This is a genomic window from Streptomyces sp. NPDC031670 (genome assembly GCF_055580545.1).
Map to the genome: position 1 here is coordinate 339757 of NZ_JBVILC010000003.1, position 55271 is coordinate 395027.

At 71.2% G+C, this 55271-nt stretch carries 60 protein-coding genes (2 of these 60 only partly in view); 44 read left to right on the top strand and 16 right to left on the bottom strand.

The genetic code is table 11. The features are described from left to right. Nucleotides 1-166, top strand: the 3' portion of a protein-coding gene (locus tag ACZ5ID_RS08600) for a pyridoxal phosphate-dependent aminotransferase (RefSeq protein ID WP_468894744.1). It extends 1049 nt beyond the left edge of the window; 166 of the gene's 1215 nt are visible here — the last part of the coding sequence; its start codon lies beyond the left edge, outside the window; it ends in the stop codon at nt 164-166. 7 nt (nt 167-173) lie between these two features. On the opposite strand, the gene ACZ5ID_RS08605 is transcribed toward ACZ5ID_RS08600, so the two are convergent. Both ACZ5ID_RS08605 and ACZ5ID_RS08610 read right to left on the bottom strand, forming a co-directional pair. Beyond that, entirely contained in the window at nt 174-830 is a 657-nt protein-coding gene (locus ACZ5ID_RS08605) for a DedA family protein (protein ID WP_468895085.1), read from the bottom strand. Further along, the gene (locus ACZ5ID_RS08610; RefSeq protein ID WP_468894746.1) at nt 830-1600 is read right to left on the bottom strand and encodes an MBL fold metallo-hydrolase; all 771 of its coding nucleotides are present in this window, start codon (nt 1598-1600) and stop codon (nt 830-832) included. Before ACZ5ID_RS08610 ends, ACZ5ID_RS08605 begins: the two co-directional genes overlap by 1 nt. A 268-nt stretch (nt 1601-1868) precedes the next feature. On the opposite strand from ACZ5ID_RS08610, the gene ACZ5ID_RS08615 reads away from it, so the two are divergent. The 6 genes from ACZ5ID_RS08615 to ACZ5ID_RS08640 all read left to right on the top strand — a co-directional run bounded on the left by ACZ5ID_RS08615 (nt 1869) and on the right by ACZ5ID_RS08640 (nt 8373). Continuing rightward, on the top strand, nt 1869-2273 hold the full coding sequence (locus tag ACZ5ID_RS08615; protein WP_468894748.1) for a recombinase family protein: 405 nt from the start codon (nt 1869-1871) through the stop codon (nt 2271-2273). 114 nt (nt 2274-2387) lie between these two features. Then, nucleotides 2388-4514: a phage holin family protein gene (locus ACZ5ID_RS08620; RefSeq protein ID WP_468895087.1), complete on the top strand. Its 2127-nt coding sequence runs from the start codon at nt 2388-2390 to the stop codon at nt 4512-4514. A 66-nt stretch (nt 4515-4580) separates the two neighbouring features. Next, nucleotides 4581-5963, top strand: coding sequence for an amino acid permease (locus ACZ5ID_RS08625; protein ID WP_468894750.1), 1383 nt, complete (start codon nt 4581-4583; stop codon nt 5961-5963). 126 nt (nt 5964-6089) lie between these two features. Beyond that, a complete protein-coding gene (locus tag ACZ5ID_RS08630; protein ID WP_468894752.1) occupies nt 6090-6428 on the top strand; it encodes a hypothetical protein in 339 nt (112 codons plus the stop codon). Nucleotides 6429-6490: 62 nt separating this feature from the next. Beyond that, nucleotides 6491-6637 (top strand): hypothetical protein, encoded by a 147-nt coding sequence (locus tag ACZ5ID_RS08635; RefSeq protein WP_468894754.1) that lies wholly within the window; start codon nt 6491-6493, stop codon nt 6635-6637. Between the two features lie 155 nt (nt 6638-6792). Then, complete coding sequence (locus tag ACZ5ID_RS08640) at nt 6793-8373, top strand: alpha/beta hydrolase (RefSeq protein ID WP_468894756.1); 1581 nt, start codon at nt 6793-6795, stop codon at nt 8371-8373. A gap of 13 nt (nt 8374-8386) precedes the next feature. On the opposite strand, the gene ACZ5ID_RS08645 is transcribed toward ACZ5ID_RS08640, so the two are convergent. Then, on the bottom strand, nt 8387-9475 hold the full coding sequence (locus ACZ5ID_RS08645) for a type III polyketide synthase (RefSeq protein ID WP_468894758.1): 1089 nt from the start codon (nt 9473-9475) through the stop codon (nt 8387-8389). 533 nt (nt 9476-10008) lie between these two features. Between ACZ5ID_RS08645 and ACZ5ID_RS08650 the strand changes: the two genes are divergently transcribed. After that, nucleotides 10009-11112: an SRA domain-containing endonuclease gene (locus ACZ5ID_RS08650; protein WP_468894760.1), complete on the top strand. Its 1104-nt coding sequence runs from the start codon at nt 10009-10011 to the stop codon at nt 11110-11112. Between the two features lie 76 nt (nt 11113-11188). Here ACZ5ID_RS08650 and ACZ5ID_RS08655 read toward each other — a convergent pair whose 3' ends face one another. Then, nucleotides 11189-11995, bottom strand: coding sequence for a DUF6602 domain-containing protein (locus tag ACZ5ID_RS08655; protein WP_468894762.1), 807 nt, complete (start codon nt 11993-11995; stop codon nt 11189-11191). 1061 nt (nt 11996-13056) lie between these two features. Between ACZ5ID_RS08655 and ACZ5ID_RS08660 the strand changes: the two genes are divergently transcribed. Both ACZ5ID_RS08660 and ACZ5ID_RS08665 read left to right on the top strand, forming a co-directional pair. Continuing rightward, entirely contained in the window at nt 13057-13503 is a 447-nt protein-coding gene (locus ACZ5ID_RS08660; protein ID WP_468894764.1) for a GntR family transcriptional regulator, read from the top strand. A gap of 11 nt (nt 13504-13514) precedes the next feature. Then, nucleotides 13515-14084, top strand: a complete 570-nt coding sequence (locus ACZ5ID_RS08665) for an HD domain-containing protein (protein ID WP_468894766.1) — start codon at nt 13515-13517, stop codon at nt 14082-14084. On the opposite strand, the gene ACZ5ID_RS08670 is transcribed toward ACZ5ID_RS08665, so the two are convergent. Together ACZ5ID_RS08670 and ACZ5ID_RS08675 are read right to left on the bottom strand one after the other, a co-directional pair. Next, the gene (locus ACZ5ID_RS08670) at nt 14072-14545 is read right to left on the bottom strand and encodes an NUDIX hydrolase (RefSeq protein ID WP_468894768.1); all 474 of its coding nucleotides are present in this window, start codon (nt 14543-14545) and stop codon (nt 14072-14074) included. The genes ACZ5ID_RS08665 and ACZ5ID_RS08670 overlap by 13 nt on opposite strands. After that, nucleotides 14542-15312, bottom strand: coding sequence for an XRE family transcriptional regulator (locus ACZ5ID_RS08675; protein WP_468894770.1), 771 nt, complete (start codon nt 15310-15312; stop codon nt 14542-14544). Before ACZ5ID_RS08675 ends, ACZ5ID_RS08670 begins: the two co-directional genes overlap by 4 nt. A 546-nt stretch (nt 15313-15858) precedes the next feature. Here ACZ5ID_RS08675 and ACZ5ID_RS08680 point away from each other — a divergent pair. The 16 genes from ACZ5ID_RS08680 (at nt 15859) to ACZ5ID_RS08755 (ending at nt 28274) form a co-directional block, all read left to right on the top strand. Then, entirely contained in the window at nt 15859-16632 is a 774-nt protein-coding gene (locus ACZ5ID_RS08680; protein ID WP_468894772.1) for a DUF4097 family beta strand repeat-containing protein, read from the top strand. Between the two features lie 89 nt (nt 16633-16721). Further along, entirely contained in the window at nt 16722-17042 is a 321-nt protein-coding gene (locus tag ACZ5ID_RS08685) for a hypothetical protein (RefSeq protein ID WP_468894774.1), read from the top strand. Next, a complete protein-coding gene (locus ACZ5ID_RS08690) occupies nt 17039-17692 on the top strand; it encodes a GGDEF domain-containing protein (protein ID WP_468894776.1) in 654 nt (217 codons plus the stop codon). Before ACZ5ID_RS08685 ends, ACZ5ID_RS08690 begins: the two co-directional genes overlap by 4 nt. Further along, nucleotides 17689-18753, top strand: coding sequence for a DUF2637 domain-containing protein (locus ACZ5ID_RS08695; protein ID WP_468894778.1), 1065 nt, complete (start codon nt 17689-17691; stop codon nt 18751-18753). The genes ACZ5ID_RS08690 and ACZ5ID_RS08695 overlap by 4 nt, the downstream gene beginning before the upstream one ends. Beyond that, the gene (locus ACZ5ID_RS08700) at nt 18753-19139 is read left to right on the top strand and encodes an RRQRL motif-containing zinc-binding protein (RefSeq protein ID WP_468894780.1); all 387 of its coding nucleotides are present in this window, start codon (nt 18753-18755) and stop codon (nt 19137-19139) included. Before ACZ5ID_RS08695 ends, ACZ5ID_RS08700 begins: the two co-directional genes overlap by 1 nt. A gap of 97 nt (nt 19140-19236) precedes the next feature. Further along, nucleotides 19237-21447, top strand: a complete 2211-nt coding sequence (locus tag ACZ5ID_RS08705) for a cell division protein FtsK (protein ID WP_468894782.1) — start codon at nt 19237-19239, stop codon at nt 21445-21447. Nucleotides 21448-21587: 140 nt separating this feature from the next. Continuing rightward, the gene (locus ACZ5ID_RS08710) at nt 21588-21839 is read left to right on the top strand and encodes a hypothetical protein (RefSeq protein WP_468894784.1); all 252 of its coding nucleotides are present in this window, start codon (nt 21588-21590) and stop codon (nt 21837-21839) included. A gap of 23 nt (nt 21840-21862) precedes the next feature. Continuing rightward, the gene (locus ACZ5ID_RS08715) at nt 21863-22051 is read left to right on the top strand and encodes a hypothetical protein (protein WP_468894786.1); all 189 of its coding nucleotides are present in this window, start codon (nt 21863-21865) and stop codon (nt 22049-22051) included. A gap of 9 nt (nt 22052-22060) precedes the next feature. Next, nucleotides 22061-22669, top strand: a complete 609-nt coding sequence (locus ACZ5ID_RS08720; RefSeq protein WP_468894788.1) for a hypothetical protein — start codon at nt 22061-22063, stop codon at nt 22667-22669. Beyond that, a complete protein-coding gene (locus ACZ5ID_RS08725) occupies nt 22666-23004 on the top strand; it encodes a hypothetical protein (protein ID WP_468894790.1) in 339 nt (112 codons plus the stop codon). Before ACZ5ID_RS08720 ends, ACZ5ID_RS08725 begins: the two co-directional genes overlap by 4 nt. A 21-nt stretch (nt 23005-23025) precedes the next feature. Continuing rightward, nucleotides 23026-23313 (top strand): hypothetical protein, encoded by a 288-nt coding sequence (locus tag ACZ5ID_RS08730; protein ID WP_468894792.1) that lies wholly within the window; start codon nt 23026-23028, stop codon nt 23311-23313. An 83-nt stretch (nt 23314-23396) separates the two neighbouring features. Next, nucleotides 23397-24329: a bifunctional DNA primase/polymerase gene (locus ACZ5ID_RS08735; protein ID WP_468894794.1), complete on the top strand. Its 933-nt coding sequence runs from the start codon at nt 23397-23399 to the stop codon at nt 24327-24329. 11 nt (nt 24330-24340) lie between these two features. Next, nucleotides 24341-25876: a YfjI family protein gene (locus ACZ5ID_RS08740; protein ID WP_468894795.1), complete on the top strand. Its 1536-nt coding sequence runs from the start codon at nt 24341-24343 to the stop codon at nt 25874-25876. A 318-nt stretch (nt 25877-26194) separates the two neighbouring features. Continuing rightward, nucleotides 26195-26407 carry a helix-turn-helix domain-containing protein gene (locus ACZ5ID_RS08745; RefSeq protein ID WP_468894797.1) on the top strand — a complete coding sequence of 71 codons (213 nt, stop codon included), beginning with the start codon at nt 26195-26197 and terminating at the stop codon, nt 26405-26407. Nucleotides 26408-26482: 75 nt separating this feature from the next. Further along, complete coding sequence (locus ACZ5ID_RS08750) at nt 26483-27649, top strand: site-specific integrase (protein ID WP_468894799.1); 1167 nt, start codon at nt 26483-26485, stop codon at nt 27647-27649. A 244-nt stretch (nt 27650-27893) separates the two neighbouring features. Next, entirely contained in the window at nt 27894-28274 is a 381-nt protein-coding gene (locus tag ACZ5ID_RS08755) for a nuclear transport factor 2 family protein (protein ID WP_468894801.1), read from the top strand. Here ACZ5ID_RS08755 and ACZ5ID_RS08760 read toward each other — a convergent pair. Together ACZ5ID_RS08760 and ACZ5ID_RS08765 are read right to left on the bottom strand one after the other, a co-directional pair. Then, a complete protein-coding gene (locus tag ACZ5ID_RS08760; protein ID WP_468894803.1) occupies nt 28264-29067 on the bottom strand; it encodes a helix-turn-helix domain-containing protein in 804 nt (267 codons plus the stop codon). The two genes, ACZ5ID_RS08755 and ACZ5ID_RS08760, sit on opposite strands and share 11 nt — an antisense overlap. A gap of 3 nt (nt 29068-29070) precedes the next feature. Then, nucleotides 29071-30516 (bottom strand): glycosyltransferase 87 family protein, encoded by a 1446-nt coding sequence (locus ACZ5ID_RS08765; protein ID WP_468894805.1) that lies wholly within the window; start codon nt 30514-30516, stop codon nt 29071-29073. A 113-nt stretch (nt 30517-30629) separates the two neighbouring features. On the opposite strand from ACZ5ID_RS08765, the gene ACZ5ID_RS08770 reads away from it, so the two are divergent. Continuing rightward, entirely contained in the window at nt 30630-31790 is a 1161-nt protein-coding gene (locus ACZ5ID_RS08770) for a molybdopterin-dependent oxidoreductase (protein WP_468894807.1), read from the top strand. After that, nucleotides 31787-32212, top strand: coding sequence for a hypothetical protein (locus ACZ5ID_RS08775; RefSeq protein ID WP_468894809.1), 426 nt, complete (start codon nt 31787-31789; stop codon nt 32210-32212). Before ACZ5ID_RS08770 ends, ACZ5ID_RS08775 begins: the two co-directional genes overlap by 4 nt. A gap of 57 nt (nt 32213-32269) precedes the next feature. Here the strand turns inward: ACZ5ID_RS08775 and ACZ5ID_RS08780 are convergent, their stop codons facing one another. Then, the gene (locus ACZ5ID_RS08780) at nt 32270-33106 is read right to left on the bottom strand and encodes a TrmB family transcriptional regulator (RefSeq protein WP_468894811.1); all 837 of its coding nucleotides are present in this window, start codon (nt 33104-33106) and stop codon (nt 32270-32272) included. 262 nt (nt 33107-33368) lie between these two features. Between ACZ5ID_RS08780 and ACZ5ID_RS08785 the strand changes: the two genes are divergently transcribed. Beyond that, a complete protein-coding gene (locus ACZ5ID_RS08785) occupies nt 33369-35363 on the top strand; it encodes a putative Ig domain-containing protein (RefSeq protein ID WP_468894813.1) in 1995 nt (664 codons plus the stop codon). Here the strand turns inward: ACZ5ID_RS08785 and ACZ5ID_RS08790 are convergent. The 3 genes from ACZ5ID_RS08790 to ACZ5ID_RS08800 are packed head-to-tail and all read right to left on the bottom strand — an operon-like array spanning nt 35356 to nt 37480. Continuing rightward, on the bottom strand, nt 35356-36087 hold the full coding sequence (locus ACZ5ID_RS08790) for a methyltransferase domain-containing protein (protein ID WP_468894815.1): 732 nt from the start codon (nt 36085-36087) through the stop codon (nt 35356-35358). The two genes, ACZ5ID_RS08785 and ACZ5ID_RS08790, sit on opposite strands and share 8 nt — an antisense overlap. After that, entirely contained in the window at nt 36084-36764 is a 681-nt protein-coding gene (locus ACZ5ID_RS08795; RefSeq protein ID WP_468894817.1) for a TIGR04282 family arsenosugar biosynthesis glycosyltransferase, read from the bottom strand. Before ACZ5ID_RS08795 ends, ACZ5ID_RS08790 begins: the two co-directional genes overlap by 4 nt. Further along, entirely contained in the window at nt 36761-37480 is a 720-nt protein-coding gene (locus ACZ5ID_RS08800; protein ID WP_468894819.1) for a glycosyltransferase family 2 protein, read from the bottom strand. Before ACZ5ID_RS08800 ends, ACZ5ID_RS08795 begins: the two co-directional genes overlap by 4 nt. A 116-nt stretch (nt 37481-37596) precedes the next feature. Between ACZ5ID_RS08800 and ACZ5ID_RS08805 the strand changes: the two genes are divergently transcribed. Further along, entirely contained in the window at nt 37597-38337 is a 741-nt protein-coding gene (locus tag ACZ5ID_RS08805; protein WP_468894821.1) for a response regulator, read from the top strand. Between the two features lies 1 nt (nt 38338). Continuing rightward, nucleotides 38339-39451: a sensor histidine kinase gene (locus tag ACZ5ID_RS08810; protein WP_468894823.1), complete on the top strand. Its 1113-nt coding sequence runs from the start codon at nt 38339-38341 to the stop codon at nt 39449-39451. Between the two features lie 51 nt (nt 39452-39502). Here the strand turns inward: ACZ5ID_RS08810 and ACZ5ID_RS08815 are convergent, their stop codons facing one another. Then, the gene (locus ACZ5ID_RS08815) at nt 39503-40516 is read right to left on the bottom strand and encodes an NAD-dependent epimerase/dehydratase family protein (RefSeq protein WP_468894826.1); all 1014 of its coding nucleotides are present in this window, start codon (nt 40514-40516) and stop codon (nt 39503-39505) included. Nucleotides 40517-40594: 78 nt separating this feature from the next. Here ACZ5ID_RS08815 and ACZ5ID_RS08820 point away from each other — a divergent pair, with 78 nt between their 5' ends. Continuing rightward, complete coding sequence (locus tag ACZ5ID_RS08820) at nt 40595-40906, top strand: 4a-hydroxytetrahydrobiopterin dehydratase (RefSeq protein ID WP_406553006.1); 312 nt, start codon at nt 40595-40597, stop codon at nt 40904-40906. 37 nt (nt 40907-40943) lie between these two features. Here the strand turns inward: ACZ5ID_RS08820 and ACZ5ID_RS08825 are convergent, their stop codons facing one another. Together ACZ5ID_RS08825 and ACZ5ID_RS08830 are read right to left on the bottom strand one after the other, a co-directional pair. Beyond that, nucleotides 40944-41822, bottom strand: coding sequence for a sigma-70 family RNA polymerase sigma factor (locus ACZ5ID_RS08825; protein ID WP_468894828.1), 879 nt, complete (start codon nt 41820-41822; stop codon nt 40944-40946). 132 nt (nt 41823-41954) lie between these two features. Beyond that, complete coding sequence (locus ACZ5ID_RS08830; protein ID WP_468894830.1) at nt 41955-42866, bottom strand: NmrA family NAD(P)-binding protein; 912 nt, start codon at nt 42864-42866, stop codon at nt 41955-41957. Between the two features lie 104 nt (nt 42867-42970). On the opposite strand from ACZ5ID_RS08830, the gene ACZ5ID_RS08835 reads away from it, so the two are divergent. Then, nucleotides 42971-43957 (top strand): AraC family transcriptional regulator, encoded by a 987-nt coding sequence (locus ACZ5ID_RS08835; RefSeq protein WP_468894831.1) that lies wholly within the window; start codon nt 42971-42973, stop codon nt 43955-43957. Then, nucleotides 43954-44943, top strand: coding sequence for a class I SAM-dependent methyltransferase (locus ACZ5ID_RS08840; RefSeq protein WP_468894833.1), 990 nt, complete (start codon nt 43954-43956; stop codon nt 44941-44943). The genes ACZ5ID_RS08835 and ACZ5ID_RS08840 overlap by 4 nt, the downstream gene beginning before the upstream one ends. A gap of 110 nt (nt 44944-45053) precedes the next feature. Here ACZ5ID_RS08840 and ACZ5ID_RS08845 read toward each other — a convergent pair whose 3' ends face one another. Then, a complete protein-coding gene (locus ACZ5ID_RS08845; protein WP_468894835.1) occupies nt 45054-45896 on the bottom strand; it encodes an aldo/keto reductase in 843 nt (280 codons plus the stop codon). Nucleotides 45897-46178: 282 nt separating this feature from the next. On the opposite strand from ACZ5ID_RS08845, the gene pqqA reads away from it, so the two are divergent. From pqqA to ACZ5ID_RS08895, 10 genes are all read left to right on the top strand, one after another. After that, entirely contained in the window at nt 46179-46298 is a 120-nt protein-coding gene (pqqA, locus tag ACZ5ID_RS08850) for a pyrroloquinoline quinone precursor peptide PqqA (protein WP_468894837.1), read from the top strand. Nucleotides 46299-46308: 10 nt separating this feature from the next. Next, nucleotides 46309-47235, top strand: a complete 927-nt coding sequence (pqqB, locus tag ACZ5ID_RS08855) for a pyrroloquinoline quinone biosynthesis protein PqqB (RefSeq protein ID WP_468894839.1) — start codon at nt 46309-46311, stop codon at nt 47233-47235. Next, the gene (gene pqqC, locus ACZ5ID_RS08860) at nt 47232-47999 is read left to right on the top strand and encodes a pyrroloquinoline-quinone synthase PqqC (RefSeq protein ID WP_468894841.1); all 768 of its coding nucleotides are present in this window, start codon (nt 47232-47234) and stop codon (nt 47997-47999) included. Before pqqB ends, pqqC begins: the two co-directional genes overlap by 4 nt. After that, on the top strand, nt 47996-48277 hold the full coding sequence (gene pqqD / locus ACZ5ID_RS08865) for a pyrroloquinoline quinone biosynthesis peptide chaperone PqqD (protein WP_468894843.1): 282 nt from the start codon (nt 47996-47998) through the stop codon (nt 48275-48277). Before pqqC ends, pqqD begins: the two co-directional genes overlap by 4 nt. Nucleotides 48278-48423: 146 nt before the next feature. Beyond that, nucleotides 48424-49509, top strand: coding sequence for a pyrroloquinoline quinone biosynthesis protein PqqE (gene pqqE / locus ACZ5ID_RS08870; protein ID WP_468895089.1), 1086 nt, complete (start codon nt 48424-48426; stop codon nt 49507-49509). Nucleotides 49510-49516: 7 nt separating this feature from the next. Further along, entirely contained in the window at nt 49517-50779 is a 1263-nt protein-coding gene (locus ACZ5ID_RS08875) for a glycoside hydrolase family 88/105 protein (RefSeq protein WP_468894845.1), read from the top strand. Next, a complete protein-coding gene (locus ACZ5ID_RS08880; protein WP_468894847.1) occupies nt 50776-52596 on the top strand; it encodes a discoidin domain-containing protein in 1821 nt (606 codons plus the stop codon). Before ACZ5ID_RS08875 ends, ACZ5ID_RS08880 begins: the two co-directional genes overlap by 4 nt. A gap of 154 nt (nt 52597-52750) precedes the next feature. Continuing rightward, on the top strand, nt 52751-53755 hold the full coding sequence (locus tag ACZ5ID_RS08885; protein WP_468894849.1) for a chitinase: 1005 nt from the start codon (nt 52751-52753) through the stop codon (nt 53753-53755). Nucleotides 53756-53765: 10 nt separating this feature from the next. Then, entirely contained in the window at nt 53766-55034 is a 1269-nt protein-coding gene (locus ACZ5ID_RS08890; protein ID WP_468894851.1) for a glycosyl hydrolase family 8, read from the top strand. 20 nt (nt 55035-55054) lie between these two features. Then, on the top strand, nt 55055-55271 hold the 5' end (the start) of the coding sequence (locus ACZ5ID_RS08895; protein ID WP_468894853.1) for a PQQ-dependent sugar dehydrogenase. Its footprint extends 1862 nt past the window's final position; only the first 217 of its 2079 coding nucleotides appear in the window; it begins with the start codon at nt 55055-55057; its stop codon lies off the right edge, out of view.

Sequence of the window (55271 nt, forward strand, 5' to 3'; positions counted from 1 at the left end):
CTTCGGCGACGAACTGGGCGCGCTGCGCGCCCGGCTCGCCACGGAGCCGCTGCTCGGGGGGAGCGAGGAGGAGAGCGCGCGGACCCTCCAGGCGCCGGACCCGCTGCGAATGCCGCACGTGCGGCGGGCCCTGACCGCGTTCGAGGAGGCCCTCGCCGGGCTGTGAACCCCGCCTACTTGGGATGCGGGGCCTCGGCCGGCCGGGCGGGCGGCCCGTGCCGCAGCCTGCGCCACACCGACGGGGCCGCGCCGATGAGCACCGTCAGCACCACCGCCGCCACCACGCCCTGCCACGGCTCGGGGAAGAGCGAGCCACCCAGGATGCCGATCAGGCCGTACGCACCGGCCCAGGCCACACACGCGGGCACATCGCCGCGTACGAAGGTGCGCAGCGGCATACCACCCAGCAGACACGCCAGCATCACCGGGATCCGGCCCGCCGGGACGAGCCGGGACAGCACCAGGACCGCCGCCCCGTGCCGGTTCAGCTTCTCCTCGGCCTGCGCCAGGCGGTCCGGGGCCGCCCGGCCGCGCAGCGCCGCCAGCCACCGCGACCCGCCGCGCGAGCGCACCCCGCGCTGCCCCAGCCAGTACAGGGCCACGTCCCCCAGGAACGCGGCGAGCGCGCCCACCCCGAAGACCAGCAGCAGCGAGAACCACGCCGTCTGGTGGAAGGCGACCACCGCGGCCGTCGACACCAGCGCCCCGGTGGGCACCACCGGCACCAGCGAGCCGAGGACCACCAGGATGAACAGGGACGGATAGCCGAGCGCCTGCTGCGTCGGCTCCGGCGGCACCTGGGCCACCGCCCGCACCACGAACGCGGCGATCACCGGGCCACCTCGGGCCGTACGCTCTCGCCGTGCGCCGGCCGGTGCACCGTCACCCCGGGCGCCAGCCGGGCCGCGTGGCGGACGAAGTCGTCACCGGGCGCGTGGAACTCGTGCGGGCGCACTCCGTCGAGCCCGATCGGCCAGTACGTGCCGTAGTGCACCGGGACCGCCGCCCGCGCCCCGAGCCGCGCCAGGGCCTCCGCGGCCCGGCCCGCGTCCAGATGGCCGGGGCCCAGGAACGGACCCCAGCCGCCGACCGGCAGCAGGGCCACGTCCACCGGTCCGACCTCCTCGGCCATCGAGTCGAAGAGCCCGGTGTCCCCGGCGAAGTAGGTGCGCGCCCGGCCCTCGATGACGAAGCCGAGCGCGGGCACCCGGTGCGGCCCGAACGGCAGCCGCCGCCCGTCGTGCCGTGCGCTCACCGCCCGTACCCGCAGCTCACCCGCCTCGACCAGGTCCCCGGGCCGCACCTCGGTCAGGGGCAGCCCCAGCCTGCGCAGCCCCGGTACGGCCGCGACCGCGCCGTGCGGCACCACGAGCCGGGTACCGGGGGCGAGCCGGGCCAGCGAGGGCAGGTGCAGATGGTCGGAGTGCAGATGCGAGACGAGGACGACATCGGCGACGGCGGCCTCGGGCGGCGGCAGCGCCCCCTGCCTCCTGCGCAGATGCGCCAGCCGCCGGGCGAAGAGGGGATCGGTGAGCACCCGGACCCCGGAGTCCTCGACCGTGCAGGTGGCATGACCCCACCAGGTGATCTCCACCGGCACCCGAAATCTCCTCCGTTCGACGACCACCGCGCGCGCTGTTGTGTACGAGCCTATGTGTCGGGGGGCGCACCGGACGGGGGCCGGGGTAGTCATCGGTCCATCAAGGGAAGGCCCGGCATGATCATGCACTCGGAACAGTGCCCGCGTTGCGGCGGGATACTCGCGGTCACCCAGGACGGCTGGAAGATCTGCCACTCATGCGGCTACTCCTCGCCGCCGTGAACCAGGAGTAGGGTCGGCACCACAACGAAGGGCATGGGGGTCGGTCATGGGTGACGTGCGAGTGGCGGCGATCGCCAGTCTGACCCCGCTGGAGGAACTCGACCTCGACCCCTTCCTGGTGGACACCCGAAGCCAGCACGAGATGTGCGCGCGCTGGGCCGCCGACAAGGGGTACGTCGTCACCCGGCAGTTGCTCTTCTACGGTCTGCGCCCCGACCACGAGGGGTTGTGGACGGACGTGGAGGCCGGTCAGGTGGACCTCTTCGTCGCGCCCAACGAACGCGTCCTGGCGCGCGCGCTGACCTCGGTCCCGGCCTTCTCCGCGGAGTGCGAGCGGCGCGGGGTGCGGCTGGAGACGGCCGGGCTCGTCGAGCCGGACTACGACGCGGACAAGAAGGCCCACATCCACCGCAGACTCTCGATGCCGACCGCCGGCTACGACGGCTGCTGACGCGGACCACCGCCCACCGCCCAGCACGCCGCCGCCGGTCCATCGCGTCGGCCGCGTCTCCCCCTGTGACACGCTGGGGGTGAACGGCTGGGTGGAGAGGCAGTGACGAGCGGCGTGAGTGCGGGGCGATGGCGGACGGCGGGCAGCGCCCTGGTACGGGTGGTCGTGGTGTGGGCGGTGTCCACCCTCACGATGATGGCGCTCGCGGGCATCCTCCCCGACTTCCGGCTGAAGTCCGCGGGCGGCGACAGCGTCACCCGCGTCGCGCTCACCGCCGCCTGGGGCGCCGGGGCGTTCGGTCTGCTGAGCGCCCTGGTGTGGCCGCTGGTGGTACGGGCCTTCCTGCTGGTCCCGGCCCTGGTCCTGGGCCTGTTGGTGTTCTTCCTCAACGGCTCGCTGCTGCTGCTCGCGCTGAGCCTGATCCCCAGCGGGCGCGGCGCGGCCCAGCCGGAGACCGCGGTGGTGGTGGCCGCGGTGATGTCGGCCGTCGCCTCGGCGACCTCCACCGCGCTGGCGGTCCGCGACGACAACGCCTACCGGCGCAGACTCTCGCGCCTGGCCGACCGGCGCCGCCGCAGGCGCGGTGACGACCGGCCGGGCGAGGAGACGCCGGGGACGGTCTTCCTCCAGCTCGACGGCGTCGGCCACGACGTGCTGTGCCACGCGGTCGGCACCGGTCTGATGCCGACGGTGGCCGGCTGGCTGGAGCGCACCCACCGGCTCACCCCGTGGCGCACCGACTGGTCCAGCCAGACCGGCGCCAGCCAGCTCGGCATCCTGCACGGCTCCACCTTCGACGTGCCCGCCTTCCGCTGGTACGAGAAGGAGACCGGTGAGCTGATGGTCTCCAACCGCCCGGCCTGCGCCGTCGAGCTCCAGCGCCGCGCGGTGGCGCGCACCGGCGACGCGGGGCTCCTCACCGTCGACGGCGCCAGCCGGGGCAACCTCTTCTCCGGCGGCGCCGACCAGCTCGCCCTGGTCCTGTCGATGGCGGCCCGGCGCGGCCGTCGCAACCGCTCCCGGGCGGGCTACTTCGCGTACTTCTCCGACCCGGCCAACGCCGTGCGCACCGCGCTCTCCTTCGTCGCCGAGGTCGGCCGCGAGATCGGCCAGTCCACCCGCGCCCGGCTGCGCGGTGACGCGCCGCGTGTGCGGCGCGGCGGGCTCTACCCGTTCATCCGGGCCTTCGCGACCGTCGTCGAGCGCGATGTGGTGGTCGCCGCGGTGATCGGCGACATGCTCGCCGGGCGCACCGCCGTCTACGCCGACCTGGTGGCGTACGACGAGGTGGCCCACCACTCGGGGCCGCGCGGCCGGGACGCCCGGAAGGTCCTGGAGCGCCTCGACCGGTCGATCGCGCTGCTCGCCAAGGTCGCCGAGCACGCCCCGCGCGCGTACCGGATCGTGCTCCTGTCCGACCACGGGCAGAGCCCGGGGGAGACCTTCGCGGGTGCCTACGGGCTGACGCTGAGGGATCTGGTGCGGGCCGGGTGCGGGCTGCCCGTGCCGCGCGGCGCCGGGCGCACCAAGAGCGGGGCCGAGGCGCGGGACGCGGTGCGGGTCGCGCTGCACCGGCCGGTTCCGGGCAGCGGGGAGCAGGCTCCCGGCTGCGACCCGGTCGTGCTCGCCTCCGGCAACCTCGGGCTCGTCTCCTTCCCCGACACCGAAGGGCGCCTCAGCCGTGAGGAGATCGACCGCCGCCACCCCGCGCTCCTGCGCACCCTCGCCGGCCACCCCGGTATCGGGTTCCTGCTGGTGCGCAGCGAAGAGTACGGAGCGGTGGTCATCGGCGGCGCGGACGCGGACCGGCTCCAGGAGGTGCCGATCGGTGAACTGGAGGACGACAGGGGCCCGCTGAGCGGGTTCGGGCCGGGCGCCGCCGAGGCCGTGCGGCGTACCGACACCTTCCCGCACACCGCCGACATCATGATCAACTCCATGTACGACCCGGTCACCGGCGAGGTGCACGCCTTCGAGGAGCAGATCGGCTCGCACGGCGGCCTCGGCGGCGAGCAGGCGCAGGCCTTCCTGCTGTGGCCGCGCGAGCTGTCGGCGCCGGTCGCCGAGGGGGACCCGCTGGTGGGTGCCGAGCAGGTGCACCGGGTGCTGCGGCGGTGGCTGCGCGAGTGCATGGGGCCGCAGGTGCCGGTTTTCGCCACCCCGCAGATTCCTCGGCCCGAAGCGGAAGCGGACGAACCTTTTCCGGTTGAGGGGGCGGCCGTACGGGACAAATCCGCGTGATTTTGAGCGAGGCCCTCCGTACCGGACCATGAACGGGTTTTGGCACGGAGAGAGGCGCACCACCCCATGACCACGCACGACACCCAGAGCAGGCATGCCCGGCAGTTCGGTTTGCCGGTGGCGACCGCATTGGTCATGGGCAACATCATCGGCGGCGGGATCTTCCTGCTGCCGGCCTCGGTCGCCCCCTTCGGCACCATCAGCCTGCTCGCCTTCGCGGTCCTGACCGTCGGCGCGATCGCGCTGGCCCTGGTCTTCGGACGCCTGGCACAGCGGCTGCCGCGGACCGGCGGCCCCTACGTCTACGCGCGCGAGGCGTTCGGCGACTTCGCCGGCTTCCTCGCCGCCTGGTCGTACTGGATCACCACCTGGGTCTCCAACGCGGCGCTCGCCGTGGCGGCCGTGGGCTACCTCGACGTGCTGATCCCCCTGCACGGCGACAAGGCGGCCACCATCGCGGCGGCGCTGGCCCTGCAGTGGCTCCCCGCGCTCGCCAACCTCGCGGGCACCCGGTACGTGGGCGCGGTCCAACTGGTCTCCACCGTCCTGAAGTTCGCGCCCCTGCTGCTGGTGGCGGTCGGCGGGCTCTTCTTCTTCGACCCGGCCAACCTCGGACCCCTGCAGGCCGACGACCACAGCGCGATGGGCGCCGTCTCCGCCTCGGCCGCGATCCTGCTCTTCAGCTACCTCGGCGTCGAGTCGGCCGCCGTCAGCGCGGGCGAGGTCCGCGACCCGCGCCGCAACGTCGGCCGCGCCACCATCCTCGGCACCCTCGGCGCCGCCGTGATCTACCTCCTGGGCACCCTCTCGGTCTTCGGCACCGTGCCGCACGACCGGCTGGTGACCTCCACCGCCCCCTTCACCGACGCCGTGAACGCCATGTTCGGCGGTGCCTGGGGCGGCACCGCGGTCGCCGTCGCCGCCCTGGTCTCCATGGTCGGCGCCCTCAACGGCTGGACCCTGCTGAGCGCCCAGACCCCGTACGCCGCCGCCCGGGACGGACTGTTCCCGCAGGCCTTCGCGCGGAAGGACCGGGGTGTGCCCACCGTGGGCGTCCTGGTCACGGTCGTCCTCGCCTCGTCGCTGACCGTCTACAACTACACGGCCGGCTCGAAGGGCGTCTTCGAGATGCTGGTGCTGGTCACCACGTTCACGGCGACCGTCCCCTATCTGCTGTCCACGGCCGCCCAGATCTACTTCCTCGCCTCCGGCCGCGCCGACCGCGTCCACCGGGGCCGGCTCGTCCGCGACGGCCTGCTCGCCGCGCTCGCCGCCGCCTTCTCCCTCTGGCTGGTCGCCGGCTCCGGCTACCAGGCGGTCTACCAGGGCGTGCTGTTCCTCTTCGCGGGCGTGCTGGTGTACGCCCTCCTCGCCGCCCGCAAGCAGGCCGCGCGCGGGGACGCGGTGGAGCCGGCCGAGCAGGCGGTACGGGAGAGCGTCCGCGCGTAGCCCCCGCGCGCGGACCCGACTGGCGCGCCGGTCCGACGAGTTCGCGTCCTCGCGGTCGTTCACCCGGGAGAGGGGATCTCGCCCGGATCCGGGCAGGTCGCGGCCGTTCGCGGGCAGGGTTGGAGCATGCCGTCCGCTCCTGCCACCGCCCTGCGCCGCGCCCTCGTGGTGCTGCTCGTGGTGGCCGCGCTGCTCGGGGCGGCGCCGGGCGCGGAGGCGGCGGGGCCGCCCGCGGACCGGGTGGCCGCCTCCTCGGTGGCGCCGGGCCCGGTGGGTGAGGAGCAGTCCGACGAGGCCGCGCCCGCGCCCCGGACGGCGGTCCGCGCGAGCCGGCCTGCGCCCGACACCCGCTCCGCGCCGGTGTCCCCCCGGCCCGCCGTGCGCGGGCGAACCGGCGCGGCCCCGGGCGGGTCCGGCCGGACGGCCTCCCCCGACGGTGTGCGCTGTGTGGTGCTGCGCTGCTGAGCGTTCCGTACGGAACGAGCCGGCAGTACGTCAACTCACCAGCACAGCGAGGTGGTTCAGCCATGCCCGTCGACCCCTTCGCGGCGCTCAACGCGATGCTGCGCGCCGAGGCCGCCCGAATCCGACCGGCCCCCGCGACCCCCGAACGCGAGGACCCCGAACCCCATGAGGAGGGGCGCCGACCCCCGGCCGACCCGCACGGCGAGTAGCCGGGCCCGCCACGGCAGGGCGGTGGACCGGTTACGGCCACCGCCCTGGTGACCTGCTGTTCTCACGGACGGTGACGACAGCGGGCACTCCGTGGTGCGGTACTCCGTTCGGCGGCTTAGGTTTGCTCCGGGAACACCCGACCGAGGGGGCTGCCATGCGCGGAGGAACGACAGCGGGCGCCGTCGGCGCGGCGATGGCGCTGCTCGCCCTGGCGGTCCCGGCCCGGGCGGACGGCGCCCAGCCCGATCTGACCCGCTTCTACACCCAGCGCCTGACCTGGGGCGGCTGCACCGTCAGGAACGCCCCCAAGGGCATGGAGTGCGCCGAGCTGACCGTGCCCATCGACTACGCGCGGCCCGAGAACGGCACCATCGCGCTCGCGGTGGCCCGGGTGCGGGCGGCCGAGTCCGGTGAGGGCCCCACCGGCACGGGCACCGGCGCGGCCACCGCCCACGCCACCGCCCCCAGGGGTTCGCTGGTGCTCGACTTCGGCGGCCCGGGGGAGTCCGGCCTCAACGGGCTCGGCGACTTCATGGCCGTCACCGCGCGTCTGGCCCCCGCCTACGACCTGGTGAGCTTCGACCCGCGCGGGGTGGGCCGCAGCGCCCCCGTGCGCTGCGGCGCCAAGGCCGAGCAGCTCATCGAGAGCCCCTCGGACGGCGGCCCGGCCGACGACGCCGAGGGGCGCGCCCAGCTCGTCGAGGAGCTGCGGGCGGTGGCCGAGGGGTGCCGCGGGACCACCGGGAAGCTGCTGCCGTACGTCGGGACCATCAACGCCTCGCGCGACCTGGACGTACTGCGCCGGGCGCTCGGCGACCGGAAGCTGAACTACTTCGGCATCTCCTACGGCACCCGGCTCGGCGCGGTCTACGCGGCGCAGTTCCCCAAGCGCACCGGGCGGATGGTCCTGGACGCCGTGGACTCGCTGACGGCCGACGCCGCCCGGTCGGCGTTCGCCCAGACCACGGCCCTGCAGAAGGGCCTGGACACCTTCCTGTCGGACTGCGCCGCCCGGGGGGCCCGCTGTCCGCTCGGCGCGAGCACCGCCAAGGCGGCCGGCACCCTGAGGGCGACCGTCGCCCGGCTCGACGGCAGGAGCGCCAGGACCGCCTCGGGCGCCGACTTCACCTCCGCGGACCTACGGACCGCGATCACCGACGCGCTCTACACCGAGCAGCTCTGGCCGGCCCTCGCACGGGGCATCGCGGCCCTCCACGACAAGGGCGACCCGGCCGTCCTCGACAAGATCACCCGGCGGTTCGCGGGGGAGGACACGCGGGGGGACCGGGCCGAGGACGACAACAGCCGCGAGGCGCTCCTCGCCGTGAACTGCGCCGACGACCCGGTGCGCGCCAAGGACCCCGCCGCCGAACTCGCCTCACTGGAGAAGAAGTTCGCCCAGGCCTCCCCGGTGTTCGGCCCCGCGCAGGTGGGGGCGGCGATCTCCTGCACCGGCTGGCCCGCCGGTACGGACTTCATCCGCTCGATCGGCCGGACCGGTGCGCCGGCCGCCCTGCTCGTCGGCACCAGGGGCGACCCCGCCACGCCGTACCCGTGGGCCGCGGAGACGGCCCGCCGTCTCGGCAAGGGCGTGGTCCTCACCTACGAGGGCGAGGGGCACGGCGGATACGCCGCCTCGCAGTGCGTCCGGGACGTGGCGGACGCCTTCCTGCTCGACGGCGTCCTGCCCGCCGCGGGGACGTCCTGTGCCCGCGAGACGCCCCCGGGGCCCTGAGCGCGCCCGGGTCTCAGCCGCTCATCGCCGCCGCCAGCGGGGCCGTCACCGGGGCCGCCGCGACCCAGCGCCCGAGGGCCGTCTCGGCCGTGATGCCGGGGCCGAAGCCCGCGATGAGCCCGCCGGCCCCGTCGGCGGCGCCGCCCTCGTCGAAGAGCCGGGCCAGCGCGTCGAAGACCACGGAGCTGGCGATGTTGCCACGCTCGGTGAGGGTGGCCCGGCTGAAGCGGAACATCTCCGGGGGCAGCTCCAGGAAGTGGCACAGGTCGTCCAGGATGCGCGGGCCGCCCGCGTGGACGATGAAGAAGTCCATGTCCGGGATGGTCCAACTGTGCTGCGCGACCAGCGCTTTCAGCGCGGGCGCGAGCATCTCCATGGTGCCGGGGACGCGCTTGTCGAGCAGGAAGTGGAACCCGGTGTCGCGCACCGCGTACGAGATCCACTCCTCGGTGTTGGGCACCAGGTGGGAGCCGTTGCGCTCGATCCGCATGCCGGTGCCGCCCTCGCCGCGCACCACGGCTGCGGAGATCGCGTCGCCGAAGAGACCGTTGGAGAGCAGCGAGCCGACGCCGATGTCGGTCGGCTGGTAGCAGAGCGAGCAGAACTCGCAGGACACGATCAGCACGTTCGCGCGCGGATAGGCGGTGCAGAAGTCGTGCGCGCGGTTGATCGCGGCGCCGCCCGCGGCGCAGCCGAGCTGGGCGATCGGCAGCTGCCGGGTCTCGGTCCTGAACCCCATGGTGTTGATCAGCCAGGCGGTCAGCGAGGGCATCATGAAGCCGGTGCAGGAGACGTAGACGATCAGGTCGATGTCCTGGGGCTCCACCTCGGCGTGGGCCAGCGCCCGCCGGACGACACCGGGCACCCGGGCCTTGGCCTCCGCCTCGTACAGCAGGTTGCGCTCCTCGAAGCCGGGGTGGCGCAGGGTGTCCTCGATCGGCTGCACGATGTGGCGGGTGAGGACCCCGGTGTTCTGGATGAGCCGCAGGACGAGGTCCCGCTGGGGGTGGTCGGCATGGGTCTCACGGGCCAGGGCGAGCGTCTCCTCCTGGGTGATCACATGGTCGGGTACGGCTACTGACGGACGGCACAGGGTGGCCATGGAACTTCCTTGTCTTCTGCCGGGCGGACGCCTGCGGTTTCCACGCGGGTGCTCCAGGGGTGTGCGGACGTGTGCCTGTGACGTATCCCCGAGCGTGATCATGGGCATGTCCTCGAACGAGGCATTTAACCGATTAGAGGGATATTGCGGACCGGCTGGGCCACTCGGGTGACGGCCCCCGGGCGGGCACGCGGCGGACCGGGGCGGGCGGCCTCGCCGGGTCCGCATTACCTGGGCGGTAAGCGATGCCCCCGATGCGAGCTGTGTGGCCTGCCCTCCCACCTTGGCGGGAGGGGGTCGACAGTCCATGGAAGTCCATGGGAGGCCACCTGATGTCGTATCGGGTGGCTCCCCGTTTGGCTCCCCGACGCCTCGCGTCGGCCACGCCCGGATAGTGAACTGGTGAGCTAAAGCGGCGGGGTTGCCGTGCATGCGAGTCGCTGAGCGGTACCGCTGGTAGGTGGGCCGACCGCGGTGGGCTCCACGGCTGGGGCTGGGGCAGCGATGTCAGTGGGGTGTTCTAAGGTCACGTCATGACCACTAGCGTTGAGGTGATCGAGCCCGGCGACGTCCGCACGCGTGCGGAGATTCGCGCGGTGTTTGGGGGAAGTCCGCAGGGAGGCATCTGCCCTGCCGATAACGACGTGAGCCTCTACTCGGACCCGGACGTGGGCGAGCGGAACGGCTACTACGACGGCTGGTTGGCCGAAGAAGACGAGTTGGGATCGGTCTTCGAGTACACCGGGGCTGGCAAGAACGGGGATCAGACCTTCGATGGCGTTGCCGGCACGGGTAACCGGTCGATCCTTCGCCATGCTGAGCAGGGCAGGACGCTTCGCGTGTTCACGTGCGTGGGTAAGGTCCCCGGCAGTGACACGAAGACGCACCGCTACCTTGGGGCGTTCACGCTGGACACGATGCAGCCGTATGTATGGCGCAGGGTTCATGGTGAAGACCGGGTGGAGCGAAACGTCATCGTGTTTCGACTCCGTCCCGACGATGCCGTGCAGCCTGCTCCTCAGGACGTAATCCCCGTCGCTGAGGAGACCATCGCTGAATTCGTTCCGTTCCAACTCGTGACGGCTGCGACGTTCCAGGCAGACCCGGCCACCAGTGGAGCTTTGCCGCTTCCGAAGCAGCGAGTGCGGAAAAAGGGAGCCGCGCGAGCTGCGGCTCCCAACGCGGAGACCAGCGGCGAGTTTGTGGTCCCTGAAGCCTTCAGTACCAAGCTGAGTCTGCGGGCCGCCACTGCTGCCACCATCGCAGTGCGGCGTGAAGCAGAGTTGACGCAGGCATACAAGTCGCATCTGGACGCAGCCGGGCACGAGACCGGCGCCTACCAGATCAAGGTGAAGGGCCTCACCTCAACCCTGCGGACGGACCTCTACGACGCAACAGACCACGTTCTCTACGAGGCAAAGGGTTCGAGCTCTCGTGAGGACGTACGGATGGCGCTTGGTCAGATCCTCGACTACCGCCGATACGTCAATTCATCTGCGCATGATGGCGAACCTAAGTGCGTCATTCTGTTGCCCGCCGCGCCACCGCCGGACATGTATGACCTGTTCGACCGGTTCGACGTCGGCGTCGTGTATCGGGCAGACGATGGGCGTTTCGTCGGAGACGTGACGCTGTAGAGCGTTGCGCACTGACAAGTCCCCTCCACTCGCAGCTATATGTCTAGCCCGCGGTGCGGAGGGGACTTCTCGCGGGTCAGATCGTCCAGCGCTTGGAGACCTGCCCGAGAGGAGTAGCCCCCGAGTAGGGGACCAGGTCGAGTGGGTTCATCCAGGCATCAGAGAAGTGGATGTTGAGGTGCAGCGCCAAGGCGAGGAGGATGTCTTGGTCCGGTAGAGAGTCCACCTGGTAAAGGCATGCACCCGCCCTAGGTGACCTGAAGAGAGAGCCCGTTCTGTGGTCGCCCCACTGAAGGTGTCCCTTCCCGGCAACCCATACACTGTCCGGCCATTCAAGGGGATTACGAGTTCGGCACCATGCCATTAGATGCTCACCGATGGTCTCCAAGGTGAGGCTATCGAATGCGATGATCATGCCTGACGTGGGAAAGTAATCCCAAGTCCGCCCGTATGCCTGGGTGGAGCGTGGGATGGTTCCCGGGATCGGCCGATACGACCCCTTCGGCAGCTGTCGCATGCTGCTGATCTTGTTGCAAGCGTCGAGCAGTTGCTGCCCGTCCAGCTTCGTTTTTACCTCGACCATGCCGTAAACGCACTCGTTGGGGATGACTCGGTACCCCTGTAGAGTCGTGAACGGCGGCGTGTCGCGATCTATCAGAACAATATCGCACTGCGGCGATACGTCACCGTTATATGAAATCACCTCGGCATTATGAATCGCCTCAACGTGTGAGGGGAGATAGCCTGACAGAAAGTCGCGGATTAGTAATTCGCGAGACGTTCCAGCTTCGCCGTTATGATTAAAGTTCCGGGACTGATCAAAATCTGCTCGCATTCTTTTTGCTACAGATTTGAGGATCTTGCCGAGCTTCACTTGGGTCATGGGTGAATCATAGGTGGGACAGCTGGCAGTTGGGCCAACGCGCCTTAGTCCCTCCAAGTGCGGTGACCCCGACGCCGAGGCGTCTTCAGGCTGCCCAGACGATGAATGTGTTGCCATCAAGTCGGCCTTCCGTGTCGGGGCTGATGGGTCGTCAGCCCACGCTGACATGTGCCGCCACCAGGGCCGTGGTCCGCCACCCTTCGCTACCCTCCGCCGTACTTCACTACTACCCCTGAAGCGGCCTGACCTGCGGAAACGTTAAAAATCTTGATGAATTCGCTTGCGCATCGCCAGGCTCCGCCAGGTAGTCGCGCCATCCCCCTGACCTGCGAAAACGGACCTACCAAGTCGAGAGCGCCACGGGGGTTGGCTGTACTATTTAGACCAAGTCAGCGCAGGGGCAGAGGGCTCCGCTGTCCGTTAAGTAGTAGCGCCCTGTGTTGGCCGATTGCAGACCCCCGCGTGAAGCACGAAGACCTGGCTCCGGTGTCGCCCGAAGCCAGGTCTCCCGCGCGGGACAGTGTGAGCCCGGCCGACTACGACACGGCCGGGCTCACTTCTGCCCGTCCATACCGGCCGGGGAACACGCCCTTACTAGTGCGTGAACCGCTCAATGCACCCCGCGATGGCGGTGACCGTACCGAGAGCCACTACCGCCAACTCGACCCAGTCTCTTCGCGGGCCTCGGCGGCGTCGCCCCTGCTTGGGTCGCACCATCGTTCGGCTCCTGTCTGTTGTCATTCCCGACTAGGTCGGAGTGCGACCAGGTCGGACCCCGACTCAAGGCGAGCGGGGCGTCTAGGCGCGACAGTGCCGAACTCTCGGCAACCTACCGTGCGCGCCGGAGCAGGCGTCGTCTGAACGACCAATCGCCAGGGTCCGCCATGCATAGCCACACGGAGTGCCACCATCGACACGCGACTGCGCCGCCTTGAGGCCAAGCAGCGGCGTGGGGCAGGACGACAAGTGAGCTGGATAGCCGGAAGAACCACGCTGACGCATCGCCGGACGTCCATGGGACGCTTGTACACGAGCAACGAACGGACGTGAGAGGAGCCCAAGTGTCGGAGGCCAGTCCGCGAGGAACCTACCTGGTCATCTCGGAGGCGCTGCGGAACGGGATCGAAGCGGGCGAGATCACCGGCGCGCTGCCGTCAGAGGCTGATCTCATGCGTTCGTACGGTGTCGCGCGCAACACAATCCGTCGCGCCCTCAAGGTGCTCGAAGCCGAGGCAGCCCTTGAATCCGCGCCAGGGGTCGGCTGGCGCGTCGCCCAAGGGGGCGACCGTCGTTCGCTTGCGGATCGGATGACCGACGTGATCACTGAGGACTCTCTGGCGATCGGTGACACGTATCCGTCCGAGGCGAAGCTCTGCGAGCGCTTCGGGGTATCACGTACAGCAGTGCGTCGCGTACTGGCCAACATGGAGGGGACCGGCTTGCTCGCCACCGTGCACGGCAAGGGGCGCACCGTACGCGCCCTCCCGACACCCGGCAGCCGGTCGTAGCCTTGGCCCCCATGGGACTGAATGAGTGGGCGTACTCGATCTCCGAATCGTTGCTGTCTGGCCCGCTTCCGCGCAGGTGGGCGCACTCTCTCGGAGTCGCCAAGCGTGCTCGCTCGCTGAGCCCGATCTTGGGCGACGATGCAGAGCTGTTGGAAGCGGCGGCAGTGCTACATGACATCGGATACTCACCGAGCATTGCTGCCACCGGGTTTCACCCGCTAGATGGGGCCCGGTTCCTCCGCGACCAGGAAGGGGCGGACGAACGGGTAGTCCGTCTCGTAGCTCATCATTCCTGCGCCCTCTTGGAGGCAGAGGAACGAGGTATCAGGCAGGAGCTTGAGAGCGAGTTTGAGCTAGAGCGTCCCGGCCTCGTTGACGCGTTGCTGTTCTGCGACATGACGACCACGCCGGACGGCACGAAAACCACGCCGGCTGAACGGCTGGACGAGATCGTCCAGCGATACGGCACCGACACGATCGTGGGTCGCTTCATCCAGCGTGCGGCGCCAGAGATCTACGCAGCCGCTGATCGAGTTGAGGACCGCTTGGCTAAGGCGGCTATCGAAGATCAGCCGATGTAGGGCTCACGACGTGAATCGTCTAGTCCGTGTTGGATGCGTAGACGCATGGACGGATGGATGTTCAAGTCATTGAGGTCCGCTGGGTCAACCCAGCGGACCTCTTTTGACTCGCTGCTCGTGCGCAACGTTCCGCCGGTCGGGTGGGCACGAAAGCAGATCGAGAACTGCTGCCGTACCTCTCCGTCGTCGTACGCCAGGACATGCTCAGGGTTCGTGTAGAGCCCGACGATGCTGTCGACCTGGACAGTGATGCCCGTCTCCTCCAGTACCTCCCGTACGACCGTCTCCCCGATGCTTTCGCCGATGTCGTGGCCACCCCCAGGGAGGGCCCATAGGCCGTTGTCGGTCTTGTGGATGATGAGCAGTCGTCCGGCGTCGTCCTGCACGACTGCCGTGACTGAGGGGACCACAGAGTTGGCTTGAGGCGCGTTGGGATCGCGGAAGTAGTCGATTCGGCTCACGAGTGCAGACCTCCGCAGTCGACGGGTGAAGAGATTGGCCTGGCTGTCTCCCAGACCCGTTCGATGCTCTCAGCGTACGCATCGAACAGTTCGCCCCCTGGGACGCGCTGGATGTGCAACACGGGGGCCATGTACGCCCCGACCCCGTACAGATGGCCGTTGGCCAGCATCTCGTCATCGGCCCGGTAGATCGAGTTGTAGAGCGTGGTGTTGTGCAGACGGAACTCGACGCCGGGGAGCCCGAAGAGTGAGCTGTAGTTGATGAGAGCGTTCCGGATCTTGCTGGCCATGGCCGGACCGATCCCCTCATCCTCGCCACGCAAGGCCACGGCGGGGCTGTCCGGATCTCCGAGCATGAAACGGACCTGTACGCCTACCGCTGACTTCTCCTTGACAACTCGATGGAACGCAGGGTCCTCAGTAAGCCAGAAGCCCGAGTAGACGAGGATGTCGAAGCGCTCCCGTGCTTGTGAGTAGAGCTGTGGCCACAATCGGCTCGGCACGACCGACCTGTGGGGGTACAGCTTGATCAGCTCTGCGTTTCCAGCCTCGGTGACCTCCTCTGATGTCCGCTCCTCCGGCCACAGGTAGGAAACTTCACATTGCAGTAGCGATGCAGCCGCGTACTGGAAGCGCCGGTAGGGCTTGCGCTTCGGATCTCCGATCCATCGCTCGACTGTCTTTGCCGACACCCCTAAGCGGGCGCCGACTTGATCGAGTGTCATGCCGCTCTCAACGATCGCGCCTCGAAGCCGCTCGTTGGCCATGTCGTGCTCTCCCCGGCTGGGACGACTTGGGACGACTTCACCGTAGCGAAGCCGTGCACAGGTCGTACATGTGCGGGGTCGATCGTCTTCGCCACCGAGGCCAAGCTGTAGGCACGCCAACAGCGAGGGACTCGCGGAGCCGGACAGCCGAAGGGCTTGACGGGGCGAACCTCACTTAGCATGATGAGGAACACGTAATACATGTACCTCATGGCGACAGTGCCCGTCTGGACCGGCGGAGCCGAGCGAAACCGCAGTACCCCGCACCAGCCGGAAGACCTGGGAAGGCGACGTTGTCGCACGCCAACGGGCTGGGGGTGGAGGTTCCTTGAGAACTGAACAGTGTGCCAAGAACGAGTGATTTTGGTGGCTGGCGCCTCCGTCTTCGGAGGCGTCAGCCGCCATGGCCACTCGTCTTTGACGAGCGGTCGCCGTTGCCCGGGCTTCGGGGGCGCGGCTCGCTCAGCACGTTCCTGCCGGGTGGTCGTCTCTCGCCAAAAACCGCGACCGCCCGGCTCCGTCCTTCGCGAATCAAGGAGATCCGCAATGACTGAGCGCACCTTCGTTTCCAACTCCACCGGCCCCGTCGTGCTGGGGCTGGACCTTCCCATGGGCAGCGTCCACGTGCAGGTCCTCGACAGCCTCACCCACGCCCGGGTGACACTGTGGACCGCTGACACCTCGGGTCCGGCCGCTGACGCGGTGAACGCGGCCCGCATCACCGAGAACGGCCAGACCATCGCGGTGGAGGTACCCGCGATCCGGGGCAACGTGATGATGCAGAGCGTCCGGGGCAACCGGATCACGCAGAGCATGGGCACCGACGGATCGGTGACCGGCATCACCGTTATCAACGGCCGCGTCGTCACTGGCGGTGGCACGGACACGATGACCCGGGTCAGCGAGATCGAAGCTCGGGTCTCACTCCCGGTGAACTCCTCGCTCGCGGTCGTCTCCCAGTCCGCCGATGCCGTCGTGGACGGTGAGGTGGACCGTGTGGAGTTCCGATCCACCTCCGGTGACTTGCAGGTCGACGGGGCCAGTACCGTGAACGCCTCCACCACCTCTGGCGACCTGACCGTCTGGCGGGTGGCTGAGCAGATCGCGGCCCGTTCGGTATCCGGCGACATCGCCGTGGACCTGTACAGCGGCAACAGCGCGGAGCTGGTCACCACGTCTGGTGACGTGAAGGTCCACGCGACGCTCAAGGCGTCCGGCGCCGTGCGCGCCAACAGTGTGTCCGGTGACGTGACCGTCAGCGGCGGACGCGGCCTGCGCGTCAGCGCCCGCAGCGTCAGCGGCGACGTCCGCACCCGCTGACTCCCCTTCTTCCCCTCTGCCGGGGTGGCCGCCTCTCGCCAAAGACCGAGGCTGCCCCGGCTCCCTTCGCGCTTTCAGGAGAGATCCGCATGCGTACGTACATCGGCAGCCAGCAGGTATTGAACACGGCCGAGTTCGAGGAGCTGGCGCTCGGCTTCGACGAATTGCCCCTGGGGATGGACCGGGAGCTGTTCCGGGGCCCGCTTACTCCGGAGTCGTCCAAGGAGCGGGCGGCCCGCCTGGACGTGGCCCGGGAGGTCATCAAGGAGCTGGCCGCGCAGGGCGAGGGGGGCGACGAGGTTGCCGCGTGGGACGCGCTGTACGCCGACGCGCTGACCCGCACGGTGCCGTTCCTGCACGCCGCCCGTTCCGCCGGCCGTTCCACCCAGGCCGGGGAGGTTGCGGCATGAGTCAGGCCTTGACGGCTCTGGTCGCCGCCCTGCCGCTTGCGGCCGGGTGGTCCTTGCACAGCCTGCGGCTGCGGCGCCGGATCGAGGACGCGCGCCGCGACCCGCTGACCGGTCTGTGGGCCCGCGACGCGTTCACCGAGCGCGCCGAGCGTCACCTCACGTTGAGGCCGAGTGCGGTCTATCTCATCGACCTCAACGACTTCAAGCAGGTCAACGACACGTACGGGCATGCCGCCGGGGACGCGGTCATCCGCGCCACGGGCCTGCGTCTGCGCGAGTGGGCCGTGAACACCTCCGCCGTGGTGGGGCGCCTCGGCGGTGACGAGTTCGCCGTGGTCGCGCCCCTCTACAGTCGCGGCCACCTCAGCCGGGCGCTCCGGTTCTTGACCGAGGCACTGGAACGGCCGGTGGACATTGGGGATCTCACCCTTGAGGTCACCGCCTCCATCGGCGCCGTTGGCTTCGACCCGCGCAGCGACGTGGCGGATCTCTCCGAGCTGCTGCGGCTGGCGGATGAGCAGATGTACCGGGCCAAGCGCATCGGGGCGCCGTGGCTGACCGCGCTGAGCCTTGAGAAGGAGTGCGCGACGGTCAACGGCCGCCGCGCCGGACGCCGTGGCACCTCCGGCGCAGCGGAGGCGGCCGGATGAAGCGCATTGCGACCATGACCGCGGACAAGGTCCGCTCAGCCGAAAGGACCTTGTCCATCGGCACGTGGGCGATCACTTTCGGTGCGGTGGTCTTCTCGGTCCTGACCGTCACCCCGCTCGTGGAGCGGGTCACCCCCAGCGGCTGGGGGTGGACGGCTCCGATCCTGCCCATCGTGGTGGACGCCGCCGTCGTCATCGTGGTCCGCCTGGATTCGACCGTCGCCCGCTTGGGCGGTGACAGTGGGCGGTGGCCGGCGGTGCTGCGCTGGATGACGGGGCTGATGACCATCGGCCTGAACATCGGGGACTCCGCCCTGGGCGGTGATCTCGTCGGCGTCGCTGTTCATTGCGTCGCTCCACTCTTGCTCATCGTGACCGCCGAAGCGGGGCTCTCCTACCGCCGGGCGATCACGCGGGCGCTGGCACGGATCGACCGTGAACAGCAAGAGCAGGCCGAGCGTGAACGCCAGGAGCAAGAAGCCCGTGAACGGCGCCAGCGCGAGGAACGCGAACAGCAGCGAGCCGCCCGTGAACGCTCCGAGCGGGAAGCCCGTGAACACGCCGAACGCATGGAGCGCGAGCGCCTGGAACGCGAGGCGGAAGACCGCCGAGAGGCTCGTGAGCACGCCGAACGTATGGAACGCGAACGCCTGGACCGTGAGGAACGCCAGCGTCGTGAGGAGCGCGAGGAACGCGAACGTCTCCGCAAATATGCGCAGGAGCGGGCCGACCGTGAACAGGCGAAGAAGGAGGAGCGGGAGGCCGTTGAGCGCGCCGAACGCCAAGCCCGTGAACAGCGAGCCCGCACCGCTCGTGAACACCACCCGCGTCCGCAGCGGGCGCCGCGTGAACAGCCCGTGCCGCAGGCGGTGAACAGCCGGGGCGAGGCCAACAAGCTCCCCGAGGACGCCGCCCGTGAGGCTGCGCGTGTGGCATTCGCCGCCGGTCGCTCGGTCCGTCAAAGCGCCGATGTGACGGGCTGGTCGGTGGGTTGGGTTTCCGCCCGCTATCAGGAGTTCAAGAACGCCGAGGGCGACGCGAGTGAAGCCGAGGCGGCCTGATGGCCAGCCGCTTCTACGACCCCACCGGTGTCCGCTACGGGGTGCCCACGTTCCCGTTCCGCATGGCCCCGGACGGCTACGCGACCCGCCGTCAGCTCCGTGCCGCGGGACTTCGGCCCGGCGGGCAGGACGTCGCCGCTCAGGTCCTGTGGTTCTCGCGCCGCTACTGGCGAAAGGGCACCAGCCCGATCCGCGTCGCCTACCTCTACCGCATTGACCTGGCCAAAGCGGTCCGGCCGATGACGCCCGCGAAGTGGGCGGCGCTCGCCAAGGCGAACGCCGCTTTGCGGGTGTGCCCCGAGTGCCGGCGGGATGCCGGGTACCGCATCCCCACCTCGCTCGGCATGTGCGTGACCTGCGCGGATGCCCCACAGCTCGCCGCCTGAACCCGCCCGACTTCGTTCAGCGGGCCCCGGACGGTCGGCCTACCAAAGCGCCGTCCGGGGCCCTTCTAACCTCTCCCGTTTTCGGAAGGAATCAGCAGTGAACCACGACGACGAAAGCGAACTGTTCAACCGGCTCGAAGCCGACATGGCTGCCGACTCCGGAGCCGACTCGGGGGCCGACTCGGGGGCCGACGTGGTGGACCTGGACAAGGCCCGCTCTGCCCGCGAGTCGGCCGACCCCGCCGCACCCAAGCCCACCCCGGAGCCGGGTGATCCGGCCGCCCGCGTCATGGTGGACGGCCCCGCCTCGCAGAAGGGGCCCGGCTACCTGGGTCGGCTGGCCGGCGCCCGGCGCCGTCAGGTCGTCCCCGAGTGGCTGAAGTCCACGGCCGAACTGAAGACGGCTGCCGGTTGGGTGGCCCGCCACTACGGCCACATGGCGGGGTACCACGCCTTCCGTTCCCCGGCCTACGCCGCGCGGCTGGCTCTCCAGTCGCCGCGCGGGGCCGCGAAGTTCGTCGGCTCCACCATGCGGTGGGTGGCCGACAAGGAGGGCGAGCCGGTACGCCTGGCGATGGTGCAGAAGGAGGACGCGGCTACCTACCTCAAGCTCTCCCGCCAGCGCGACGGCCGCGTACGGCTGCGCACCCTGGTCATGGTCCTGGCGTCGTTCATCGGTCTGGGTGCCGCGCTCGCGCTGTACGTGCTGGCCCCGGCCTGGCTCATGACCGTCTCCGTCAGCGCCGTGCTGCTGGCCTTGGGCTACGCCGGGGAGTCGCCGGACGCGCCGGTGATCAACCGGGCGGTGGAGCTGCCCAAGGCGCAGAAGCTCACCAGTGACATCGTGCTGCGCGCCCTGGCCGCGCTCAGCATTTCGCAGATCAATCAGGCCGTGGCCAAGGGCCGGGACGGGTTCGTGTTCACCGCCCCGATCACCCGGGACGGCCCCGGTTGGCGCGCTGAGGGTGACCTCCCGTACGGCGTGACCGTCTCAGACGTGATGGACCGCCGCGACCGGCTCGCTTCCGGTCTGCGCCGCCCGCTTGGGTGCGTGTGGCCCGAGGCGGTGCCGGATGAGCACACGGGGCGTCTGGTGTTGTGGGTCGGGGATCAGGACATGTCCAAGGCCAAGCAACCGGCCTGGCCGCTGGCCAAGGCGGGTTCGGTTGACCTGTTCAAGCCGGTGGCATTCGGCACCGACCAGCGCGGGCGCTGGGTGGACGTCACCCTGATGTATATCGCGGGCATCGTCGGAGCCATCCCCCGCATGGGCAAGACGTTCCTGCTTCGCCTGCTGCTGCTGATCGCGGCCCTGGACCCGCGTGCCGAGCTGCACACCTACGACCTCAAGGGCACCGGCGACTTGGACCCGGTGGGGGAGAAGTGCTCCCACCGCCACCGCGCCGGCGAGGATGACGAGGACATCGAGTACGCGATCCAGGACCTGCGCGCGCTGCGTGAGGAACTGCGCCGCCGGGCGAAGATGATTCGCTCCCTGCCCCGCGACATCTGCCCCGAGTCCAAGGTCACCACCCAACTGGCCAGCATGAAGAAGCTCGGTCTGCACCCGATCGTGGTCGGGTGCGATGAGTGCCAGGTGTGGTTCGAGCACCCCAAGTACGGGGCGGAGTTCGAGGAAATCTGCACCGACCTGGTCAAGCGGGGCCCGGCCACCGGTATCACGCTGTTGCTGGCTACCCAACGCCCGGACTCCAAGTCCCTGCCAACCGGGATCAGCGCCAACGCGAGTACCCGGTTCTGCATGAAGGTCATGGGCCAGATCGAGAACGACATGGTCCTGGGCACCGGCTCCTACAAGCGCGGGGTGCGGGCCACGATGTTCGCCTGGGGTGACAAGGGCATCCACTACTTCGTCGGCGAAGGCAGTGACGCGCGTATCGTCCGCTCGGTGTACGTGGACGCGGTCATGGCCGAGGTCATCGCCTCGCGGGCCCGCAAGCTGCGTGAGGACGCCGGAAGCCTCACCGGTCACGCCGCCGGGCAGGCCCCGGAGGTGGAGGCGTCCGCGAGCTACGACCTGCTGGGCGACCTGTTGGCGGTCGTGCCGGTGGAGGAGCCGAAGGTGTGGAACGAGGTCGCCGCGACGCGCCTGGCGGAGCTGCGGCCGGAGGTCTACGGCGGCTGGGAGGCCGAACAGCTCACCTCCGCACTCAAGCCGTACGGCGTCCCCACGGGCCAGGTGTGGGGCAAGACCGAGGACGGCAAGGGCGCCAACCGGCGCGGTTTTGAACGCGCCAAGCTCACCACCGCGATTGCGGAGCGTGACGGAAAGCGGGATGCGGGCTAGTCGCACCCGCCCGCTAGACCTAGCGGGCGCCCCCGCTAGGTCTAGCACCCCCGCTAGTACCCCAAACAATGCCTGATCAGCCTGCTAGTGCCTAGCAGGCTGCCCCTCGCGCATCCCGAAACCGCCCCTGGGAGCCCCTGGTGACCCTCATAGCCACCGCCAGCCTGCTCACCTTGCTGTTCACGCTCTGTTACGTCGGTCTGTGTGCGTCCAGCCCGTTCGGCAACTGCCGCAAGTGCAAGGGCTTCGGCTACGCACTCAAGAAGGACCGCCGCGGGCGCCTCAAGCCCGGCAAGACCTGCCGCCGCTGCCGAGGCGACCGCAAGCGCATCCGCGTCGGACGGCACCTGTTCAACGTCGCCATGCGCATCCACCGCGACGGCACCCGCTGACCCCACCCTGAAGGAGGCCCGCCATGGGTCTGACCATCTCCCTCGTCGTGCTCTTCGGCGTCGCCCTGGCCGTGATGCTCCGCTTCAAGGTCGTCGGCGTCGGCGGCGCATTCATCGCCACGATGTTCGGCTTCTACCTCGCCTCCACTGGCGCCGCCAGCACTGTCAACGACCTCATGAGCGCCCTCATCACCGCTCTACCGACCCAGTAGGAGGACGCCATGGAACCGATCGTCGCCCGTCACTGGCTCGCCCTCGCCGCACCCAAGGCGTCCCCGGCCCTGGCCACCTCCACCGTGCTGATCCTGGGCCGGATCTGGAACGCCAACGGGGCCGAACACTCTGTTGGCAACGCCGCCCTCATGGTCGTCCTCGCCACCGGGGCCGCGACGGCCGGCGCTTTCGCATCGGCCGGTCGCGCCGGTGACAGCGTGATTGCCGGAACCGCGTTCGCTGCCTCGGGCGGGTTCGCTCTGGCCGGTGTCGCCGGATACGCGGACGGCATCCCGTTACCGCTGCTGCTGTGGGCGCTGACGACCATCGTCGCGTACGGGCTGGCGGCCCGCTACTGGCGCACCGACCGCCGCGACACGATCGCGCACGAGCGGCACACCATCGAGCGGCGCGAGACCCACGCGCACGTGGAACGCATGGAAGCCCTGCGCGCCGGAGCGCAGATCGAGGTCGCCCGCACCGGCGCCGCCTACGCCGAACAGCTCGCCACCGCACTCATCACCCGCGCCACCCTGCCCGGCTTCGACCCCGACCAGCTCATCCGGGCCGGGCTGCCCGAACTGCCCGCCACTCACACCGCCAAGGAGGACTGGTGATCTCACGTCTGCTGGCCCGCAAGCGCCTGGCGGTCCGCTACTGGGGCGGCTGGGTCGCCACCCGTCGCGGCGGGCGTCAGATCGGCCCCCGCCCGATCCTCGCCCTGCACCGCCTGCCCGACCCGCACTGCACCACCTGCGACGGCCAGGGAGAGGTGGAGTGCGGCGTCTACGGCCGGGAAGAGCCGGGCTATGACGACTGCCACTGCGCCCCGTTCCTGCCGTTGGCCTTCGTCTGGCTACCTGAGCACCCGGCCTGGCTGCGCCGCCGGCACCTGCCGCACGACCCGTGGTGCACCGACCCGAACTGCACCCACAACCAGCCGCCGTTCTAACCCCGAGAGGACCACCCAGCCATGAACACCAGCACTGGCACGAACACCCGAACCGCCACCATGTACACCCAGGTCGATGGGGCCAACTACCGCCCCGAGCCGATCAGCCTGTACGCGGCCCTCTCGGGCATCCGCAAGGCCCGCAAGAGCGCCAAGGCCGTGGACGCGGTGAACGTCTACGCCTTCACCGGCCGTGACGGCAGCGCCCTGCACGTCGCCTACATCCACTACACCCCGGGTCACTGGTGGGACGTGAACGAGGTGTTCTACATCTACGAGATCCCCACCCACGCGCTCACCGACCTGTAGATCCGCCCGGGGCGGTCGCCTCTCGCCAAAGACCGCGACCGCCCCGGTTCTCCGTCCCTTCGCAGAAACAGGAGACCTACAGCATGACATCAACCCTTGCCCGGGCGCTGCTGCGCGCCGCACTCGCTGCCGCTGAGCGCGGCTGGCCCGTCTTCCCCCTGCGGCCCGGGGACAAGCGGCCCGCCGGGCACCCCGAGCGGGACTGCCCCCGCACGGGCCGGTGCGCGGAGGGGCACCGCATCCCGGAGCAGCGCGCCACCCTGGAGGCCGGGCACATCACGACGTGCTGGCAGGCGGCGCCCTACAACGTCGGCATCGCCACCGGCCCCGCCCAGCTTGTGGTGGTGGACCTGGACATCCCCAAGGACGACTCGGACACCGCGCCGCCCGAGTGGGCGGAGCTCGGCGCGGCGGACGGTCTGGACGTGTTCGCCGTGCTGTGCGAGCGCGCGGGGGAGCGGTTGCCGACCGAGACGTACACGGTGCGCACCCGCCGTGGCGGGCTGCACCTGTACTTCACCGCCCCGGAGGGAAAGACGCTACGCAGCACGGGCGGCAGTCTGGGGTGGAAGGTCGACACCCGGGCCTGGGGCGGGTACGTGGTTGCGGCCGGCAGCACCGTGGGCGGAGCGCCGTACGAGATCATTCACGACGCCCCTGCCGCCCCCCTCCCTGCGTGGCTGGGTGACCTGCTCACCCCGCAGCCCGCACCGGCCCCGATGCCGCTTGCAGAGCTGTCGGCCCGCATGCGCAACGCCACCGCCTACAGCACCGCAGCGCTGCGCGGGGAGCTGGAAAAGGTGCTGTCCGCCCGCCAGGGCGGTCGTAATCGTGCTGTGTACTTCGCCGCCTACGCCCTCGCACGGATGGTGCGCAACGGCGATCTCACCGAGGCCGCCGTCACCGGCGAACTCATGAGTACCGGGCAGTCGATCGGCCTGCCCGCCGGAGAGTGCCGCACCGCGATCCGCTCCGGACTCGTCCGCGGCGGCGCACTGGAGGCGAGTGCAGCATGAGGACACAGCCCGTGGACAGCTCGGAACTGTGGGCCGGATTCGAAGCCCTGGACGCACAGCAGGCAGGCGCAGCCCCGTGGGAAGAGCCGATCCCGCTCACCGCCCGCCGGGAGCTCCCCGCCTTCCCCACCGAGGTCTTCCCGGCCTGGCTCGGGGACTTCGTGAGTGCGGTTGCGGAAGAGACGCAGACGCCGGTGGACATGGCCGCCTCGCTCGCGCTCGCGGTGCTGGCGACGGCTGCCGGGGGCCGCGCGGTGGTCCACGTCCGGGGTCGGTGGCGGGAACCCACGAACGCGTTCGTGGTCGTCGCGCTGCCGCCGGGCAACCGGAAGTCGGCCGTGTTCTCGCTGATGACAAACCCGCTCTACAAGTCAGAGGCGCTGTTGGCCGCCGCTTCGGCCAGCACGATCATCGAGGCTGAGATCACGGCGAAGCTCGCTAAGGAGGTCGCGGAGAGTGCTGCCACTAAGGCGGCCCGCGCGGACGCCGACAAACGGGATCAGCTCGTGGCCGAGGCCATCAGCCTCGCGCAGACCGCCGAATCGCTCACCGTGCCCGCCAAGCCCCGTCTGCTGGCCGATGACGCGACCCCGGAGGTTATTGCCTCGCTGCTGGCCGAACAGGGCGGCAGGCTCGCGGTGATGAGCGCCGAGGGCGGCATCTTTGACATCATCGCCGGGCGCTACTCAGGCACCCCCAACATGGAGGTCTTCCTCCGGGGCCAGGCAGGTGACCGGCTGCGCGTGGACCGCCGGGGACGTGAGGAGTTCATCGAAGCCCCTGCGCTGACCATGGGACTGACCGTGCAGCCGTCCGTCCTAGAAGACATCGGCCGCATCAAAGGAGCAGGGGACAGAGGCCTGCTGGCACGGTTCCTGTACTCGCTGCCGACCTCCCTCGTGGGGCATCGCAAAATCCTTCCCGACACCATTCCCGACGCGGTGGCTGACACCTACGAGGAACGCGTTATCGCGCTGACCATGTCCCTCGCGGACTGGACAGACCCAGCGGTACTACAGCTCTCACCCGAAGCCAACGATGCGCTGGTCACCTACGAGCAGCGGCAGGAACCGCGGCTACGCAAACGCGGCGGAGACCTCGGGCACATCGGGAACTGGGCCGCGAAGCTCGGGGGCGCGACGTGCCGCCTCGCCGGACTGCTCCACCTCGCCACGCACATCGAGAACGGCCACACTCAGCCCATCACCGCCGACACCATGCGCGCTGCGGTCAAGCTCTCGGACTACTTCACCGGCCACGCCCTCGCGGTCTTCGACCTCATGGGTGCCGACCACACCGCCAACCGCGCCCGCATCGTCTACGACCTGCTGCGCACCGGCGAGTGGTCCGAGATCAGCAAACGCGACCTCATGGTCAAGCTCTCCCGCTCAGAGTTCCCCACCGTCGCCGATCTCGACCCCGCGCTGAACCTGCTCGAAGACCACGGATACATCAGGCTTCAGCCCGCTCACCGCACCGGCGGACGCGGCCGGCCGCCCTCCCCGCGCTACCTCATCCACCCGCAGCTGAGCGAACCCACCGCCTGACCCCGCCACAGAAACCACAGAATCACAGAAATAACGCGGCCCCGCCTCCGACCTGCGCAAACACGCTCAGCGGCGGGAGGCTGACCGCTGCCACAGAAACCCGCAGAAGTCCCACACAAATACGGGCCCGCCCCGGCCCCTCTATTTCTGTGGGACTTCCTGCGGTTTCTGTGGCGGCTCACCTCCATCGGAGTTCCCGCAGGTCAGGCCACCTGCCCTGGTTTTCTGTGTATTTCGTGGTTTCTGTGGCGCCCCTCCGAGGAGCAAGGCACGGCGAGTCCCGTCCTCGCCCGAGAGACATGAGGAGTACCCCGCCCGATGGTCATGAAAGTTGAGGGTCTCGACAAGCGCCTGCACAAGATCAAGGACGCTGCCCAAGTACTGGGCTACGGCCGCTCGTTCGTCTTCGAGGAGATACGCCGGGGGCGACTCCGCACGGTGGGCCGCGGCCATGCGCGGCGCGTGCCGGCCGAGTACCTGGAGGAGTACATCGAACTCCTCAAGCGCGAGGCGATGACTGACGCCAACTGACACAGCGATGAGAGTCAGCCGGGGTCGCGTCCTTTCAGGGCGCGGCCCCGGCCGGCATGGGAGGTGCATGCGTTCGTGAACGAAGAGCCCAAAGGCCCACGCAAGGCCCCAAACGGCGAAGACTCGATCTACTGGGACAGCAGCAAGAACCGATACATTGGCGCCGTTTCGCTCGGGTACACGCCAGCCGGTAAGCGCAACAGGCCCAAGGTCTCAGGGAAGACCAAAACGGAGGTGCGTCAGAAGCTTAAGCTTCTGAAGAAGGAACTGGGCACCGGGGGGAAGACGCCAGTCAACTACACCGTCTCCCAGGCCGTAGAGGACTGGTTCGCTCGCGGACTGAAGGGGCGCGAACTCTCTAGCGTGGCCACCTACCGCAGCCTTGCCAGCAACCACGTTGTACCGGACCTAGGCCGGGCGAAGGTGCGAGACTTGGAAGCGGACGATGTCGACGAATGGCTCGACAGGAAGGCGAAAGTCCTCTCCAAGCAATCGCTCAAAATGGTGCGCTCAATCCTCCGGCGCTCCATCAGTCACGCGCAGCGCAGAGGCAAAGCCGTGCGTAACGTTGTCGACCTGGTTGAGTTACCCGAAGGGAAGCCCGGTAGGCCCAGTAAGTCGCTCACACTGGCTCAGGCGGAGGCTGTCCTCCAGGCGAAGCAAGGCACCTGGATCCATGCCTACGTCGTCCTTGCACTTTTGGTCGGTGTGCGAACCGAAGAGGCCCGACCGCTGAAGTGGAAGAATGTACACCTCGTGGTGGACTCCGACTTGAGGCCCTACGTCGACGTCTGGCGCTCAGTGCGTCGGAACGGAGAAACGAAGACACAGAAGAGCAGACGCTCACTGACGATGCCCTACCAGGCGGCTTCAGTCTTGCAAGCGCACAAAGAACGCCAGATGCGTAGCTGCGCCGAGGCAGGCAGCGAGTGGGACGAGGATCAATTCGTGTTCCCGCTTGATGGCGAGCAGCGACACTCGCACAACGTCCTCGACAACTTCAGGTCTCTACTCAAGAGCGCTGGATTCGAGAACCCGAAGGATTGGACTACGCGAGAGCTGCGGACAAGCTTCGTTTCTCTGCTCTCGGACTACGGGATCCCGATCGAGGTGATCGCGAGGGTGGTCGGGCACAGTGGGACTCAAACGACAGAGCGCGTCTACCGGAAGCAGCTTCGGCCGGTCATCACGGACGGAGCTGAAGCGATGGACGAGATCTTCCCGTCCGAGCAGCCTGAGTAGCCGCAGTAGCCATCGTGAGGCGCGGTGGCTCCCTGTTTGGCTCCCCTGGGAGTGAGGGCTCTGCCCAGAAGGCCAGTGACATGGGCAGAGCTCAGCCCGCCTCATTACCTGGGCGGTAATCGACCCCCGCCACCCCCGCCCGGCAAGGTGGAGCCATCGGGTCCCGGGCGGCGCACTCCGGCCGGGGCCCGGTTTCCACCCCCGCACATGTCCTGGCGATCCATCTTCACGGAGGCTGATTCCCTTGTCCGAGAACCGCTACGAGACCGCCGTCGCCCGCTACTTCGAGGCGTGGAACGCCACCGGCCCGGCCGAGGAGCTGGCCAAGGCCGTCGAGTCCGCCTGGAGCGAGGGCGGCACCTACACCGACCCGCTGGCCGACGTCGCCGGGTACGAGGCCATAGCGGCGGTCATCGCCGGTGCCCACGCCCAGTTCCCGGGGTACGCGTTCCGGCTGGACGGGGTTGTCGACGGGCACCACGACGTGGCCCGGTTCCGCTGGGAGCTGGTGTCGGTCGCGGACGGGTCCGCGCCGGTCGCCGGGTCCGATGTGGTCACCCTCGCCGGAGACGGCCGCATCGCCTCCGTGGTCGGCTTCCTCGACCGCGTACCGCCTACGGCGTGAGCGAACGCAGGTGCGCGAACGTCTCCGGGTCGGCCGGCAGGAACGTCTCGATGGCCAGCTCGGAGACGGTCACGTCCATCGGCGTGTTGAACGTGGCGATCGTCGACAGGAACGACAGGACCGTGCCCCGGTGCTCGATGCGCAGCGGGAGCGCGATGGGGCAGACGGCGGGGCCGGAGGTGTCCTCCTGCGCCCCGTCGGGCACCGGGTGCGCCGCGACCTCCTCGTACAGCTCGCGCAGCGCGTCCGAGCGGAGCAGCGCGATCTGACGCTCCATCTGTTCCAGCAGATGCCCCCGCCACTGGCGCAGATTGCGGATGCGTGGCGCCAGGCCCTGCGGATGCAGGGTCAGGCGCATCGCGTTGAGCGGCGGGACGAGCAGCCGCTCCGGCACGCCTTCGAGGAGCATCGCGATGCCCCGGTTCGCCGCCAGCACCGTGTACGTCCCGTCGACTATCAGCGCCGGGAACGGTTCGTAGCCGCGCAGCAGCGCCTCCATGCTCTCGCGCAGCGCGCCCATGGAGGGGTCCTCCAGGGACGTCTCCGTGAACTGCGGTGCGTAACCCGCCGCGAGTAGCAGGGCGTTGCGCTCGCGGACCGGCACCTCCAGGTGCTCCGCGAGGCGCAGGACCATCTCCTGGCTCGGGCGCGACCTGCCGGTCTCGATGAAGCTGATGTGCCGGGCCGAGGAGTCGGCGCGCAGGGCGAGCTCCAGCTGGCTGATCCTGCGCCGCTCGCGCCAGCCGCGCAGCATCGGCCCTACTCCCGTGTCGATCGCGGCAGTTGTCGTCATGGATCAGACACTAACCCGGGCCACCGACAGCGACCGGCGCCGCACCCGCCATCCGGCCGCCGCGACCGCCGCCGCCACCGCGTACGCGCTCGTCCTGACGGTGTCGAAGGAGTGCGGCACCGCCCGCGCGGTCACGTAACAGACGGCCCCCGCCGCCGCGACCACCAGCCACTCCCAGCGGCCGTCCAGGGCCACCAGCGCGACGAGCAGCAGCGCGTACCACGAGTACCCGGGGGTCATCAGGCAGAACGCCCAGCCCAGCACCAACAGCGCCCCCGACCAGGGACGTTCGGGATCGCCCCGGCGCAGTACGTACAGCACGACGAGCGCCGTCACGAGGAGCGCCGCGGGCAGCGCCCAGGCGTCCGGGACCACCAGCCGCAGCAGCGCGTACCGGCTGCGGGCGGACGCGTCGTCGTACCCCTCCTCCTTCGCGTACCCGCCCAGATAGCCGAAGACGGAGGCGTCCGAGACCAGGACGTACGGCAGATAGGAGAGCGCCACCCACACCGCCGCCGGGACCAGCACGGCCGCCGCGCGCCGCCAGTCGGGGCGGCGGCCCGCGAGCACGCCCGCGAGGGCGCCCGGCAGCACCACGGCGGGCAGCATCTTCGCCGCGATCCCGGCGCCGACCAGGACCCCGCCGAGCGCCCGGCGCCGGGCCGCGACCGCGCCGAGCCCCGCCACGGCCAGCAGGACCGCCAGCACGTCCACATGCGCGTTGTTGACCGCCTCGACCGGCACCGCCGGGCACCACGCCCAGTACGCCGCCCGCGCCGCGTCGGCGCCGCGCCGCCGCAGGACGAGCAGCAGCGCACCGGTGGTGGCCACCGCCAGCACGGCGCCGCCCACCTGCATCGGCTTGTGGCGGGCGCCCGAAGGGGACAGGCCGTGGACGCCCAGGAAGTACGCCTCGGCCACCGGCGGGTAGATCGTGTGCACCTTGGGACGGTTGAGGCGGGTGCAGACGTCCGGCTCGCCGAACCCGGCCCGGTCGGGGCCCGCGCACTCCGCCCCTCGGGGGAACAGCCAGTCGTCGCGCAGCCCGGCCAGCTCCCGGTCGGCGGGGGCGTGGTCGTAGGGCGAGATCCCGGCCGCCTGCACCCGGCCGTCCCACGCGTAGCGGAACATGTCGGTGCTGGTGGTCGGCGGCGCCGCCAGTCCCGTCGCCGCGACCAGCACCCCGCCCGCCAGCACCAGGCCCGCCCGGTGGCGCGCCGGGACCCGCCGCAGCGACCACGCGGCTGCCGCGAACAGCAGCCAGCAGGCCAGATACCACCAGGAGAGCGCGGCCGGACGGACGAGGTGGCCGTCGTCCTCGACGAACGTGAGGACGAGCACGGCGGTCAGCGCGGCCAGCAGCACGGCGGCCGGGGCCGAGCGGCGCAGCGCGCCGGGTGCGGCGGTGGCCGGGGCGGACGGGGCGGCGGCGGTTCGCGGGGCGATCACCCGTCCACATTCGCAGCCCGACGGGCGCCCGGACGGCCCAACCCACCACGCGTCCGGGAACCGTAAGGTGTCAGGAGCCCCTGTTCGGGGTGGTCAGGGGATGTCATGGGGTCATGAGGCCACGACTTCCGTTCCCCCCGCCGCCGTCGACGCTGCTGCCGTCGTTCAGGGGCGCGCTGCACGACCGGCGCACCACGACGGCGATCGGCCGCCTGCTCGGCGCGGCCGTGTTCCTGTGCATGGTCACCGGGGTGCTGAGCCACTACCTCCAGCACCCGCCGAGCCTGCTGGCGGACGACCTGCCGGCCCGTCCCGTCTGGGGCTACCGGCTGACCCAGGGCCTGCACGTCGGCGCGGGCATCGCCGCGATCCCGCTGCTCTTCGGCAAGCTGTGGACCGTCTACCCGAAGCTGTTCGTATGGCCGGCGTTCACCGGCGTACGGCACGCGCTGGAGCGGCTCTCGGTGGCGGTGCTCGTCGCGGGTGCGGTCTTCGAACTGCTGACCGGGCTGCTCAACACCGTGCAGTGGTACCCGTGGCCGTTCAGCTTCGTTCCGGTGCACTTCGCGGTCGCCTGGCTCCTGACCGGGGCATTGCTGCTGCACCTGGCCGTGAAGTGGCCGGACATCACCGCGTACTGGTCGCGGCGCTCACCCGCCACGCGCGCGCTGCCGGGCGAGCCGGAGAACGCGCTCGACCGGCGCTCGCTCCTCACCGGCCTCGCGGTCGCGGTCGGCGCGGTGACCGTGACGACGGTGGGCCAGTCCGTCACCCCGCTGAAGTCCCTCGACCTGCTGGCGCCGCGCCACCCCGACCACGGCCCGCTGGGCCTGCCCGTCAACCGCACGGCGGCGGCGGCCGGGACGACCCGGGTGGACACGGCGGCCTGGCGCCTCACGGTGGCCGGGCCGCGCCCGTACGAGCTGACGCTCGACGAGCTGGCCGCGCTGCCCCAGTACGAGGTGGAGCTGCCCATCGCCTGTGTGGAGGGGTGGAGCAAGAACGCGCACTGGACCGGTGTACGGATCAGGGACCTGATGGAGCGGGCCGGGGCGCCCGGGGCCGCGCTGCGGGTCGTCTCGCTCGAACGGCACGGCGCCTACCGGGTGATGGACATGGGCCGCACCTACGCGCGCGACCCCCTCACCCTCCTCGCGCTCAGGCTCAACGGGCAGGTGCTCACCGCCGACCACGGCTATCCGGCCCGGATCATCGCCCCCAACCGGCCGGGCGTGCTCCAGACCAAGTGGGTCTCGCGGCTGGAGGCGCGGTGACGGCCGGGCGGTACGCGGTGGGCGCGCTGGGGCTCGCGCTGATGGGCCTCGGCGTGTCGCTGGTGTGGGCGCAGGGGCCGTGGGACGTGGCGGTGTGGCTGGTGGGGGCGGTCGTGCTGCACGACGGGCTGATCGCGCCACTGGTGCTGCTCGTCGGCGTGGGCGTGGTGGCGGCCCGGCCCCGGGTGCGCGGCCCGCTGCGGGCGGCCCTGGTGACCGGCGGCTGCCTCACCGCGATCGCGCTGCCGGACATCCTGCGGCCGGGTCCGGTGACCAACGCGACCGTGCTTCCGCTGGACTACCTCCGCAACTGGCTGGTGCTGCTGGCGGTGGTCGCGGTCGCGGGGGCGCTGGTGGCAGCCGGCAAGAACGTGCGGCGCGGGCGCGGCCCGCGCGGCAAGCCCCCGGCGCCCCCGCGTTAGCCCCGGCGGGGGCGCCGCGTCAGCCCTGGTGGACGCCGCGCCCCGGGGCAACACGCCCTAGCCCCGGCGGACGCCGCCCCCGTCGCGGACGCGCCGCATCGTCTCCGCGCCCTCCCACACCGTCAGGAACGCCAGCCGCAGACAGGCCGCGAGCGCCGGGTGCTCGATGTAGAGCGCGGTCGTGGCGCCCGTGCCCGCCACCGGGTCCGGCATGTCGCACAGCACCAGCGACGCGTCCGCGATCACCAGCTTGAGGGGGAGCTCCTCGGTGAAGCGCGCCTCCTCGCCCGCCTCGCCGAAGCGGGCGACGTTCTCCAGGACCTCCTCGTCGCTCAGCGCGTCGAAGGTGTACAGCGCCCGCACCGTCCCGCCGCGCCGGCGCAGCCTCCGGGCGGCCTTGAGGCCCGGGAGGTTGGCGGCGGGAGCGACGAACGGCGGGCGGCAGAAGGTCAGGAGCTCGTGGCCGGCCTGGTCCTGGATGTCCGCGAACCGCTCGGCGATCGTCCTCGGGTCGCGCAGCACCTCGATGTAGTCGAGCGGGTCGGTGTGGGAGCGCCCCGCCTCCCACAGCGGCAGCAGCGCCGCGGTCAGTCCCGTCGAGACGTGTTCCAGCCGTTCCAGGGCCTCTCTCTGACGGGCCATCAGCCGGGTGAGCGCGAGCTCGGGGGCCACCGCGCCGAAGGTGGCGACCCGCCCCCGGTGCGCGACCGCGAGCTGCGCCCTGACCAGGCCGTCGAGTACGTCGTAGATCCGCTGGCGGGGCACCTCGGCCTCCCGGGCGACCTCGGCCGCCGTATAGGAGTCGCGCCGCACGAGGGCGAGGTACACACGTGCCTCGTAGCGCGAAAGTCCCAGGGCGACAAGGCTGTTGACCGACTCCTGCTCCGGCTCCATGGTCGACCACGGTATACGCGATCAGTGCGGTGTGATCCAGCCGGACCGCGAGGAGATTCCGGGAAATCCTTGCCTTTCGCTTTGCCCGTCCGGGAGTTGTCGGTATCAGGGCCCTGTCCTACGTTCAACGGTGCCACCACTGAGCCGGGTGGCACTTTCTCAGAGGCGATCTTGTCATGCACTCGCCATGCACACCCTGGTGACGGTCGCCTTCCGCCCGCCCCTCATCCCGGCGGGCCGACCCCCCATGGAGGGCAGTTCCATGTACGCGAAGAGACCCTTGGGACTCAGAAAGCCGACCGGTAGAGCCGCCGCCGCACTCGTGTCCCTGGTGGCCCTCGCCACCGGCGGACTCCTGGCCGCCGCCCCGTCCGTCTCCGCCACCCCCGCGCACGGCGCCACCGCACAGGCCGCCGCCCCCACCGAGCGGCTGTGCGCGCAGTCCACCCGGCCCGGCCGGATGTCCTGCCTGGCCCTGGCCCGTACCGACGTACGGCACCACCTCGGCCTCCTGCCGGACGCCGCCCCCTCCGGCTACGGCCCCTCCGACCTGCAGAGCGCCTACGCGCTGCCGTCCGGCGGCTCCGGCGCGACCGTGGCGATCATCGACGCCTACGACGACCCCAACGCAGAGTCGGACCTCGCCACCTACCGCTCGCAGTACGGCCTGCCGGCGTGCACCACCGCCAACGGCTGCTTCAAGAAGGTCGACCAGAACGGCGGCACCAGCTACCCGACGCCCGACTCCGGCTGGGCCGGTGAGATCTCCCTCGACGTCGACATGGTCAGCGCCGTCTGCCCGTCCTGCCACATCCTGCTCGTCGAGGCGGCCCAGCCCACCATGGAGGACCTGGGCGCGGCCGTGAACCGCGCGGTCACCATGGGCGCCAAGTACGTCTCCAACAGCTACGGCGGCGGCGAGGACGCCACCGACCCCTCCTCCGACTCCGCGTACTTCAACCACCCCGGCGTCGCCATCACCGTCTCCTCCGGCGACAGCGGCTACGGCGTCGAGTACCCGGCCGCCTCCCAGTACGTGACCTCCGTCGGCGGCACCTCGCTCAGCCGGGCGAGCACCGCGCGCGGCTGGTCCGAGTCCGTCTGGGGCACCAGCTCCGGCGGCCAGGGCGCGGGCTCCGGCTGCTCCGCGTACGACCCCAAGCCGTCCTGGCAGAAGGACACCGGCTGCGCCAAGCGGACCGTCGCGGACGTCTCCGCGGTCGCCGACCCGGCCACCGGCCTCGCGGTCTACGACAGCTACCAGGCGAGCGGCTGGAACGTGTACGGCGGCACCAGCGCCTCCGCGCCGATCATCGCCGGCGTCTACGCCCTGGCGGGCACCCCGGCGGCGGGCAGCTACCCGGCCTCCTACCCGTACGCCCACACCTCCTCGCTCTACGACGTGACGAGCGGCGCCAACGGCTCCTGCGGCACCTACCTCTGCAAGGCGGGCACCGGCTACGACGGCCCGACCGGCCTCGGCACCCCGAACGGCACCGCCGCGTTCACCGGCGGCACCAGCCAGGGCAACACCGTCACCGTGACCAGCCCCGGCAACCAGAGCACCCAGGTCAACACGCCGGTCGCGCTCCAGATCAAGGCCACCGACTCCGACTCCGGCCAGAGCCTCACCTACAGCGCCACGGGCCTCCCGGCCGGCCTCGCCGTCAACTCCTCGACCGGTCTGATCTCCGGCACCCCGACGGCCACCGGCACCTCCACCGTGACCGTCACCGCCCGCGACACCACCGGGGCCACCGGCAGCACCACCTTCACCTGGACCGTCACCCAGACCGGTGGCTGCCAGCCCGCCCAGCTGCTCGGCAACCCCGGCTTCGAGACCGGCTCGGCCGCGCCCTGGTCGGCCACCTCCGGAGTCATCGACAAGAGCAGCGGCGAGCCCGCGCACTCCGGCACCTGGAAGGCCTGGCTCAACGGCTACGGGACCACCCACACCGACTCGCTCTCCCAGACGGTGACCATCCCGCAGGGCTGCCACGCCACCCTGACCTACTACCTGCACATCGACACCGGCGAGACGACCACCTCCACCGCCTACGACAAGCTGACGGTGACGGCCGGTCCGACCACGCTGGCCACCTACTCCAACCTCAGCAAGAACTCCGGCTACGCGCTGAAGACCTTCGACCTGTCCTCGCTCGCCGGGTCGACCGTGACCCTCAAGTTCAACGGCACCGAGGACTCCAGCCTCCAGACGTCGTTCGTCGTCGACGACACGGCGCTGAACATCAGCTGATCCCCCCACGGTGAAAGGGGCCGGGCCCGGACTCCCACCCAGGGTCCGGGCCCGGCTCCGCGTTCGCCCCCCGGCGCAGCACGAGGAACGGGCGTCCGGCCGCCGTCCACCGCTCGGCCGGACGCCAGCCGGTGGCCCGCGCGTACCGCAGCAGCGCGGCGGTGCCCAGACGCGACCAGGGGAAGGCCGCCCCGAAGGCGCCGCGCCCGTCGGCCACCCGTACCTCGATGTGCTCGTCCACGTCGAGCGGCGCCGCCTCCACGATCAACTGGCCACCGGTCTCCACCAGCCGGCCCGCGCGCGCGAGCAGCGCCGCCGGGTCGCCGCCGATGCCGACGTTGCCGTCGAGCAGCAGCGCGGTGTGCCAGCGGCCCTCACCGGGCAGCGGGTCGAAGACCGACCGGCACAGGGCGCTGCCGCCCGAGCGCCGGGTGCGGCGGACGGCCTCGGGGCTGACGTCGACGCCGAGGGCCGCCGTACCGAGCGCGGCCAGCGCCACCACCAGGCGTCCGGGCCCGCACCCGATGTCGAGCACCGCGCCCCGGCACCGCCGCAGCACCGTGAGGTCGGCCGCGTCCGGCGCCGCGCACCAGCGCTCCACCTCCAGCGGCAGCAGCCACCCGTCCTGACGGTGCAGGAACAGCGGCCCGCGCCCGGTGCGCAGGGCGTCGGTGTACGGATCGGCCCGCCAGGCGAGTGCGGCGGGCACGGTGGTCGCGGTCATCGCCCGGCGCCCCGCCGCCCGGCCCCGGCCGCCGCCGCGAAGGCGCCGCCCCGGCACGCGGTCACCGCCCGCGCGAACCTGCCGTCCGGGACGAGCGCCGCCACCTCGGCCGCGTCGGCCGCCGTGTCGACGTCCCGCAGCGGCGCCAGCTCGTGCACGGTGAGCCCCGCCTCGCGCAGCCGCCGCCGCTGGACGGCGCCGGTCTCGGGTACGGACATGGGCACTCCGCGCAGCAGCGCCGGATCGGGGGCGGTCAGGCCGAGCGCCCAGAAGCCGCCGTCGGCCGCCGGGCCGAACCACGCCTCGCCGGGCGCCCAGCCGCCCAGCGCCGGGGCCAGCAGGGCCGGGGTCAGCTGCGGGGTGTCCATGCCGACGAGCAGCGTCGGGCCGGGGTCGAGCGCGAAGGCCGCCGCCAGCCGCTCGTCGAGGCCGCCCGCCCCCTGCGGGACGACCTCGATGCCCGGCGGCAGCCACGGTCCCGGCTCCCCGTCCAGCACCAGGACCCGGCGCCGGGCCGGCGCGGCGAGCACCGCGTCCAGGGTGTCGGCGAGCGCGGCCCCCGCGATGCGCGCGGCCTCCTCGGGGGAGTACGGCGGGGTCAGCCGGGTCTTGACCCGGCCCGGCACCGGCGCCTTGGCGATCACCAGCAGGGTGACCGGCGCGCCCTGCGCCGTCACCGGCTGTCCGCGGTCGCGGCGGGCCGCGGCGGGGCGGGCGGCAGCGCGAGCACCGCCCGCATGTCCCGTACGGCCTGCCAGGTGCCCCGCCAGGTGCCGGTCACCTTCGACCTGCCGGTGCGCGGCAGATACGGCACGTCGTGCTCGCGTACCCGCCATCCGGCGTCCGCCGCGCGCACCACCGTCTCCAGCGGATAGCCGCTGCGCCGGTCCGCGACGCCCAGGGCGAGCAGCGGCGCCCGCCGGGCCGCCCGCAGCGGTCCCAGATCGTGCAGCCGCAGCCCGGTGCGGCGGCGCAGCATCCGGGACAGGGCCAGGTTCCCGGCCCGCGCGTGCGGCGGCCACGCCCCGCGCGCGGTGGGCCTGCGGCGCCCGAGGACGAGGTCGGCGTCCCCCGCGGCCACCTCCGTTACGAAGGGCGCCAGCAGCCCGGGATCGAGCGAGCCGTCGCAGTCGCAGAAGCAGACGTACTCGGCGCGCGCCGCGAGCAGGCCCGCGTGGCAGGCCGCGCCGAAACCGCGCCGGGCCTCGTGCACCACGGTCGCGCCGAGCGCGCGGGCGATCTCGGCCGAGCCGTCCGTCGAGCCGTTGTCGACGACCAGGGCCCGCCACCCCTCGGGAATCCGGGCCAGCACCCAGGGAAGCGCCTCGGCCTCGTCGAGGCAGGGCAGTACGACGTCCACCGTCGTGGGAATCGAGTCGGTCACGCCCCTCACGGTACGAAGACGCGGCGGACAAACCGGGACTTCGGGTTCTTACGAAACAGGGACATCGCCCGGCGTCCGCCATTCGGGTGGCGACGGGAGCGCCCGCCGGGTGCGACGCTGTGGCCATGCACAGTGACCGGTCCCGCATCCTCGTCGTCGACGACGACCCGACCGTGGCCGAGGTGGTCACCGGATACCTGGAACGCGCCGGGTACGAGGTCGAGCACGTCGGCGACGGCCCCGCCGCCCTGCGCGCGGCCGGTGCGCGCCGCCCCGACCTCGTCGTCCTCGACCTGATGCTGCCGGGCATGGACGGTCTGGAGGTCTGCCGCGTCCTGCGGAGCGCCGGACCCGTACCGGTCATCATGCTCACCGCGCGCGGCGACGAGGACGACCGCGTCCTGGGTCTGGAGATCGGCGCGGACGACTACGTCACCAAACCGTTCAGCCCCCGTGAGCTGGTGCTGCGCGTCGACTCGGTGCTGCGCCGCGCCCGCGCCGCCGGCACCCGGCCGGGGCCGCCGCTGCGGCGCGCGGGCCTCGTCCTCGACCCGGCCGCCCGCCGCGCCGTCAAGGGGGACACCGAACTCGCCCTGACCCTGCGGGAGTTCGACCTCCTGGCCTATCTGATGAACCATCCCGGTGAGGCCGTCACCCGCGAGCGGCTGATGCACGACGTGTGGGGCTGGGAGTTCGGCGACCTGTCCACCGTCACCGTCCATGTGCGCCGGCTGCGCGGCAAGGTCGAGGACGACCCCGCCAAGCCGCGGCTCATCCAGACGGTGTGGGGCGTCGGCTACCGCTTCGAGGAGCCGGACGACGACGGCGGGCCGCGCCGCCCCCGGCACGCCGCCGAGGAGGTGTGACGTGAAGGACGTCCTGCTCATCGCCGTCTACGCGTTCCTGGGCGCCGCCGCCGCGGGACTGCTCGGGGCCCTGGCACTGCGTCTGCTGCGCCACCGCTCGGTGACCGCCTCGCTCGCCGTGGTGGCCGCCGTCGCGGTCAGCGCCATGCTCGCCGGGACGCTCGCGGTGGCCTGGGAGATGTTCCTGTCCTCGCACGACCTGAAGGTCGTCACCCTGGTCATCGCGATGGCCGCGGCCGTCTCACTCGCCACCGCGCTGGTCCTGGGCCGCCGGGTCGTCACCAGCAGCCGTCAACTCGCCCTGGCCACCCGCTCGTTCGGGGAGGGCGGCAGCTTCGCCGCGCCGACGGGGCCGGCCACCGCCGAACTCGCCGCGCTCAGCCGAGAACTGGCCGCCACCAGCGCCCGCCTCTCCGCCTCCCGCGAGCGCGAACGCGCCCTGGAGACCTCCCGCCGCGAACTCGTCGCCTGGATCTCGCACGACCTGCGCACCCCTCTCGCGGGGCTGCGCGCGATGGCCGAGGCGCTGGAGGACGGCATGGCCAAGGACCCCGAGCGCTACTTCCGGCAGATCCGCACCGAGGTCGAGCGCCTCAACGGCATGGTGGGCGACCTCTTCGAGCTCTCCCGCATCCACGCCGGCGCCCTCGCCCTCAACCCGGCCCGGATGTCCGTCCACGACCTGGTGGGGGACGCGCTGGCGGGCGCCGACCCGCTCGCCCGCGAACACGGCGTCCGGCTCGTCGGCGACCGTGTCGAGCCGGTCCCGGTGGAGGTGGACGGCAAGGAGATGACCAGGGTCCTGGCCAACCTGCTGGTCAACGCGATCCGCCACACCCCGGCCGACGGTACGGTCGCGGTCGCCGCCGAGGCGCGCGCCCAGTCGGTGGTGCTGTCGGTGACGGACGGCTGCGGCGGCATCCCCGACGACGATCTCACCCGCGTCTTCGACACCGGCTGGCGCGGCACCGAGGCGCGCACCCCGCCGGGCGGCGCGGGCCTGGGCCTGGCGATCGTGCGGGGCATCGTGGAGGCCCATGCGGGCAGCGCCGCCGTCCACAACGTGCACGGCGGCTGCCGTTTCGAGCTGATCCTCCCGGCCGCCCCCTCCTGACCGCGCCACACCGCGCTCACACCCCGCGCGCCCCGCGCTCGCCCTCCGCGCTCAGTCCGCGGCCGGCCGCAGCTCCGCCCGGGCGAACTCCGCCATCCCCTCCGCGAACCCGACCCGGGGCCGCCAGCCGAGCTGCTCGCGCAGCCGCGCCGAGTCGGCGGTGATGTGGCGGACGTCCCCGAGGCGGTACTCGCCCGTCACCACCGGCGCGGGCCCGCCGTACGCCACCGCCAGCGCCTCGGCCATCTCGCCCACCGTGTGCGGTGTCCCGCTGCCCGTGTTGTACGCGGTCAGGGCACCCGGCGGGCGCTCGCCCAGCGCCTCCAGTGCCACCGCGTTCGCCGCCGCCACATCGCGGACGTGGACGAAGTCCCGGCGCTGGCGGCCGTCCTCGAAGACCCGGGGCGCCTCACCGCGCGCGAGGGCCGAACGGAAGAAGGAGGCGACCCCCGCGTACGGGGTGTCGCGCGGCATCCCCGGCCCGTACACGTTGTGGTAGCGCAGCGACACCGCACGGCCCCCGGTGGCGCGCGCCCAGGCGGCGCTCAGGTGCTCCTGGGCCAGCTTGGTCGCGGCGTACACGTTGCGCGGGTCCGCGGGCGCGTCCTCGCCGACCAGGCCCGGCACCAGCTCGGCGCCGCAGCGCGGGCACAGCGGCTCGAAGCGGCCCGCCGCCAGCTCCTCGTACGGCCGGGGCCCGGGGCGTACCGCCCCGTGGCGCGGGCACGCGTACCGCCCCTCCCCGTAGACCACCATCGACCCGGCGAGCACCAGGTCCGCCACGCCCGCCTCGGCCATCGCGGCGAGCAGGACCGCGGTGCCCAGGTCGTTGCAGGACACGTAGTCGGGCGCGTCGGAGAAGTCCGTGCCGAGGCCGACCATCGCGGCCTGGTGGCAGACGGCGTCCACCCCGCGCAGCGCCCGGAGGACGGTGTCGCGGTCGCGGACGTCGTCGCCGGGCCGGACCGCACGGTCGAGGACGACGGGTTCATGGCCCCGGGCGGAGAGGGCCCGGACGATCTGCGAGCCGATGAAGCCCGCGCCTCCCGTGACAAGTACACGCATAAGGGCGACGCTACGGAGACGGAGCCGCGGACGCCGCGCTCCACCCCGTACCGTCACCACCTCGTAAGGAGTCCGGCCATGCCCGTAGAGCCGCTGTCGCAGAAGGACATCGAGGACCGCCTGCGCGAACTGCCGGGCTGGTCGCTCCCGGACGGCGAGGAACGCCTCGCCCGCACCTACCGGCTGGCCTCGCACTTCGCGGCCACCGCGATGGTCGTCCACATCGCGCAGATCCAGGAGGAGCTGAACCACCACTCCGATCTCACCCTCGGCTACAACACGGTGGCCCTCACGGTGAACAGCCACGACGCGGGGGGCCGGGTGACCGAGAAGGACTTCGAGCTCGCCCACCGCGTGGAGGCGATCGCCCCCGGCCACGGCGCGGGCTGACCTCCCGGGGCGCGCGGGCCCCGGGAGGCGCCCGGGGTCACGCGTCCAGCGCCGCCAGGTCGATCCGCGCCAGCCGCTCCAGGTCGGCGAGGATGTTGATCTCGACGATCCTGTCGTCGCGGACGGTGAAACCGAGCACCGCCATCGTCCGGCCCTCCGGGGCGTTGACCACGCCCATCGCGCCGTTGACCAGCGCCGGACGGGCGAACTTGGCGTACTGCGCGAAGGACAGCGCGTTCTGGACCACGGCGTGGGCGCCGAGCACCGTCTTGGACGGGGTGAGCGAGCCCGGCCCGTAGTCCGCCCGCAGCACGATGTCCGGGTCGAGGGTGGCGAGCAGGCCGTCGAAGTCGCCGCCGCGCGCCGCCGCGAGGAAGGCGTCGACGACCTTGCGCTGCCGGTTCAGGTCGGGGTCGGGCACGGCCCGGCCCTGCACCCGGCGGCGGGCCCGGCTGGCCAGCTGCCGGGTCGCGGCCGGGGCGCGGTCCACGATGGGCGCGATCTCCTCGAACGGGACGCCGAACATGTCGTGCAGCACGAACGCCAGCCGCTCGGCCGGGGCCAGGGTGTCGAGCACGACGAGCAGGGCGAGCCCGACCGAGTCGGTGAGCAGTGCCTCGTGCTCGGGGTCCACCCGGTCCGGGCGGTCCACGACCGGATCGGGCACATGGACGTCGAGAGGATCCTCGCGCCGGGACTGGCGTGAGCGCAGCATGTCGAGGCAGACCCGCGAGACGACGGTGGTCAGCCAGGCGCTCAGGTTCTCCACACCGTCGCTGGAACCGGCCGCCCGCAACCAGGCCTCCTGGACGGCGTCCTCCGCCTCGCTCAGTGAGCCGAGCATCCGGTAGGCGACCGCCCGCAGCCGCGGGCGGTTCTCCTCGAAGCGCTCCGCCAGGGATTCCTTCTCGTCCATCGGTTCAGCTTCCTTCGTCGCGGCGTGTCGTCAATGCGGTGACAGACGAAAACCTAGTGCGAAGGAATGACGCCCACCCGACGGCAGGCCCCTATTGCGGTAATCGGACGCTCACGGAGGGCGTGGTGTTGGTCACGCCATGTTTCGGTCACCTGGCCAAAGACCGTTGGTCATCCCCCAGTCGCCGTCCGCCGCCGCGTCCCGCGCGAAGTCGGCGAACGCCTTGGGCTCGCGGCCCAGGACACGCTTGACGCCGTCCGTGGTCGAGGAGTTGTGCCCGTCGAGCAGGGTCGCGAACAGCTCGGCGAGCCACCGGGCCTCCCCCTCGACGAGGCCGTACTCCACCAGCAGCTCCGCGTACTGCGCCTCGGTCAACGGAACGTACCGCACGGGGCGGCCCGACGCCTGCGACAGCGCGGCGGCGACCTCCGTGAGCGTCAGCAGCTGAGGACCCGTCACCTCGTGTACCAGGCCGGCGTGTCCGTCCTCGGTGAGGGCCTTCACCACGACGTCCGCGAGGTCGTCGGCGTCCACCCACGGTTCGGCCGTGTCGCCCGCCGGGAACGGGATCTCGCCCGCGAGCACGCCTTCGGTCAGGACGCCCTCGCTGAAGTTCTGGGCGAAGAACGCGGCGCGTACGACCGTGAGCTCCGCGCCCGCCGCGCGCAGGGCCTCCTCGGCCATGACCGCCGCCGGCTCGCCCCGGCCGGAGAGCAGCACCAGGCGCCCCACGCCGTGGCGGGCGGCGAGTTCCCCGAAGGTGTGCATCGCCTCGACGGCGCCGGGTGCGGCGAGGTCGGGGAAGTACGTCACATAGGCGGAGTCGGCGCCCGCGAGGGCGGGACCCCACGTCGACGCGTCCGCCCAGTCGAAGGGCACCTCGCCGCCGCGCGAACCGGCGCGGACCGGCACACCGAGCGCGGTGAGCCGTTCGACGACGCGGTGCCCGGTCTTGCCGGTGCCATTGGTCACGAGCACGGTCTGACGGGTATTCAGGCCGGTGTCGTGGTGGGTGTACTGGGCTGTGCTCACTGTGTTCCTCATGGGTCCAGCTTCGTCGGCGTGGCGTGGACGCTCCATGCTCCAAGGGCTCATCCGCATACGTCTGCGTCTACTGCACCGCCGTGCCGCCGACTAGGCTCCGCCGCATGGACGCACTCTCCGGACTGCTCGACGGACCGCGTGCCCGCGGCGCCTTTCTGCTGCGGATGGTGATGGAACCGCCGTGGTCGGTACGGATCGAGGACCGCGCGCCCATCTGCCTGATGTCGACGACGCGGGGCGAGGCGTGGGTCGTGCCCGACTCCGGGCCGCCGGTCCTGGCCCGCCCCGGTGACATCGTCGTGGCGCGCGGCCCCGACCCGTACACCGTCGCCCACGCGCCCGACGCCGAGCCGTCCGCCAGGATCGGCCCGGGCGGGGTGTGCACCACCCTGCGCGGCGAGCCGCTGGCCCAGTCGATGGAGCTGGGCGTACGGACCTGGGGCAACGCCGCCGACGGCTCGGCCACCATGCTCGTCGGCACGTATCTGATGGAGGGCGAGATCAGCGGGCGGCTGCTCGACGCGCTGCCGCCGCTGCTGGTGCTCACCGCCGAGGAGTGGAACTGCTCGGTGATGCCCCTGCTCGACGAGGAGATCTCCCGCGACGAGCCGGGCCAGAGCGTCGTCCTGGACCGGCTGCTCGACCTGCTGCTGATCGCGGTGCTGCGGGCCTGGTTCAACCGGCCGGGAGCCCATGCGCCCGCCTGGTACCGGGCGATGGGCGACCCGGTGGTGGGGCCCGCGCTGCGGCTGCTCCAGAACGAGCCCGCGCACCCGTGGACGGTGGCCGCGCTCGCCGCGCGGTGCGGGGTCTCCCGGGCCGGTCTGGCCCGGCGCTTCGGTGAGCTGGTGGGGGAGCCGCCGATGGCCTACCTCACGGGCTGGCGGCTGGCGCTCGCGGCGGATCTCCTGCGCGAGAGCGACGCGACGGTCGAGGCGATCGCGCGGCAGGTGGGGTACGGGGGCGCGTTCGCGCTGAGCGCCGCGTTCAAACGGGTGCGGGGTGTCAGCCCGCAGGAGCACCGGACGAATTGCCGAAACAGCAAAGGAATTCCCGCGACGGCCGAGACCGGGGGCAGGGTGGAGCCATGAGCGACTCGCGCGGCCACGACGGCCGGAACAGCCATGACGACAAACAACGGAGCGCCCCCGGAGGCGGCCAGGGCCACGGCAGCGGCCATACCCATGGTCATGGCCACGGGCACGGCCACGGACCCGGCGACGGCTGGGCGGACTTCGACTGGGAGACGCTGCTCCCGCTCCTGGTGGGCGAGGCCGAACTGTTCTCGGGCGCCTACCGGGAGGCCGCGGCCTGGATCGCCGGGCAGCGCTCCGGCGGCCCCGAGGTGCGCCGGATCCTCGACATCGGCAGCGGTCCCGGTGTGGTGACATGTCTGCTCGCGGAGGCGTTCCCGGGGGCGGAGGTCGTCGCCGTCGACGGCAACCGGGCGCTCCTCGGCCACGCGCGGGCCCGCGCGGAACGCCTGGGCCTCGGTGACCGCGTCCGTACCGTGGAGACGGAACTCCCGGACGGCTTGGGTGAGTTGGGCGAGGCCGACCTCGTCTGGGCGGGCAACTCGCTGCACCACCTGGGCGACCAGCGGGCCGCGCTCGCCGGGTTCGCACGGCTGCTGCGGCCGGGCGGCACGGTGGCCCTCGCGGAGGGCGGCCTGCCCACGCGCCGGCTGCCCCGCGACATCGGCATGGGGCGGCCCGGCCTGGAGGCCAGGATCGACGTGCTGGTGGACGAGCGGTTCGCGAGGATGCGGGCGGAGCTGCCGGACGCCAAGGAGGAGACCGAGGACTGGGCGGCGCTGCTCACGTCCGTGGGGCTGGTGTCCCCGGCCGGCCGCAGCTTCCTCGTCGACTTCCCGGCGCCGCTGGACCCGGCGGTGCGTGAACAGGTGGCGTACGCCTTCGCCAGGACCGCGGAGACGGTGGGGGACCAGCTGTCGCCGGAGGACGCGGCGGTGCTGGCGCGTCTGACGGACCCGGAGGACGAGGCGGGCCTGGCGCACCGCCCGGATGTGTTCCTGCTGACGGCGAGGTCGATCCACACGGCGCGCCGGGCGGGCTGAGCCTCCCGCACCGAGCCTCCCGCACAGCACGGTGTCCGCCGCCGGGGACAGGCACGGTCCCGGGCGGCGGACATGGTCAGGTCATGAGCCGGTACGGCCCCGGCGCGCGCTCAGTTGAAGTCGAACTCGTCCGGGTCCGGCCCCAGCCGCTTGCCCTCGTCGAGAGCGGCGATCGCCGCGATGTCCTCCGCGTCGAGCTCGAAGCCGAACACGTCGAAGTTCTCCGCGATGCGCGAGGGCGTCACCGACTTCGGGATGGCGATGGTGCCGAGCTGGACGTGCCAGCGCAGCACGATCTGCGCCGGGGTCTTCCCGTACTTCTGCGCGATCGCCACGATCGTCGGGACCTCCAGGAGGCCCTTGCCCTGGCCCAGCGGCGACCAGGCCTCGGTCGCGATGCCGTGCTCGGTGTGGAAGGCGCGCAGCTCGGCCTGGGCGAGCTGCGGGTGCAGCTCCACCTGGTTGACGGCAGGGGTCACGCCCGTCTCGTCGATGATCCGACGCAGGTGCGGCTGCTGGAAGTTGGAGACGCCGATCGCCTTGGCGCGGCCACTGCCGGCGAGCTCCGCGAACGCCTTCCAGATCGCCACGTAGTCGTCGCGCACCGCACGCGGCCAGTGGATCAGATACAGGTCGACGTAGTCGAGGCCCAGCTTCGACAGGGAGGCGTCGAACTCGCGCAGGACACCGTCGCGCGTCCACTTCTCGTTCGCGCTGTTCCACAGCTTGGTGGTGACGAAGAGCTCCTCGCGGGCCACTCCGGAGGCCGCGATCGCCTTGCCGGTGCCCACTTCGTTCTCGTAGACCGCGGCCGTGTCGATCGACCGGTACCCGGTCTCGATCGCGGTCTCGACCGCCTGCGCGGCCTCGTCGTCCGGCACCTGCCAGACACCGAACCCGAGCTGGGGCATCTCGACGCCGTTGTTGAGGGTGATGGAGGGGACCTTGCTCACGAGCGGTCGATCCTTACGTCGTCGGTTGGTACTCATGACGTCAACGAGCGACCTGATCGAACCATTCCCCGCTCCGTCGATGTCCCGAATTCTGTGCTACAGATCCGACCTTCTCGGTTAAGACCATTGACCGAGCCCTCATGAGGCGCGACTCTATGGCAGACCGCTGAACGCAGTTCACGTGTATGAACTATGCATGCGTCATCACCCCGCATATGCCGCACAGGGTTCACAGCTGAGCCTCACCCCCCACGAAGAGACGGAAAGGCAGGCCTGCCCTTCATGAACGAGTCGAAGGAAACGAAGGAAACATCGGAGGAAACGTCGGTCTGGGTGACTCCGGACTACGCGATCGTCGAGACCGCCATGGAAGTCACCGCCTACGCCCTCGCCGACCGGTAGGCCCACCGCCATGCTGCTGCAGGTGCTGGGCACCGCGGCGGGCGGCGGACTGCCCCAGTGGAACTGCGCGTGTCCCGGCTGCGCCGGGGCGCGCGCCCACCCCGGACGACGCCGCCGCCACGCGTCCCTGGCCGTCCGGGTGGCCGATCACCGCTGGTACGTCGTCAACGCGGGCCCCGACCTCACCGACGCCGTCGAGGCCGTGCCCGCCCTGCGGCCGGGGCCGGGGCAGCGGGAGACACCCGTCGCCGGTGTCGTCCTCACCGACGCCGAACTCGACCACACCCTCGGCATCGCCCGCCTGCGCGAGGCCCGCGCCGGAGTCGAGCTGTGGACGACCCCACCCGTACGCCAAGCCCTGACCAGCGGACTGCGCCTGGACGAGATCCTGCGCCCCTATATACCTCTGAACTGGCGGAAGTTGGAGGACGAGCCGCACCTCCTCGGTGACGCCGTCGAGATCAGCGCCCTCCCCCTCTCGGCCAAACGACCCCGCTACGCCACGGACCTGCCTCCTCTGTCACCGCCGTCGGCCGAGGGCCCCGCTGACGAGGACCTCAGCTGGGTCGTCGCCCTGTGCCTGCGCGAACCCGCCACCGGGGCCCGCGCCGTATACGTCCCCGCCCTCGCCGCCTGGCCCGACGCCCTCCGGAAGGCCGTCGAGGAGGCGGACTGTGTGCTGATCGACGGCACGTTCTGGGACGACGACGAGCCCGTACGCACCGGAATCTCGTCCCGCACCGCCACCGCCATGGGCCACCTGCCCATCGACGGGCCCGACGGCACCGCGCGCCGGCTCTCCGGGGTGCGCGCCCGGTGCCTCTACACCCATCTGAACAACACCAACCCCCTCATGGACCCCGGCGCCCCCGAGCACGCGCGCCTCGCCGCGCTGGGGCTCGAAGTCGCCGCCGAGCGGATGGTGATCGAGATATGAGCCCCGACGCGACCGCGACCGGCCAAGTGCCCTGGAGCGAGGACGAGTTGGAGGACCGGCTCCGTGCCCTCGCCGCCACGCGCTACCACGACCGGCACCCTTTCAACGTACGGATGCACAAAGGCGAGTTGGGCCCCGCCGAACTGCGGCGCTGGATCGCCAACCGCTTCCACTACCAGCGGCACATCCCCGTCAAGGACGCCCACATCCTCGCGAAGTTCGACACACCGGGGCTACGGCGGACGTGGCTTCGGCGCATCCAGGACCACGACGGGTCGCGGGACGGCGAGGGCGGCATCGAGCGCTGGCTGCGGCTCGGCGAGGCCGCCGGGATCGAACGGGAACGGCTGGACTCGGGGGCGGACGTGCTGCCGGGCGTACGGCTCGCGGTCGACGGATACGTCAACTTCTGCCGACTGCGGCCCCTGCTCGACGCCGTCGCCGCCTCGCTCACCGAGCTGTCCGCGCCCGGCCTGATGCGTACCCGGATCGAGGCGTTCGAGCGGCACTACCCGTGGATCGAAGCCGATGGCCTCACCTACTTCCGTACCCGGATCGGCCAGGGCGGGCGCGACGGCGGTGAGGCGCTCGCCCTCGTCAGGGCCTGGGCACGCACCCGGGAACAGCAGGAACGGGCCGTCGCCGCCCTCGCCTTCAAGTGCGATGTCCTGTGGTCGCTGCTCGACGCGGTGGAGCGCGGCGGGGCCGGGGGATACGGAGCAGGGGGATACGGAGCAGCGGGTGTGGCCGGGGGTGCGCCTTGAGGCCCACTGCCGGCGCGGCCACCGCCGTCTGGCGGCCGGTGCTCTCCTGCTCCGTGCTGCTGCGCCGCGACCGGGTGCGCGGCTGCGACCTGCTCGTGCTGCCCGAACGTGTCGTCGTGCTGCGCGGCCCCGCCGGACACATCGTCCGGCTGTGCGACGGCCACCGCGACGTCGGGGACATCGTCGACGAGCTGGGCGCGCGCTTCCCCGGCGCCCCGGTGGCCGACGAGGTGCCGCCGTTCCTCGGGCGGCTGCGGGACGAAGGGTGGTTGCGGTGACGACCGAACCGGAGACGACCCTCGCCGCCCGGACGACGCCCCCACCCGGGACGGCCGTCGGGCCCTCGCAGGCCGCCGATCCGCCGCCGACCGCCGATCGGTCGGCGGGCGCCGACCCGCCGCCGACCGCCGACCCGCCCTGGGCACTGCTCGCCGAGCTCACCCACGGCTGCCCGCTGCACTGCGCGTACTGCTCGAACCCCGTGGAGCTGGTCCGCCGCAGCCGCGAGCTGGACACCGACGGCTGGCGCCAGGTCATGCGCCAGGCCGGGGAGCTGGGGGTCGTGCACACCCATCTCTCCGGCGGCGAACCGCTGCTGCGCCGCGATCTGCCCGCGATCGTCGCCGCCGCCGACGCGGCCGGGATCTACACCCAGCTCGTCACCAGCGGGATCGGTCTGGACGCCGAACGGCTGCGCGGTCTGGTCGACGCCGGGCTGCGGGCCATGCAACTGTCCGTGCAGCACGCCGAGGCATCCGCGTCCGAACGCATCGCGGGCCGTCGCGGCTCCTTCGCCGCCAAGGAGCGCGCCGCCGCCCTGGTGCGGGCGGCCGGGCTGCCCCTGGGGTTGAACGTCGTGCTGCACCGCGGCAATCTGGACGCCCTCGACGCCATCGTCGAGCTCGGACTCGCCTGGGGCGTCGACCGCGTCGAGCTGGCCAACGCCCAGTTCTACGGGTGGGGCCTGCTCAACCGCGAGCAACTCCTGCCCGACCACGGCCAGGTCGGGCGGGCCCGGGCGGCGGTGGACCGCTGGAGGGAGCGGCTCGCCGGACGAACCGAGCTCGTCTGGGTCGTTCCCGACTACTACGACGGCACCGCCAAGCCCTGTATGGGCGGTTGGGGCGCGGTCTCGCTCACCGTGGCACCCGATGGCACCGTGCTGCCCTGCCCGGCCGCTGCGTCCCTGCCCGGCCTCGACCCGCCCAGCGTCCGGGACCGGCCGCTGGAGTGGATCTGGCGCGCGTCCCCGGCGTTCAACGCCTACCGGGGGACCGCCTGGATGCCCGACCCCTGCCGCGGCTGCGAGCTGCGGACCACCGATTTCGGCGGCTGCCGCTGTCAGGCGTACGCGCTGACCGGCGATCCGGCCAGGACCGACCCGGCCTGCCACCGCGCCCCCGACCACCACCTCGTCGAGGCGTTCACGACCCGGAGCGCCACCGCCGCGCTGCCGCGCCCCGCGCCCGTACCCCGTTCGTTCCGGTCCTCCCCCCAGCCGTCCCCATGAGGTGACCATGACGACCACCCGCGCCCCCCACTCCACGTCACACCCCACTCCCCGAGCCGCTCGCCGGCGCCCCCGCTGCGCTCCCCGCCTGCTCACGGCCGCCCTGGCCGCCGCGCTCACGGCGGGCGGCCTGACCGCCACCGCGCCCGCCACCGCCGCCCCGCACCGACCGGCCTCTGCCTCGGGCACCCGCTCCGACGCCCGTTCCGTGGACTGGTCGGTCGCCATGACGAAGTCGACCATGGCCCGCTACACCCCCGCGTCGATCGGTGGCTGGTCCTATCCGGTCGGGCTGTACCTCTTCGGCCAGTACCAGGTCTACCGGCGCACCCACGACCCCGAGCTGCTGGCGTACATCAGGAGTTACGTCGACCGTTTCGTGGACGGCTCGGGCGGAATCGGGCAGAGCTTCAACAGCCTCGACAGCATGCAGACGGGCCGTCTGCTCGTGATCCTCCACCACGAGATCGGGCAGGACCGCTACCGGATCGCCGCCAAGAAGATCCGCGACCGTCTCAACACCTATCCGCGCACCGCCGACGGCGGCTTCTGGCACGCCGACACCAGCAGCCGCGCCCATCAGCTGTGGGCGGACGGGGTGTACATGGTCGACCCGTTCCTCGTCGAGTACGGCAAGGAGTTCGGCGACTCCGCATCCGCCGACGACGAGGCCGCCGCACAACTGGCGGTCTACGGACGGCATCTGCAGGTCGCCGGAGGACTGCTCAAGCACGCGTACGACGAGTCGCGCAGCGCGGTCTGGGCCGACAGGTCCACCGGGCTCGCCCCCGAACCCTGGTGCCGCGCCATCGGCTGGTACTCGATGGCGAGCGTCGGCGTCCTGGACGCGCTGCCCGTCACGCACCCCCGGCGGGCCGAGCTCCTCACGTATCTGCGCCGCCTCGCGGGCGCTCTGGAGCGCTATCAGGACCCCCGGAGCGGTCGCTGGTTCCAGGTCGTCGACCAGGGCGCCAGGCCGGACGACTGGACCGAGACGTCCTGCTCCAGCATGTTCACCTACGCGCTGGACCGTGCGGTCCGGCAGGGGTACATCGACCCGCGCTACGAAGCCGTCGCCCAGCGCGGCCACCGGGGCGTCCTCGCCCGGATCTCGCTCGGCGCGGACGGCCGCACCGAGCTCACCGACATCTCCGTCGGAACCAACGTCGGCGACTACGCCTACTACGTCGCCCGCACCCGGGCCACCAACGACTTCCACGGCCTCGGCGCCTTCCTGATCATGAATGAGCAACTGGGGGCGGACCGATGACGAACACCGGCACGAACAGAGGCGGCGGCGCCCTCGCCCGCGTCCTGCTCGTCCTCGCGCTCGCGCTCGGCGCGCTCTCCTTCCAAGGACCCGCACGGGCCGACCTCCAGAACCCGCGCCAGGACTTCCTGCGCGCCTCCACCTCGGGGCTCTTCCTGCACTGGGGCGAGCGGACCGCGCCCGCGCACACCAGCTGTTCGGGCTGGGAGGCGGACGTCACCCGTGGTGGCTGGACGCCCGACTACTGGGTGAGGGAGGCCCAGAAGCTGCACGCCCAGTACCTGGTCCTGGCCACCTTCCACAGCCGCCTCGGCTACGCGCGGCCCTGGCCCTCGAAGATCCCCGGCAGCTGCTCGACCGAGCGGGACTTCCTGGGCGAGCTGATCGCGGCGGCCAAGGCAAAGGGCCTGAAGACCATCCTCTACATGACCGACGACCCCCAGTGGCACAACGAGGGCGGCCATGAGTGGCTGGACTCCGCCGGCTACTCCTCGTACAAGGGAAGCGCCGTCGACCTGACCACCCGCGACGGGTTCGGGCAGTTCAGCTACGACAACTTCTTCGAGGTCATGGACCGCTACCCCGACCTCGGCGGCTTCTGGATCGACAACGACAACGCCTACTGGGAGAGCCATCACCTCTACACCCAGATCCAGCAGAGACGCCCCTCCTTCACGCTCAGCAACAACAACGAAGACACGCCGGTCATGGATATGATCAGCAACGAGCAGAAGACCGGGATGAGCCCCGCCTACGACTATCCGCAGGCGCTCTACACGGCCCAGCCCCGCCTCACCGAGGCCGACTTCAAACTGCCGTCCACCGGCGCCTGGTGGTACGACGGAACGAATCCGGGCGTCGACAAGCGGCTCACGCTGGGACGGCTCATCACCAACGCCGGATCGTCGGTGAAAGCCCTCATGGCGGAAACGGCCCAGGTGAACGGGGAGTTCCCGTCGAACCAGGCTTCCTTCAACGATTTCGCCGACGGCTATCTGAACCCCATCTGGGAGTCGCTGCACGGCGTCGAGGGCGGCGGATACCTGTACGGCGGGCTCAAGCCCGGCTTCTGGAACGACGGTGCCCACGGCGTCACCACCGTCGGCAGGGCCGATCCCGACCGTCAGTACATCCATGTCCTCACCCCTCCCAGCACCCCCACGCTCCAACTGCGCGACAACGGCTACCGGGTGACCGGGGTGACCAACCTCCGTACGGGCGCCGCCATCGCCCACAGCCAGTCCGGTGGCACGCTCACGCTCAGCGGTCTGGGCGGCTGGGACCCGTACGACACCGTCTTCAAGGTCACCACGGCCGGCCGGACCGGGATCATTCCCGCCTCGGGCTACACCCTGACCGCCGGCGCCGCGGCGAGCGGGCACCCCGCGTCGGCCGCCGCCGACGGGAGTTGTCTGACGTACTGGGACAACGCTGGGACGCTTCCCGTCCGGCTCGACTACGACCTCGGCACGGCCAGGAAGGTGCGGTACCTGGGCGTGAACCAGCGTGAGGACTCCGTGAGTTACGCCCGCTCGGACACCGAGCAGTCGGCGCGTATCAAGGGCTACAAGGTGTACGTCAGCGCGGACGGGAGCCACTGGGGGAGTCCGGTGAGATCCGGCACGCTCCCCAGCGCCCGGGGCGTGGCGTTCGTCGACCTCCCGGCGACCACCACCCGCCATGTCCGGCTCGAAGTCACCAGCACCTACGCCGCCGCCTCGGACACCGCCCGCTACAAGCGCCTGCGGATCGACGAGTCCTGGCTCGGCTCGGCGTACCCCGCGTCCACCGCACCGGGCCGCCCCGACCGGGGCTGATCCCGGGCGCTCTCCCGCCAAACCACCCCAAGGCGCCCTGCTCGCAGGGCAGTTGGGGCGGTCCGGGCCATTGACATCAGGCCCTTCAGGCACTGCTCTATGCAGTGTTGGTTAGGAAGCTTTCCTAACTCTCCCCCCTCGGAAGGAACCCCCCATGCACGCTGCCGCTCCCCGACGCCGCGCCGCCGCGGTCGCCGCCGGCCTCGGCTGTCTCGTCCTGCCCCTGGTCGCCTCCGGATCCAGGGCCGTCGCCTCCCCGCCGCTCGCCGCGGGCACCATGGCCGCCGCCCCCTACGAGTACTTGGGCTGGGGCAACCCGCAGAAGCCCACCGACGTCATGGCCGCCACCGGCGTCAAGTGGTTCACCCTCGCGTTCGCGCTCTCCGACGGCGGCTGCAACCCCAAGTGGGACGGCACACGGGCGCTGACCGGCGGCTCGGACCAGTCCGCCATCAACGCCATCCGGGGCGCGGGCGGTGACGTCGTCGTCTCCGTCGGCGGCTGGAGCGGCAACAAGCTCGGCGAGAAGTGCTCCAGCGCCTCCGCGCTGGCCGGCGCCTACCAGAAGGTGATCAACGCGTACCACCTGAAGGCGCTGGACATCGACATCGAGAACACCGAGTTCTCCAACGCGACGGTCCGCAAGCGGGTCGTCGACGCACTCAAGATCGTCAAGAACGCCAACCCCGGCATCGTCACCTACGTGACCATGGGGACCACGCCCGGCGGCCCGGACGCCAACGGCAAGGACCTCATCAAGAAGGGCGCCGCGGCCGGGCTCGCCAACGACGGCTGGGTGATCATGCCGTTCGACTTCGGCGGCCACAGCGGCTCCATGGGCTCCGCGACCGTGAGCGCCCTCGAAGGGCTGAAGGCCGCGGTGAAGAGCGCGTACGGCTACGGCGACGACACCGCCTACCGCCACATCGGGGTGTCCTCCATGAACGGCAGGACCGACGAGGCGGGCGAGACCGTCACCACCGGCGACTTCCAGACCATCCTCGGCTACGCCCGGCAGCACCACATCGCGCGGTTCTCCTTCTGGTCGGTCAACCGCGACCGGCAGTGCGGCTCGGGCGGCGGCAGCGGGGACTCGTGCAGCGGGGTCTCCCAGGCGCCCTACGCCTTCACCAGGATCGTCGTCCAGTACACGGGCTGAGGGAGCCGAGATGACCATGCAGCAGACCGTCCGGCGCCGCCTCCCGGTGGCAGGCGCCCTCGCCGGTGTCGCGGCCCTCCTGACCGGCGCGCTCACCACCCCCCAGCCCGCAGCCGCGGCCGACGCGGGCCCGGCCGTCCCCTTCGGCAGCCACCGGTTCCCCTACGCGGCGGGCACGCTGAAGCCCAGCGGCGCGCAGTCGGCGCTCGACCAGCAGGTCGTCGCCACCTACCGGGCGTGGAAGGCCGCCTTCGTGAAACAGAACTGCGGCAACGGCTGGTACCAGGTGCTCTCGCCGGACGCCGACCACCCCTATGTGGCCGAGGGACAGGGGTACGGGATGGTCGTCACCGCCCTGATGGCGGGGGCGGACACCGACGCGAAGAAGATCTTCGACGGACTCGTCAAATACACCCTGGCCCACCCCTCGGTGAACAACTCCGGGCTGCTCGCCGCCGAGCAGGACTCCTCCTGCAAAAGCGTCGACGGCTCCGACTCGGCCACCGACGGCGACCTCGACGTGGCGTACGGACTGCTGCTCGCCGACCGGCAGTGGGGGAGCGGTGGCACCTACGACTACAGGGCGCTGGCGGTGAAGCACATCGCCGCCATCAAGAAGAGCGAGGTCAACCCCACCACCCACCTCATGCTGCTCGGTGACTGGTCCGACTCCGGCGAGTCCCACCACTGGATCACCCGCTCCTCGGACTGGATGACCGATCACTTCCGCGCCTTCCGGGCCGCCACCGGCGACAGCGCCTGGGACACGATCCGCGGCGCGCACCAGAAGCTGATCACCTCCCAGCAGTCGAAGTACGCCGACTCCACAGGGCTGCTGGCCGACTTCGTCATCGGTACCGACAAGACGCCCAAGCCCGCGTCGGGCAAGGTTTTGGAGAGCTCCCACGACGGCGACTTCGGCTGGAACGCCTGCCGCGACCCGTGGCGGATCGGCGCGGACGCGGTGACCAGCGGCGACGCCGCCTCGCTCGCCTCCGCGCGCAAGCTCAACAGCTGGATCAGGGCCAAGACCGGCGGCGACCCGGACAAGATCGGCACCGGCTACCGTCTCAACGGCTCGGCGTTCGAGAACGGCCACGACATGGCGTTCACCGCGCCCTTCGCCGTCACGGCGCTCACCGACCCCGGCTCGCAGGCCTGGCTCGACGCGCTGTGGGACAAGCTCGCCGGCGCAAAGGTGGACCCCAAGCTCTACTACGGAGCCAGCGTCCAGCTCCAGTCCATGATCGTCGCGTCCGGCAACTACTGGGTGCCGTAATGAGGGTGAAGGGACAGCAGATGCGATTCGCTCCACCCCCACGGCCCGTGCGCGGCCTCACGAGGAAGACGGCCGCCGGCGCCGTGCTGCTGCTCTGTGCGGCGCTGGTGCAGGCGGTGCCCCCCTCGGCCTCCGCCGCCCCCGCCCGTTACGAGGCGGAGAAGGCCGCCTACTCGGCCGGCTCCACCGTCGACAGCAACCACTCCGGCTACTCCGGCACCGGGTTCGTCAACTCCG

Excerpts from the sequence above, each read along its gene's own strand:
- ACZ5ID_RS08695 (WP_468894778.1), top strand. The coding sequence starts at position 17,689 with ATGAAGCGCATTGCGACCATGACCGCGGACAAGGTCCGCTCAGCCGAA.
- ACZ5ID_RS08735 (WP_468894794.1), top strand. The coding sequence starts at position 23,397 with ATGACATCAACCCTTGCCCGGGCGCTGCTGCGCGCCGCACTCGCTGCC.
- ACZ5ID_RS08840 (WP_468894833.1), top strand. The coding sequence starts at position 43,954 with ATGAGCGACTCGCGCGGCCACGACGGCCGGAACAGCCATGACGACAAA.
- ACZ5ID_RS08880 (WP_468894847.1), top strand. The coding sequence starts at position 50,776 with ATGACGAACACCGGCACGAACAGAGGCGGCGGCGCCCTCGCCCGCGTC.
- ACZ5ID_RS08655 (WP_468894762.1), bottom strand. The coding sequence starts at position 11,995 with ATGACCCAAGTGAAGCTCGGCAAGATCCTCAAATCTGTAGCAAAAAGA.
- ACZ5ID_RS08640 (WP_468894756.1), top strand. The coding sequence starts at position 6,793 with ATGCGCGGAGGAACGACAGCGGGCGCCGTCGGCGCGGCGATGGCGCTG.
- ACZ5ID_RS08685 (WP_468894774.1), top strand. The coding sequence starts at position 16,722 with ATGCGTACGTACATCGGCAGCCAGCAGGTATTGAACACGGCCGAGTTC.
- ACZ5ID_RS08715 (WP_468894786.1), top strand. The coding sequence starts at position 21,863 with ATGGGTCTGACCATCTCCCTCGTCGTGCTCTTCGGCGTCGCCCTGGCC.
- ACZ5ID_RS08720 (WP_468894788.1), top strand. The coding sequence starts at position 22,061 with ATGGAACCGATCGTCGCCCGTCACTGGCTCGCCCTCGCCGCACCCAAG.
- pqqC (WP_468894841.1), top strand. The coding sequence starts at position 47,232 with ATGAGCCCCGACGCGACCGCGACCGGCCAAGTGCCCTGGAGCGAGGAC.
- ACZ5ID_RS08820 (WP_406553006.1), top strand. The coding sequence starts at position 40,595 with ATGCCCGTAGAGCCGCTGTCGCAGAAGGACATCGAGGACCGCCTGCGC.
- ACZ5ID_RS08665 (WP_468894766.1), top strand. The coding sequence starts at position 13,515 with ATGGGACTGAATGAGTGGGCGTACTCGATCTCCGAATCGTTGCTGTCT.
- pqqB (WP_468894839.1), top strand. The coding sequence starts at position 46,309 with ATGCTGCTGCAGGTGCTGGGCACCGCGGCGGGCGGCGGACTGCCCCAG.
- ACZ5ID_RS08760 (WP_468894803.1), bottom strand. The coding sequence starts at position 29,067 with ATGACGACAACTGCCGCGATCGACACGGGAGTAGGGCCGATGCTGCGC.
- ACZ5ID_RS08815 (WP_468894826.1), bottom strand. The coding sequence starts at position 40,516 with ATGCGTGTACTTGTCACGGGAGGCGCGGGCTTCATCGGCTCGCAGATC.
- ACZ5ID_RS08790 (WP_468894815.1), bottom strand. The coding sequence starts at position 36,087 with ATGACCGCGACCACCGTGCCCGCCGCACTCGCCTGGCGGGCCGATCCG.
- ACZ5ID_RS08875 (WP_468894845.1), top strand. The coding sequence starts at position 49,517 with ATGACGACCACCCGCGCCCCCCACTCCACGTCACACCCCACTCCCCGA.
- ACZ5ID_RS08615 (WP_468894748.1), top strand. The coding sequence starts at position 1,869 with ATGGGTGACGTGCGAGTGGCGGCGATCGCCAGTCTGACCCCGCTGGAG.
- pqqA (WP_468894837.1), top strand. The coding sequence starts at position 46,179 with ATGAACGAGTCGAAGGAAACGAAGGAAACATCGGAGGAAACGTCGGTC.
- ACZ5ID_RS08700 (WP_468894780.1), top strand. The coding sequence starts at position 18,753 with ATGGCCAGCCGCTTCTACGACCCCACCGGTGTCCGCTACGGGGTGCCC.
- ACZ5ID_RS08675 (WP_468894770.1), bottom strand. The coding sequence starts at position 15,312 with ATGGCCAACGAGCGGCTTCGAGGCGCGATCGTTGAGAGCGGCATGACA.
- ACZ5ID_RS08885 (WP_468894849.1), top strand. The coding sequence starts at position 52,751 with ATGCACGCTGCCGCTCCCCGACGCCGCGCCGCCGCGGTCGCCGCCGGC.
- ACZ5ID_RS08780 (WP_468894811.1), bottom strand. The coding sequence starts at position 33,106 with ATGGAGCCGGAGCAGGAGTCGGTCAACAGCCTTGTCGCCCTGGGACTT.
- ACZ5ID_RS08650 (WP_468894760.1), top strand. The coding sequence starts at position 10,009 with ATGACCACTAGCGTTGAGGTGATCGAGCCCGGCGACGTCCGCACGCGT.
- ACZ5ID_RS08805 (WP_468894821.1), top strand. The coding sequence starts at position 37,597 with ATGCACAGTGACCGGTCCCGCATCCTCGTCGTCGACGACGACCCGACC.
- ACZ5ID_RS08630 (WP_468894752.1), top strand. The coding sequence starts at position 6,090 with ATGCCGTCCGCTCCTGCCACCGCCCTGCGCCGCGCCCTCGTGGTGCTG.
- ACZ5ID_RS08745 (WP_468894797.1), top strand. The coding sequence starts at position 26,195 with ATGGTCATGAAAGTTGAGGGTCTCGACAAGCGCCTGCACAAGATCAAG.
- ACZ5ID_RS08690 (WP_468894776.1), top strand. The coding sequence starts at position 17,039 with ATGAGTCAGGCCTTGACGGCTCTGGTCGCCGCCCTGCCGCTTGCGGCC.
- ACZ5ID_RS08825 (WP_468894828.1), bottom strand. The coding sequence starts at position 41,822 with ATGGACGAGAAGGAATCCCTGGCGGAGCGCTTCGAGGAGAACCGCCCG.
- ACZ5ID_RS08645 (WP_468894758.1), bottom strand. The coding sequence starts at position 9,475 with ATGGCCACCCTGTGCCGTCCGTCAGTAGCCGTACCCGACCATGTGATC.
- ACZ5ID_RS08635 (WP_468894754.1), top strand. The coding sequence starts at position 6,491 with ATGCCCGTCGACCCCTTCGCGGCGCTCAACGCGATGCTGCGCGCCGAG.
- ACZ5ID_RS08680 (WP_468894772.1), top strand. The coding sequence starts at position 15,859 with ATGACTGAGCGCACCTTCGTTTCCAACTCCACCGGCCCCGTCGTGCTG.
- ACZ5ID_RS08785 (WP_468894813.1), top strand. The coding sequence starts at position 33,369 with ATGTACGCGAAGAGACCCTTGGGACTCAGAAAGCCGACCGGTAGAGCC.
- ACZ5ID_RS08830 (WP_468894830.1), bottom strand. The coding sequence starts at position 42,866 with ATGAGGAACACAGTGAGCACAGCCCAGTACACCCACCACGACACCGGC.
- ACZ5ID_RS08890 (WP_468894851.1), top strand. The coding sequence starts at position 53,766 with ATGACCATGCAGCAGACCGTCCGGCGCCGCCTCCCGGTGGCAGGCGCC.
- ACZ5ID_RS08835 (WP_468894831.1), top strand. The coding sequence starts at position 42,971 with ATGGACGCACTCTCCGGACTGCTCGACGGACCGCGTGCCCGCGGCGCC.
- ACZ5ID_RS08770 (WP_468894807.1), top strand. The coding sequence starts at position 30,630 with ATGAGGCCACGACTTCCGTTCCCCCCGCCGCCGTCGACGCTGCTGCCG.
- ACZ5ID_RS08730 (WP_468894792.1), top strand. The coding sequence starts at position 23,026 with ATGAACACCAGCACTGGCACGAACACCCGAACCGCCACCATGTACACC.
- ACZ5ID_RS08625 (WP_468894750.1), top strand. The coding sequence starts at position 4,581 with ATGACCACGCACGACACCCAGAGCAGGCATGCCCGGCAGTTCGGTTTG.